The sequence below is a fragment of the Luteibacter sp. NPDC031894 genome, from assembly GCF_050273135.1.
Lineage (GTDB): Bacteria > Pseudomonadota > Gammaproteobacteria > Xanthomonadales > Rhodanobacteraceae > Luteibacter.
Window position 1 is genome coordinate 678,043 of sequence record NZ_JBNNMV010000001.1, and the last position, 54,603, is coordinate 732,645.

Sequence of the window (54,603 nt, forward strand, 5' to 3'; positions counted from 1 at the left end):
GTCCTCCGCCGAGACCTTGGGACTCCAGCCGAGCAACGCCTTCGCGCGCGAGATGTCGGGACGCCGGCGTTGCGGATCGTTTTCCGGCAAGTCGCGGAAGGCGAGGGTCGACGAGCTGCCTGTGAGCTCGATGATGAGTTCGGCGATTTCCTTCACCGAGCGCTCGACCGGGTTGCCGAGGTTCATCGGTCCGCAGTGGTCGCAGTCCATGTAGCGGACGATACCTTCGACGAGGTCGGAGACGTATTGCAAGCTCCGTGTCTGCTGACCGGTGCCGAACACCGTGAGCGGTTCACCCGCCAGCGCCTGGCAGATGAAGTTGGTGACGATGCGCCCGTCGTGCGCGTCCATTCGCGGCCCGTAGGTGTTGAAGATGCGGATGATCCGCACCGGGAGGCCGTGGTGTCGGTGGAAGGCCATGGTGGCCGCCTCGGCGTAGCGCTTGCCTTCGTCGTACATGCTGCGGGGGCCGTTCGGATTGACGTTTCCCCAGTCGTCTTCCTGTTGCGGGTGATGGATCGGATCGCCGTACACCTCACTTGTGCTCGCAAGGAGGAACTTCGCGCCGTGCGTCTGGGCGAGCCGAAGCAGGTTGTGCGTGCCGTAGCTGTTGGCCTCGAGCGTCTCGATCGGCCACTTCTGGTACTTCGGTGGCGAGGCGGGGCTGGCCAGGTGCATCACCCAGTCGACCTTGGAGGCCATCTCGAACGGCTTCGCCACGTCGTGCTCGATGAGGCGGAAGCGCGGATGTCCTTCCAGGTGGGCAAGGTTGGCGCGCCGTCCGGTGATGAGGTCGTCCACTCCCGTTACGCGATGGCCGTCCGCGAGGAAGCGATCGACCAGGTGGCTGCCGACGAAGCCCGCCGCTCCCGCGACGACGATGTGCAGCGACGGGGAGGGCGGCGAACCAGCCCCTTCCAGCGGTGTTGCCTTTGCCATGACTGTATCCTCATCTGGCGTGGAACGAGACGACGAGACCAGCGTCCTCGCGAGCGGCCTCGCAAGCGTCGGACGGCGGCAGGGAAGTCGAACGCTTTCAGAATGGAAGGCCAATCGTGCGGGAGGGGTGAATAGCCGATGGCCGTCCGAACACGTTGCTGAGCGCCTCGCGCACGTTAAGGAATGTCATCGGCGACGACAGTCGAATTCACTCCTCCTGTCCGTCTGCGCGTGGAAGCTGACTCTTCCTGCGAAGGGAGAGCATGTCGAATGAGCAAGACCATTCTCATCACCGGCGGCGCCGGTTTCATCGGCTCGTGGCTCGCGGACCAGTTGCTCGCGGAAGGGCACCGCGTTCGCGCGTTGGACCTCCTCGCGCCGCAAGTGCACGGTCCCGAAGGCGCGCGCCCGCCCTACCTCGACGACGAGGTCGAACTGCTGCAGGGCGACGTGCGCGATCCCGAAGCGGTGCGCAAGGCACTCGACGGCGTCGATGGCGTCTACCACCTCGCCGCGTCGGTCGGCGTGGGCCAGAGCATGTACGAGGTTGCCGGCTACACGTCGATCAACAACCTGGGCACGGCCGTGCTGCTCGAGGCCCTGATCGAGCGTCCCGTGGAACGCCTGGTTGTCGCATCGAGCATGAGCATCTACGGCGAGGGCATGTACGCCGACGCCACGGGTCGTCGCCTGTCCGGACGGCGCCGCGACCGCGCGCAGCTCCAGCGCGGCGATTGGGAGTTGCGTGGCGACGACGGCCAGCCGCTGGTCCCGGTGCCGACGGCGGAGGAAAAACAGCCCGACTTGTCCTCGGTTTACGCGCTCTCGAAGTACGACCAGGAACGTCTCTGCCTGATGATCGGCGAGGCGTACGGCATCCCCACCACGGCGATGCGTTTCTTCAACGTCTACGGCCCTCGCCAGGCACTCTCCAACCCCTACACCGGCGTGCTCGCCATTTTCGCCGCGCGCCTGTTGAACGGCAATCCGCCGAGCATTTTCGAAGATGGTTTGCAGCAGCGAGACTTCGTGAACGTGCGTGACGTCGCGCGTGCCTGTCGTCTTGCCTATGACACACCGGCGGCCGCGGGCGCGGTGGTCAACGTCGGCAGCGGTCATTCGTACACGATCCTGGAGATCGCGCGTCGGCTTGGCGAGGCCACGGGCCACCGCATCGCCCCGGAGGTGACCGGCAAGTACCGCGTCGGCGACATCCGTCATTGCGTCGCGGACATCGGCCTCGCCGAACGGCTCATCGGTTACCGCCCACAGGTCGGCATCGAGGACGGCCTGGCCGAGCTCGTGGAGTGGCTGGGCACCGCCACCGCCGTCGATCGCGTCGTCGAAGCGAGCGCGGAGCTGCATCGCCGGGGATTGACGCTATGAGCGCCGCCAACCAACGACACCTCGGCGCGGTGGCGCCGGGTCGCGACGAAGCGCCGGCGATGGGCGTGCTGGAATGGTTCTGGATGGGCGACCGCGCGCTGGCCGAGGCGGCCATCGAGGAATTGCGCGAGCTCGGCGTGCGCCACCTTCGCTTCGGCATCTCCTGGGCCGACTTCCTCCGCGATGGGGGCCCCGAGTGGTACGACTGGCTGGTGCCGGCGCTCGCCGAGCACTTCGAGCTGCTGCCGTGCTTCCTCTACACGCCCCCGTCCCTGGGCGAGACGCCCAGCACCGCCTCGCCACCGCGTCGCCTGAAGGATTACGCGGATTTCCTGGACGTCTGCATCACCCGTTACGGCGAGCATTTCGAGTACGTCGAGCTGTGGAACGAGGCGAACAACCTCATCGAGTGGAACTACGGTCTCGATCGCGGCTGGGGAAAATTCTGCGAGATGGTCGGCAATGCGGCGCACTGGGCGCGCCAGCGCGGAAAGAAGACCGTGCTCGGCGGCATGTCGCCGATCGATCCGAACTGGCTCGAGACGATGTTCGACAACGGACTCATGCCGTATATCGACGTCGTCGGCGTGCACGGTTTTCCCGGCAGCTACGACATGCCCGGCGAGCCGTGGGAACAACGTGTGCAGCGCGTCGCGGACGTGCTGCGCGCCCACGATCACCCCGCCGAGCTCTGGCTTACCGAAACCGGCTATTCCACCTGGCGCCACGACGAGTTCGAACAGGTGCGCGTGGTGGCGGAGGCCGGTCGGCTTCCCGTGACGAGGGCCTACCTGCTGTCGCTGCGCGACCTGGCCGCCGACCGGCCTTCGCAGGCCGGCTTCCACAATGACGAGCGCGACTACCACTTCGGCATCAAGCGCGCGGACGGCCAGCCGAAGCTGCTATACCGCCTGTGGGCCACGCATGGGCTGGATGGCGTGCGCGAAGCCGCCCGGTGGCCCACGCGCCTGCGTCGCGACGCACCGGTATCGGTCGTCACCGGCGGCGCCGGCTTCATCGGTTCCAATATCGCCGACCGCCTCGCCGGTGCGGGCAAGCGCGTGCGCATCGTGGATGGTCTTGCGCGCCCGGGGGTGGAAGACAATCTCGCCTGGTTGCGCGAGCGCCACGGCGAGCTCATCGAGTTCTCGCCCTGCGATGTGCGTGACCGGCACCACCTCGCCGAGGTACTCCAGGGTGCCAGCGAGATTTTCCACCTCGCCGGCCAGGTCGCGGTCACGTCCAGCCTCGATGACCCCGTCACCGATTTCGACATCAATCTCGGCGGTGCCGTGAACGTGCTCGAGGCCGCTCGCCGTCAGCCACGCGTGCCGCCGGTTATCTTCGCCTCGACCAACAAGGTCTACGGTGGACTGGAGGACATCGCGCTGGAGGTGGTCGATCGTCGGTACCAGCCGGTGGACCGTGAATGGCTCACGCATGGTGTCGGCGAGTCGCGCAAGCTCGACTTCCACAGCCCGTACGGGTGCTCGAAAGGCGGCGCGGACCAGTACATCGTGGATTACGCCCGCTGCATGGGTGTTCCATCGGTGGTGTTTCGCATGAGTTGCATCTATGGGCCCCGGCAATTCGGTACCGAGGACCAGGGCTGGGTGGCGCACTTCCTCATCCGTGCGATCGAAGGCAAGCCGATCACGCTGTACGGCGACGGCATGCAGGTGCGCGACATCCTCTTCGTCGACGACGTCGTAGATGCCTATCTCCTCGCCGCCCGACGCATGGGCGAGCTGAGCGGCCGCGCCTTCAACCTGGGTGGCGGCCCGTCCAACACGATCAGCCTGTTGCAGCTGCTCGACTGGATCGAGGATCTCACCGGGTGCCGTCCCGACGTGAGCTGGTCGGATTGGCGGCCCGGCGACCAACGCTACTACGTTTCCGACACCCGCCGATTCACCGAGGCCACGGGATGGCGCGCCACCGTGGATGCACGCGAAGGCGTGGAGCGCTTGTACCGGTGGCTGCGCAGCTATCGCGGCATGGACGAGGGCAACGAGCAGGCTGTCGGTGAGTGGTCATGGCTGTCCGCCGCGTCATGATGAGCGCCGACGCGGTCGGCGGCGTCTGGACTTTCGCGCTCGAACTGGCGGAGGGCCTCGTGCGTCACGGCATCGAGGTGTTGCTGGCCGTGCTGGGACCACCGCCGGACGGCGGTCGCCTGCGGGCGGCGCAGCGCGTGCCCGGCCTTCGCCTTGCCCACGCCGACTATCCGCTGGAATGGATGCGGGAGGCGAATGACGAGAACCAGGAGGCCGCCGGACGGTGGCTGCTCGACCTCGCGACGGATTTCGCACCGGATGTCGTGCACTTGAACCACTTCTGCCACGGTGCCCTGCCGTGGCCGGCGCCTTGTGTCGTCGTCGCGCACTCTTGCGTGGCGACGTGGCACGAGTATGTCCGGGGCGCCTTGCCCGGCAGTGAGTGGGACGATTACCGGCGCCGGGTGGCCGACGGCCTGGCGGGCGCGACCCTCGTCGTCGCGCCCACGCGCAGCATGCTCGACGACCTCCAACGCATCTACGGCACGCTGGACAAGGTGGCCGTCGTGCACAACGGCCGACGGCCCGACGCGTTTCCCGCCGCGCGAAAGCAGCCTTTCGTGTTGTGCGCGGCACGCGCATGGGACGAGGCCAAGAACGTCGCCGCCCTCGACGCCGCCGCCCCCATGACCCGCTGGCCCATTCGTGTCGCCGGCGACACGCGCCATCCGGAAGGAGGCAACGCCCGCTTCGACCACGTGGAACTCCTCGGTGCCCTGGGCGAAGGGAGCATGGCCAGCCAATTCGCCCACGCTGCGATCTATGTCTTGCCGGCGCGCTACGAACCCTTCGGCCTCTCCGTGCTGGAGGCGGCCTTCGCGGGCTGCGCTCTCGTCCTTGGCGACATCCCCTCGCTGCGGGAGTTGTGGGAAGACACGGCGTCCTATGTACCGCCCGACGATCCGGCGGCGATCGCCGAGGCGATCAATGCCCTTTCCAGCGATCGCCGCGCGTTGCATTCGCGCGGCGTGCGCGCACGCAGGCATGCGCGGCGGTACACGGCGGAACGGATGGTCGCGCGCTGGCGCGACACTTATAGGCAACTGGCAAAGGAGGACAAGAAGCCATGCGCGTCGTGATGTTCTACCACTCGCTGGTCTCCGACTGGAACCACGGCAATGCACACTTCCTGCGTGGCGTGGCGAGCGAACTGTTGTCGCGCGGGATCGAGGTGAGCATCTACGAACCGCGGGATGCCTGGAGCGTGCAGTCTTTGTTGGCGGAGCAGGGCAGTGGCCCGATCGAGGCGTTCCACCGCGCTTACCCGGATCTGGAGAGCCACGCCTACGACCTGGATACGCTCGACCTCGACGCGGTACTCGACGAGGCGACGCTCGTCCTCGTGCACGAGTGGAACAGTCACGAACTGGTCGCGCGCATCGGCACGCATCGGCGCGACCACCCGCGCTACCGGCTGCTGTTCCACGACACGCACCACCGCGCGGTGAGCGATCCGGGGGCGATGGCGGCTTACGACCTTCGTCACTACGACGGCGTGCTGGCCTTCGGCGAGGTGATCCGGCACATGTACCTGCGGCGTGGCTGGGCCGCGCAGGCCTGGACCTGGCACGAGGCGGCGGATGTTCGCGTGTTCCGTCCCATGGACGGGGTGGAGCGGCAGCATGCCCTTGTCTGGATCGGCAACTGGGGCGACGGAGAGCGCAGCGCGGAACTGCGCGAGTTCCTCGTCGACCCGGCGCGCGACCTCGACCTGGACGGCACGATCCACGGCGTCCGTTACCCGGAGGACGCGCTCGACGCCTTGCGTCGCACCCGCCTCGACTACCGCGGCTGGCTGCCGAATTTCGCCGCACCGGCGGTCTTCGCAGCGCATCGCTTCACGGTGCACGTGCCACGTGGGCCGTACGTGCGAGCCCTCCCGGGCATACCCACGATTCGGCCGTTCGAGGCGTTGGCCTGCGGCATTCCCCTCATCAGCGCACCGTGGGACGACGTCGAGGGATTGTTCCGTCCCGGCACGGACTTCCTCGTGGCACGTGACGGGGAGGAGATGCGCAAGCACATGCGGGCGCTATGCGAAGACGAGGACCTGGCGCGCTCGCTCGCAGCGAACGGCCTCGAACGCATCCGCGAGCGCCATACCTGCGCCCACCGCGTCGACCAACTGCTGGACATCCACGGCGTCCTGGCGCCGGTTCCCACCGCGAGGATTTACGCATGAAGTTCGCCTTCTTCGGATCGAGCCTGGTTTCGGCCTATTGGAATGGTGCCGCCACGTACTACCGTGGCCTGATCCGGCACCTGCACGAACTCGGCCACCAAGTCACCTTTTACGAACCCGATGCCTATGGCCGACAGGCGCATCGGGACATGGACGATCCGGATTGGGCAAAGGTAGTCGTCTATCCCGCGACCACCGATGCCACCCACGCCATGCTCGACGACGCCGCATCGGCCGATGTGATCGTGAAGACGAGCGGCGTCGGCGTGCTCGACCGGACGCTCGAGGAGGGCGTCCTCAGCCTCAAGCGGCCCGGCAACATCGTTATCTTCTGGGACGTGGACGCGCCTGCCACGCTCGACAGCGTGCACGCGGACCCGGCCAATCCTTTCCGCCGCCTCATCCGACGCTTCGATCTCATCTGTACCTACGGCGGTGGCAAGCCGGTCGTCGACGCCTACACGGCGTTGGGTGCGCGGCATTGCGAGCCGGTCTACAACGCGCTCGACCCCCATACGCACCATCCGGTACCGCATCGCCTGGAGTTCGCCGCCGACCTCGGCTTCCTCGGCAATCGTTTGCCTGATCGCGAGGCGCGCGTGGAGCGCTTCTTCCTCGCCGCCGCGGAGGCGAGGCCGGACAAGCGATTCCTGCTTGGCGGCAGCGGCTGGGAAGATAAGCGCATGCCAGCGAACGTGTCCTATGTCGGCCACGTCTATACGCGCGACCATAACGCCTTCAACGTCTCGCCTCGCGCGGTGCTCAACATCAGCCGCGACTCGATGGCGCGCTACGGCTTCTCGCCGGCCACGCGCGTTTTCGAAGCCGCGGGTGCCGGCGCCTGCCTCATCACCGATGCCTGGGAAGGCATCGAGCTATTCCTGGAGCCGGGGAAGGAAGTGCTGGTGGCCGAGGGTGGCGACGGCGTAGCCGCCCACCTGGACGAACTAAGTGACGAGCGGGCAAGGGCGATCGGCAGCGCGGCCTTGCGTCGCGTGCTCGCCGAGCACACGTACGCACACCGCGCGCGACAGATCGAGGCGCTGCTGACGGGACGCGCTCCGACGGCGTCCGCGCATGCGGCGGTGGCATGAGGAGCGACGGCATGGATATCGTTTTCATCGGCCTGTCGATCACGTCGTCCTGGGGCAACGGTCACGCGACCACGTATCGGGGCCTGCTGCGCGAACTGGCGAGGCAGGGCCACCGTGTCACCTTCCTCGAGCGCGACGTGCCGTGGTACGCGATGCACCGCGACCTTCCCGAACCGCCTTACGGAACTACCGAGCTGTATGCGTCCCTGGATGACTTGCGCGCCCGTTTCGCGGGTCTCGCGCGCAGGGCCGACGCGGTCATCGTCGGTTCCTATGTGCCGGACGGGCAGCAGGTGGGCGACTGGGTGCGCCAGACCGCGGGAGGCGTTACGGGGTTCTACGATATCGATACGCCCGTGACACTGGCGAAGCTCGCGGAGGGCGACCACGCCTACCTGGCCCCCCGGCAGATCCCGGCGTACGACCTGTACCTGTCATTCACGGGCGGCCCGACGCTGGCGAGGCTGCGCGACGACTATGGCGCGCGGCACGCGCACGCGTTCTATTGCGCGTTCGATCCGGAAGCGTATTTCCCGGAGCCCACCGCCACCCGCTGGGACCTCGGCTACCTCGGCACGTACAGCGACGACCGCCAGCCTCGCGTCGAGTCGCTGCTGATCGCGCCGGCGCGCCGCTGGACGGAAGGCCGGTTCGCGGTGGCCGGACCGATGTATCCGTCGACCGTCGAGTGGCCGTCCAACGTCATGCGCACCGATCACGTACCACCCGCCGAGCATCGTGCGTTCTACAACGCTCAGCGCTTCACGCTCAACGTGACGCGAGACGACATGATCCGCGCTGGATGGTCGCCCAGCGTGCGCCTGTTCGAGGCCGCCGCCTGCGGGACGGCCATCGTCTCGGACGTGTGGGACGGCATCGATTCGCTGTTCGAGCCAGGGAGCGAGATCGTGCTGGTGCGGGACACCGACGAGGTACTCGACGTGCTCATGCACATGCCGGACGCGGAACGCGAGGCGATGGGGCGGCGGGCGCGGGAACGAGTGATGGCGGAGCACACGGCGGCGCACCGCGCGCGCGAACTGCCGTCCCTCATCGCTTCCGCGGCCGCGTCGGTAACGGATCTTCCTGCCACAGCCTAGGTGTGCCCATGTCCAGCCTGAAGACCCTGCAATCGCACCCCCTGCGCCACGACGCGTCGATGGAAGACATCCACGCGCTGGGCCCGTGGTTCCACAACCTGCACCTCCCCGACGGGCGGCAGACGGCACCCGACCATCCGCTCGGTGACTATCCCGCGTACAAGTGCGCGGCGCTGGCACCGCATCTTCCATCCAACCTGGCGGACAAGCGGGTGCTCGACATCGGCTGCAACGCTGGCTACTTCGCCATCGAACTGGCGCGGCGGGGCGCGCACGTGACGGCGATCGACCACGACGCCCATTACCTGCGACAAGCCGCCTGGGCGGCGGAACAGTTCGATCTCGGCGATCGGCTGGTGCTGAAGGAAGGCGACGTGTACGGACTCGCCGGCTCGGGTGACGCGTACGACATCGTCCTGTTCCTCGGCGTTTTCTACCACCTGCGTTATCCCTTGCTGGGGCTGGACCTCGCCGCTTCGATGAGTTCGGGCCTGCTCCTGTTCCAGAGCCTCGCCACCGGTGGATCCGCCGACGACCTGGATACGTCCGATCCCGGCTACCTCGGTCGTGACCGCCTGCGCGAGGATGCGTGGCCCAAGCTGGCCTTCATCGAGCACGAACTCGCCGGCGATCCGACGAACTGGTGGCTACCAAACCCACCCGCCTTGCGCGCGATGGTCCGTTCCGCGGGTTTCGCGGTGGACACCGTGGTCGACGACATCCACATCTGCCGAAGGACGTCCGCCGCCACGTCCGCCGAACAGCGGCTTCACGCGGTGCTCGGCAGCCTTTGCGGACCCCAAGATACGTCAGAGGAGGCACGTCATGTCCGATAACGGGTACCGCTGTGGACACGCGCCGTGCGAATGCACGGTGATGGATTCGAGCGCCTACTGTTGCGAGCACTGCGAAAAGGCGGCAGGCGAGGGCATGGAAGGGCCGTGCGGCTGCGGCCACGAAGCCTGCGAGCACCGCCAGAAGCGCGAAGCCCAGGCGAGCGACCCCGGCTATGCGGGGCCAACCTGACGTGGGAAGCGTGATGTGTGGGAAGCGCGCTGGCGCGCTTCCCACGGTCCATCGTGATCGCCTACCGCGTCGCTTCCTGCTGCAGTGTCCCCAGGTCCGCGCCCGTCACCGGGTCGCGCGTGGGATCCGACTTGCCGCGCAGGATGAACGCGTCGACGGCCGTCTGTTCCTCCGCCGACAAACCGACCTCGCAGTGACCATCGCCGCCGTCGACGGGGAGGGAGTCCTCGGTCGGCGTGATGACCTTGCTGAAGCCCTTGCCCTCGCACCACGGGCCCGTGGTGTCGCCCTCGCCGCGGGACGTGTTGACGTAGACATCCGTGAAGCGCGGATCGCCCGGCAGCTTGCCCGGCGGGAAGCTCTTGTCCATCGAGTAGAGCGCCTTCTCGAATGACTTCTGGTGCGCGACCTCGCGCGTCATCAGGAAGGTCAGCGCGTCGCGGACGCCCGGATCTTCAGTGACATTGATCAGCCGCTCGTAGACGATCTTCGCGCGCGCCTCGGCTGCGATATTCGATCGCAGGTCGGCGGTGGGTTCGCCAATGGTGTCGATGTAGCCCGCGTTCCAGAGCTGGCCGGCGGAGTTGACCAGCGCGGGGCCGCCACCGTAGAGGATCTGCGTCACATGGCTGTCATTGCCGGCGCCCTGCAGCGCGCGATACATCTCGGCCTGCTGGTCGATCGTCTCCGCGAGCAGGCCCTTGGCCCCGCGGTTGAGCATGGCGATGATCGAGCCGATGACCTCGAGGTGGCTCAGCTCCTCCGTGGCGATGTCCAGGAGCATGTCCTTCCGGCCCGGATCCTCCTCGGCGAGGGCCTGCGTGAAATAACGCATGGCGGCCGCGAGTTCGCCCTGGGGACCGCCGAACTGCTCGAGCATCAGATTGGCCAATCCGGGGTTGGACTCGCTGACGCGGACGGTGTACTGGAGTCGTTTGTTGTGATTGAACATTGCTGGCTTCGCTCCTGGCTGGCTTGCGGGAGCGCTAATGCTTGCCAAAGCGAAGTGCACGCGGGGGACATCCCCAGTGAGGGGCGCCTCGACACTCGTGAATCAGCGGGCGTGCGCGTCATCCCGCCATCACGCGGCTTCGCTGCGCACTGCACGCGCGCTCGGCAAGCATGGCTGCTCCATTCCCTCCCAACCACGACAGGAGCACCACCATGGCCGACTTGCGCGAGAACCTTCTTGATTGGCTTCGCGACGCCCACGCGATGGAACAGCAGGCGGAGCAGATGCTGAGGGCGCAGGCGTCCCGCATCGAGCATTACCCGGTCGTCAAGCAACGCATCGAGCAGCACCTCGAGGAAACGCTGGGCCAGCAGGCCCTGCTGAAGGGCTGCATCGAGCGCCTCGGCGGCTCGACCTCCGCCATGAAGGACATGATGGGCAAGATGATGGCGTTCGGCCAGGCCGCCGGCGGCATGGCCAACTCCGACGAGATCGTCAAGGGCGCCATATCGAGCTACGTGTTCGAGAACCTGGAGATCGCCACCTACACCGCACTGATCGCCGCGGCCGAAACCGTCGGCGACGCCGAGACCAAGCGCGTGTGCGAACAGATCCTTCCGCAGGAACAGGCCATGGCGGCGTGGGTCCTCGAGCACCTCCCGCAGCTGACGGAAGAATTCCTCGTGCGCGACGCCACGCCGGACTTGGAGGCCAAGCGCTAACGCGCGTCGGCATCAGGGCTGCGGCGGCGACTCCTTGTCGCCCCGCGCCCGCTTCGGGGAATCGACTTCCTCGTACATCTTCTCGTTCATGCGCGACTGCATGTGTTCGGACATGAACCGCCGTGAGAACACCATCGCCTTGTTGACAGCGCCCGCCACGACCACGCGGTCGCCCGTCATGACGGCTTCGTAGCCGATCTGGGCCACTTCCTCGGGATCCATCAGGTTTCCCTTCTGGAAGGCGAAGCTGCCTTCGATGTCGCCCTTCGGGAAGAAGTCGGTATCGGTAGGGCCGGGGCACAAGGCGGTCACGGTGACGCCCGAGCCCTCCAGTTCCGTCGCAATGGCCTCGCTCCAGGAGAGCACGAAGGCCTTGCTGGCGTGATAGACCGACATGGTCGGGCCGGGTTCGAAGCCGGCGATCGACGCGGTATTCAGAACGCGGCCACGACCCTCCTGCACCATGCGCGGGAGGAAAAGGGACGTAAGCCGCAGGACCGCTTCCACATTGAGGCGAAGGATGGACAGGTGCGTGGCGAGTGGGACGTCCGCGTAGTTCCCCTTGAAGCCATGGCCGGCGTTGTTCACCAGGATGTCCACGGTCCAGCCCGCGCTTGCCAGGGCGGATTCGATGGCGGCGATGCATTCCTTTTGTTCCAGGTCGACCGCCACGGCCAGGGTTTCCACGCCGTGACGCTGCCGGATATCCGCCGCGAGGCTATCCAGTTCCGCGGCGTCCGGCGCCACGAGGCATACCGGGTGGCCGTGCGATGCGAAGCGGTGCGCGAGGTGCAGGCCGATGCCGCTGCTGGCCCCGGTGATCAGGACACGTTGGTTCGCGTGTGGGGTGGACATGCGCGGTCTCCGAGGCGATGCCGCGACAGCGCGGCGCAGCCCGACGCTATGCGGCGGCTCCTCAACCACGCGTCCGCCCCGGATGAAGGGCCGCCACACATCCATGAATGAGCCGGTCGCGACGGTGGTGCGATGTATTCCCCTGGGCACACAGCGTTGGCGCGCCGCAGACGCCACCCGGTCAACGATGCGTGTCGCCCCATCAGTGGAGAACACGATGCTCGCGACCACCTACCGGCGTCCCTACCGCGTCAGCGCACGCCACGTCCCCGATCCCGTCATCGAACACCCCCTGGACGCCGTGGTGCGCGTCCTGCGCTCGTGCATCTGCGGGTCCGACCTGCACCTCTACCACGGCCTCGTGCCGGATACGCGCGTCGGATCGATCTTCGGCCATGAATTCGTCGGCGAGGTCGTCGACGTGGGCTCCGAGGTGCGCAACCTCAAGGTGGGTGACCGGGTGCTGGTGCCCTTCAACATCTTCTGCGGCACCTGCTACTTCTGCCAGCGGGAGCTCTACAGCAACTGCCATAACGTGAACCCCGAGGCCACGGCCGTTGGCGGGATCTACGGTTACTCGCATACCACCGGTGGCTACGACGGCGGGCAAGCCGAGTACGTCCGTGTGCCGTTTGCCGATATCGGCCCGACGGTCATCCCGCCCTGGATGCATATCGAAGACGCCGTGCTTCTGACGGACGTCCTGCCGACGGGTTACCAGGCCGCCGAGATGGGAGACATCAAGGAGAACGACACGGTGGTCATTTTCGGCGCCGGACCGATCGGCATCATCGCCGCGCGGTGTGCGTGGCTGATGGGCGCGGGACGTGTCATCGTCGTCGACCAGGTGGACTATCGGCTCGACTTCGTGCGGCGCTACGCGCAGTGCGAAACGGTCGACTTCCGCTCCGTGGGCGACATGGCCATCCACATCAAGAAGATGACCGAGGGCCGGGGCGCCGACGTCTGCATCGATGCCGTGGGTTGCGAGGCCGACGGCAGCATCATGCAGCGCGTCACCGGCGTGACCATGAAGCTGCAGGCCGGCGCGGCCACGGTCCTGCACTGGGCCATCAATTCCGTGCGCAAGGGCGGCAATGTCTCCATCGTCGGCGTCTACGGGCCGACCTTCAACGCGGTGCCCATCGGCAACGCGTTGAACAAGGGCCTCACCTTGCGCATGAACCAGGCTAGCGTGAAGCGCCACCTGCCGCGGCTGATCGAGCATATCCAGGAAGGACGGCTGGACCCGCGCGCCATCATCACGCACCGGGTTCCGCTCGAGGAGGTGAGCGACGCCTACGAGATGTTCTCGGGCAAGAAGGACCAGTGCATCAAGACCGTCCTCATTCCACCGGGCGCCGCCAGCGTCGAGCCGACCACCGCCGCATCGACGGCCAACACCGAGGTTTCGCCATGAACCGACCGCAAGATCGCATCCCGGGCTGGGGCGCCGACCTCGACCGTGCCAACCGTCCCGCCGTGCCCATGGAGCGCCAGCCGCCTCGTCTCGAGGGCGTCCACTGGAGCGACCCGCCGCCGGCGCAGCAGTCCGACGTGGAGATTCTCCAATCCACCGAGCACTTCAAGCGCCCGCCGGTGTTCGGCACGAGCGTGCCGCCGCGTGGCATGAGCGGCTGGATACGCCGAAGGGCATTCCGTCACAGCGAGAACGATCTGCGCCACTGGTTGATGTTGCTCTTCGCCGATCGCGTCGATGTCGTGGAAAGCGCGTTCTCCGATGCCCGGCGCTCACCCCGGGGGCGCTCGGCCGTCGTATTGGTGGGTGCGACGTTGGCCGCGGCCTGGCTGATGCGCCGCTCAGGCTATTAGTTCGTTACGGGGCGATCGCGATCCGGATGATCGACAGCAAGGAAAGGACGGCCATCAGGAGGAGCGCCAGCCGCGTGAGGATGGCGCTCCAGAAGGCGAGGGCCCGGGTATGGATGTAATCCTCGTAGATGTTGCGCAGGCCCAGCTCGGTGTGCCAGCAGACGAGGATCACGAACGTCGCCATCAGTGTCGCGTTGACCGGATGCGCCAAGGCATGGCGCACCGTCGCGTAGTCGGACCGCATCAAGGTCAGCACCAGGACAACGAACCAGACCGACAACCCCACGAGGACGAGCGAAGTGAACTGCATGGCCATCCAGGAGCCTGCTCCGGACTTGGCGGAACCGATATTGCGGGCGCGTTTGAGTGGGTTGCGCAGGTCGCTGGTCATGGCTTCGTCCTCGTTCGATCGCGGGGAGCATGTGCAGGGGAGGGTGCAGCCAACCGTGGCGTTCCGTCAACAGGCTTTCACGAAGCTTAATTCGAAAGGCGAGGCACGATGCGGGTCCACCACCTGAACTGCATTTCCACCTGTCCCTTGGGCGGCCGATGGATGGACGGCCGTACGCGCTCCCTACTGACGCGCGGGGAGCTGGTTTGCCACTGCCTCCTCATCGAGGCGGACGATGGCCTCGTGCTGGTCGATACCGGGTTTGGTCTGAACGACGTGCACCATCCGCGCGACCGGCTCAGCGCTTTCTTCCTGGCCCTGGTGAAGCCGGCCTTCCGGGAGGAGATGACCGCCATCCGCCAGATCGAACGACTCGGCTTCCGCGGCACCGACGTGCGCCACATCGTGATGAGCCACCTGGACTTCGACCATGCCGGGGGGCTCGACGATTTCCCGCACGCGACGGTGCACCTGCTGCGACGCGAGCGCGACGACGCACTCGCCCAACGGACCTGGATGGACCGCCAGCGCTTTCGCCCGCAGCAGTGGATGCACCGGGATCTCTGGCGCACCTACGTGGCGGGACAAGGCGAGAACTGGTTCGGCTTCGAGCGCGTGCAACGGCTGGATGGCATCCGCGGGGACGTCCTTCTGGTACCGCTTCCCGGGCATACGCATGGGCACTGCGGCATCGCGGTCCGCGGGGAAGCGGGCTGGTTGTTCCTCGCCGCCGACGCGTACTTCCACGAGCGGGAGATGGATGTCGCGCGGCCGTACTGCACGCCCGGCCTGCGTTTCTACCAGTGGATGCTGGAGAAAGACCGGGACGCGCGCCTCACCAACCAGTTGCGGCTGCGTGCCCTCGCCGCCGAGCACGACGGCGAGGTGAAGGTGTTCTGCAGCCATGACGCGGCGGAGTTCGAGCGGCTGGCCGGGCGCCCGGCCGGGTTGCCGGCGGACGCACTCCGGCGCTAACCGTTCTTCACGCATTCCGCACGGCACTGCGTTCTATCTATAGGGCTTCCAATGGTCGGGGATCCTTCGATGAGACGTGGTGCGGGCCGTGTCGCGTTGCTCCTGCTCCTGCTGGCATGGACGGTACCCACGGTTGCCCTGGCGCAGGCGCAGGGCGACTGGCCGATGCCCGCGCACGACTACGCCAGTACCCGCTTCAGTCCCCTGGACGAGATCGACGCCGGCAACGTCGGACGGCTCAAGGTCGCTTTCACCTTCTCGACAGGCGTCGATCGCGGCCAGGAGGCCGCGCCCATCGTCGTCGACGGCACGATGTACGTGGTATCGCCCTATCCGAACATCGTCTACGCGCTGGACCTCACGAAGGAAGGGGCACCCGCGAAGTGGTCGTTCCGCCCGAAGCCTGATTCGGCGTCGCAAGGCGTGGCCTGTTGCGACGTCGTGAACCGTGGTGCCGTGGTGGCCGACGGCAAGGTGTTCTTCAACACCCTCGACGGGCAGACCATCGCGCTCGATGCCGCCACCGGCAAACAGCTTTGGCGTACCAAGCTAGGGGACATCAATCGCGGCGAGACGATCACCATGGCGCCGCTGGTGGTGAAGGACAAAGTCCTGGTCGGCAACTCCGGTGGCGAGTTTGGCGTGCGCGGCTGGCTCGCCGCGCTCGACACCGCCACCGGCAAGCTGGCGTGGAAAGCGTATAGCACCGGGCCCGACGCCGACGTGCTCATCGGTCCTTCCTTCAAGCCGTTCTACGCGAGCGACAAGGGCAAGGACCTGGGCGTGACCAGTTGGCCGCCGGAGGCGTGGAAGACCGGCGGCGGATCGGTCTGGGGCTGGATCTCCTACGACCCGGAGACGAACCTCATCTATTACGGCACCGCCAACCCGGGGCCGTGGAATGCGGAACAACGCCCGGGCGACAACAAGTGGACGGCCGGCATCTTCGCGCGTGACGTCGATTCCGGGCAGGCGCGCTGGTTCTATCAATTCAGCCCACATGACCTGTACGACTACGACGCGATCAACGAGAACGTGCTGGTGGACCTGCCGGTCGGCGGAACGCTGCGCAAGGTGATCGTGCGGCCCGAGCGCAACGGGTACCTGTACGTTCTCGACCGTGCGACGGGCGAGGTCCTGTCGGCCGACGCGTTCTCGCCGGTGAATTCCATCCTCGGCGTGGACCTCACGACGGGCAGGCCGCGGTTCAACCCGGAAAAGCAGCCGCAGATGGGGAAGGTGATACGGAACATCTGCCCGACAGCGCCCGGCGCCAAGGACTGGAACCCGTCTGCCTGGTCGCCGGACACGAAGCTGCTCTACATCCCGCACGCGAACCTGTGCATGGACTGGGAGTCGATGCAGGCGAACTACATTGCCGGCACGCCCTACATCGGCGCGGAAGTGCGGATGTATGCGGGGCCCGGCGGGCATCGCGGCGTTGTCACCGCATGGGACCCGGTGCGCCGCCGCGCGGCCTGGGAGGTCAAGGAGGACTTGCCGGTTTGGAGCGGCGCGCTGGTCACGCATGGCGGGGTCGTCTTCTACGGCACGATGGACGGCTGGTTCAAGGCCGTGGATGCGAAGGATGGAAAGCCGCTTTGGAAGTTCAAGACGGGCTCCGGAATCATCGGGCAACCGGTGAGCTACCGGGGACCGGACGGCCGCCAGTACGTGGCGGTCCTGTCGGGCGTTGGCGGGTGGGCGGGCGCGATCGTGTCCGGCAACCTCGATCCTCGGGACGGCACCGCCGCCAAAGGCATGGTCAACGCGACCACCGACCTGAAGGAGAAGACGCAACCGGGAGGCACGTTGTATGTGTTCTCGCTTCCTTGAAACAGCGGCCGCGGTCGCGCTGTGCGCGCTCTCGCTAGCCGGGTGCGACCGTGAGAAGCGCGACTTCACCGGCCCCGCGCAGGGCTCCGGTGGCCCGGCGCCGTCCCTCGTCAACTTGCAGCCCGGCGCGCCGAGGGAGCAGCCGGTCGATCCCCGTGGCGCGGTCTACGAAAACAACGCCTACCACGTCGGACAAGGGCAGAACCTTTTCCGCTGGATGAACTGCAACGGTTGTCACGCCAATGGCGGCGGTGACGCCGGTCCCGCGCTCATGGACGACGAATGGCGTTACGGCGGCGATATCGACCACATTTTCGCGTCCATCGACCAGGGCCGTCCCAACGGCATGCCGTCGTTCCGCGGCAAGCTTCCACCGGAACAGATCTGGGAGCTGGCGGCGTATGTGCGCTCGCTTTCGGGAAATGTACGCAAGGACGCCGTGCCGTCGCGCAGCGAAGGCATGTCCGCGATCCCGCCTCTGACGCGCAAGGAGGCCGAGGCACCGAAACCGTCCAGCCCCGCGCCCAACCAGGAGCCGCAGAAGTGAGAGCGGCAATCGCCGTCGTCGTGGTGCTGCTGGCCGGATGCTCTGGGCGCCAGAACGCGCTCGACTATGCGAGCGACCAGTCCCGGGCGATCGGCGATATCTGGCACCTCATGCTCGTCGTCTGCGGAATCATGTACCTGCTCATGATGGGATTGTTGGCCTGGGCGATCTGGCACGCGCGGCGGCGCCTGCCCGATGCACCGCCCGCCACGGAGGCCCCTGCGGCCGATGGGCTGCTGCGTAAACTGCTCGGCTCATGGACGGTGCTCATCGTCATCGGGCTGTTCGTGCTCGCCGGCGGCAGCTTTTTCGTCGATCGCAAACTGGCGCAGTCGCAGGATCCGCATGCGCTGCAAGTGCGCATCACCGGATCGGAATGGTGGTGGCAGGTCGAATACCTCGATCCGGATCCGTCGCGCACCGTCGTTACCGCCAACGAACTGCACCTGCCCGTGGGGCGCGCGACGCGGATCGAGCTGCGTTCGAACGACGTCATCCACAGTTTCTGGGTACCGAACCTCAACGGCAAGACCGACCTCATCCCCGGCCGCAGCAACTTCCAGACGATCACGCCGCGACGAACGGGACAGTGGCGCGGGCAGTGCGCGGAGTTCTGCGGACTGGAGCATGCGCGCATGGCGATGGACGTGAGCGTGGAGGACGCGGCCGCCTTCGAGCGCTGGCGCGCCGCGCAACTCGCCACCGCCCGGCCACCGCAGAGCGAGCGGCAACGCCAGGGACAGCACGTCTTCATGACCAGTACCTGTGCATCGTGCCACGCCATCATGGGAACGGACGCGGCGGGCAGGGTAGGGCCCGACCTGACCCACGTCGCCAGCCGTCGCACCCTGGCCGCCGGCGCGCTTCCGATGCAGCCGGGCGCGCTGGCGGGCTGGATCGAGGACCCCCACGCGCACAAGCCGGGCACGAACATGCCTGCCACCAAGCTCCCGCCCGACCAGCTCGCCGCGCTGGTCGACTACCTGATGTCACTGCGATGACCGATCCGTCCCGCCTCCTCGAGACATGGAAAGACCCGCCGGGCGTCATCGGCTGGTTGGCAACGGTCGACCATAAGCGCATCGGGCGGCGCTACCTCGTCACGGCCTTCGTGTTCTTCGTTATGGGCGGCATCCTCGCGCTCATCATGCGCACGCAACTGGCACATGCCGACGGGCAGGTGGTGGGGCCGGACCGCTACAACCAGCTGTTCTCGATGCACGGCTCGTCGATGATGTTCCTGTTTGCCGTGCCGATCATGGAAGCCGTGGCGGTGTACATCGTGCCGTTGATGTGCGGCACGCGGAACATCGCGTTCCCCCGCCTGAATGCCTTCAGTTACTGGATCTACCTGTTCGGCGGCATCATGATCTACGCGGCGTTCTTCCTGAATGTCGGGCCGGAAGCTGGCTGGTTTTCCTATGTGCCTTTGTCCGGCCCGCAGTACTCGCCTGGCAAGCGCACGGACTTCTGGGCGCAGATGATCACCTTCACCGAGGTGGCCGCGCTGGCGGTCGCGATCGAGCTGATCGTGACGATCCTGAAGCTGCGCGCGCCCGGCATGACCCTGGCGCGCATGCCGCTGTTCCTCTGGTCGATGCTGGTGACCAGTTTCATGATCGTCTTCGCCATGCCGGCGGTGATGCTCGCCAGCTCCTTCCTCATCATGGACCGGCTGGTCGGCACCCATTACTACAACGCGGCCGAGGGTGGCGACCCGTTGCTGTGGCAGCACCTGTTCTGGTTCTTCGGCCACCCCGAGGTCTACATCATCTTCCTGCCGGCGCTGGGCATGGTCTCCAGCATCGTGCAGGCCTTCTCGCGCCGCCCTCTGTTCGGACGCCTTGCCTTGGTCGTGTCGCTGCTGGCGACCGGCTTCCTGGCGTTCGGGCTGTGGGTCCACCACATGTTCGCGACGGGCCTGCCTCGCATGGGCAATAGTTTCTACACGGCCGCCAGCATGATGATCGCCTTGCCGAGCGGCGTGCAGATCTTCTGCTGGATGGTCACCCTCGGTACGGGGCGCCCCCGGTTCACCACGTCGCTGCTGTTCGTGATCGCCTTCTTCATCACCTTCGTCCTCGGCGGCCTTACCGGCGTGATGCAGGCCTCGGTACCGCTCGACCTGCAATTGCACGACACCTACTTCGTGGTGGCGCACTTCCACTACGTGCTGATTGGCGGCGCCGTGTTCCCCTTGTTCGGCGCCTTCTTCTACTGGTTTCCCAAGTTCACGGGGAAGGTGCTCGACGAACGGGCCGGGAAGTGGACGTTCTGGCTGTTCTTCATCGGCTTCAACGTCGCCTTTTTTCCGATGCACATCGTGGGCCTGGAAGGCATGCCGCGCCGCGTCTATACCTACTCCGGCGATATGGGCTGGGATGTCTGGAACCTTGTCTCCACCGTGGGCGCCTACCTCATCGCCACCGGGATGCTCGTCTTCGTCGCCAACGTCGTGCGGACCCTGCGATCGCCGGGTCCGTTCGACCCGAATCCGTGGGATGGGCCGGAACTCGAGTGGGCCGCCGCGTCGCCCCCGGCGCCCTACAACTTCGATGCGGTGCCGGTCGTCACCAGCGATACGCCGCTGTGGACCGATAGAGAGGCCGTGCCCGCGTTGTCGGGCCTGCGCGATGACCGGCCCGAACTGTTGGTCACGTCCGCCGTGGAAGCGGCACCGCAGATTCGCTGGGGCATGCCGTCACCGAGCCTGTGGCCGCTGTTCACGGCCCTGGGGCTCACCGTCATGTTCGTGTGGTCCATCTTCACGCCCTGGGGCATCGTCTGGGGTGCGATCCCGTTCGCCATCGGCGCGACGGTCTGGTTCTGGCCGAAGAAGTCGCAACCCGGGTTGGAGAGCGAAACATGAGGCCGCTCCGCGTCACGGGCGATGTCGGCGGCTTGCCCGACCACGCCTTCGGTCCCGCCAGCCTCGGGTGGTGGGGTACGGTCGGATTCATGCTTATCGAAGGGATGGCGTTCGTGCTCGCCGCCGGTGCCTATGTGTACCTCATGTCGAACGAGACGTCGTGGCCACCGGGCGGGCGGCCGCCGTCGCTGCTATACGGCACCTTGTTCACCGTGATCGCCGTGCTGAGTGAGATCCCCAATGTCTGGGTGTCGCGGCGCACGCATGCGGCGGACGTGCGAGGCATCCGGATCGGGCTGTGGCTGATGGTGGCCATCGGCCTTGGGCTGATGATCGTGCGCGGCTTCGAGTTCGATGCCCTGGGCGTGAAGTGGAACGACAATGCGTACGGCTCGATCATCTGGGCCCTGATGCTCATGCACTCGGTCCATATCGCCACGGACATCTACGACAGCATCGTGCTCGCGGCCATCGCCACCCTGCAGGTGCCGGACGCGAGGAAACGTTCCGACGTGGCCGACAACGTCATGTACTGGCACTTCGTCGTGATCACCTGGCTCGGGGTCTACGTGCTGGTGTACCTCGTGCCGAGGTACGTCGCATGAAGCGGATCCTCTACGCGCTCCTACCCTGGGCGGGCCTTTCCCTCGGCTTCCTTGCCTGGGGCGCGCACCAGCAGGGGCTCGCCGATGTGCTGCGCTTCGATTGCGCGGCGGTCTCGCCCACGCGGGCCATCGTGGCAGCCGCCCTCGCGCTCGCGCTTTGTGGCGTTGGCGGGGCGCTCTCATGGCGCGCCGTGCGGATGGCCGGCGACACGGGCGGTGGGCATCCGTTCGTCGGCTGGCTGTCGATCCTCGGTGCGGGTATTTTCGCGCTCGCGATCCTCATGCAGGCGATGGCATCGCTCACGGTACCGGGGTGCTTCCGGTGAGGCGCGCCGTCGCGGCATCGGTCGCGGCGTGCGCGGCGCCCGCCGCCTGCGCCCATACGGCGGGGACGTGGACCGGCTGGACCTTCGAAACCTGGGTCGTGCTTCCGCTCGCCATCGCCGCCATGCTCTACACCGTGGGCCGCTGGCGGTTGCGCGCGCGGTCGGGTGCTCGGCCCGCAACGTGGCATCGCGATGCCTACTTCGCCGCCGGCTGGACGATCACGGCGTTGGCCCTCGTGTCCCCGGTGCACGCCGCCGGGTCGCGCTCGTTCGCCATGCACATGTTCGAGCACGAACTCCTGATGCTTGGCGGCGCGCCGCTGCTCGTCCTTGGTCGGCCGCTACCCGTGATGCTCTGGGCGTTTCCCCACGGCGCACGGCGCGTGCTGGGTCGCCTCACCCTTACGTCGGGGGTGAGCGCGACCTGGTCCGGCCTGACCCATCCCGCCGTCGCGACGATGGCCCAGGCGGTCGCGCTCTGGCTGTGGCATGCGCCGGCCCTGTTCGGTCTCGCCTTGGCGGGTGAGGGATGGCATGTGCTGCAACACCTGAGCTTCATGGTGACCGCGCTGCTGTTCTGGGCGTCCATGCTCGACGAGGCGCGGATGCGCCGCCATCCGATGTCCGCCGTGGTCGGCCTGTTCTTCACCGCATTGGTGAGCGGCGCGCTCGGGGCACTGATGGCCTTCTCCGCCAGTCCCTGGTACGTGGGATACGCACGGCTGGGCATGACGCCTTTCGGTCTGACGCCGGTCGAGGACCAGCAACTGGCTGGCCTGCTGATGTGGATACCGGGCGGCGTCGTCCATGCCGCCGCCGCCCTGGCCATCGTCGGCCGTCTGTTGCGCGGCGCACCGGCGCCGGAGGTCGTTCCCGATGCGGATTGACGTTCCGTTGGCGTTATCGCTCCTTTGCATGGCCTCCGCTGCCTTGGCCGACACGGTTTTCGTCTCGGACGAACAGGCGTCGCTCGTGCACGTGCTGGACGGCGGCAACGGACAGGTCACCGGTTCGATTCCGGTCGGACGCCGGCCACGCGGCATGGCGTTCTCGCCCGACCACACGCGCCTCTACGTCGCCGCCGGCGACGACGACCGGATCGACGTCGTCGACACGAAGACCCGGCAGGTGATCGACCGGCTACCGTCGGGCCCGGACCCCGAACGCTTCGCCGTCAGCCCGGACGGAAAACGCCTCTACGTCGCGAACGAGCGCGACAGTGTCGTCTCCTTCGTCGACATTCCCGGCAAGCGCATCGTCGCGACCGTGGAGGTGGGGTCGGAACCGGAAGGCATGGCGGTCAGTCCGGACGGCAAGACGGTGATCTGTACGTCGGAGTCGACCAGCCTCGTGCACTTCATCGACGCGGAAAAGGCCGTACTGGCCGATAGCGTGCTGGTCGGCACGCGACCGCGCGATGCCGCCTTCACGCCGGATGGCCGGCAGCTCCTGGTGAGTTCCGAGGCCCGCGCGACGCTGGCAGTCTTCGACGCGCGGTCGCGGAAGGTCGTGCGGACGATCGACTTCTATCGCGCCGAGGGTGCTCCGGAGAACGTGCAGGCGGTGGGCATTGCCATGGAGCCGACGGGGAAACGTGCGTTCGTGGCCCTCGGGCGCGGCAACCACGCGGCGGAAGTCGACCTCGGCACCGGCGCGATCCTGCACTACTTCCCCGTGGGGCAGCGAAACTGGGGCATTGCGCTATCGGCGGACGGGCAGCGGGTATACGCGGCGAACGGACTGTCCGGGGACCTCACCATCATCCATCGAAAGGACGGCTCGACGCTGTCCGTCAAACTGGGAGGCAAGCCATGGGGCGTCGCCGTCTTGCCCTGAGCCTGTTGGCCGTGTTCGGCCTGTTCGCCAGTGCCTCGGCAGAGGACCTGCGCATCTGCGCCGACCCGAATAACCTGCCGTTTTCGAACGAGCGCCGGGAAGGCTTCGAGAACAAGATCGTGGAGCTGCTGGCGCGGGACATGGGCATGACCCCGCGTTATGTCTGGTGGGCGCAACGCCGCGGCAACCTCCGCAACACGCTGAATGCGAAGGTGTGCGATGTCGTGCCGGGGATCGCCAGTGGCATCGAGATGGCGGCCACCACGCGACCGTACTATCGCTCGACCTACGTCTTCGTGACACGGGCAGGGCGGGGCGCGCCGCTGGAGTCCTTCGACGATCCGCGGCTGGCGCGATGGCTGATCGGCGTGCAGATGATCGGCGACGACGGCGCCAACACGCCGCCCGCCCACGCGCTGTCCCGGCGCGGGCATACGGGCAACATCCGCGGGTACCCCGTTTACGGGAATTACGCCAATCCCAATCCGCCGGCCGCCATCGTCGACGCCGTGGCGCGGGGCGACATCGACGCGGCCGTGGCGTGGGGGCCGATGGCCGGCTACTTCGCAAAACACGAGCCGGTGCAGCTCACGGTCAGGCCGGTATCACCCTGGCTCGACGGCCCGCAGTGGCCGATGGTCTTCGATATCTCCATGGCCGTGCGCAAGGACGACCTGGCACTGCGCCGCCGTCTCGACGAGGCGCTGGAGAAGCGTCGGCCGGAGATCGATCGTCTGCTCCGCGACTACGGCGTCCCCTTGGTGGAGGATCCGACGCAGGCGTCGGTGCCGTGAGCGCGGCATGGCCGGCCCGCCGGCTGCAGGATTTGCAGGCCGCGTTGCAGCCCTTGCATCGCCATCCGCACCGTACGGCCTGAAAAGCCCGCCACGCCACGTCTTCACGCACGCCGGAGCGTTGGCACGGCGTTTGAATGATGGAGGGTATGAACGAAGCACTGCACACCCCCATCATGCTCTACCTCCCCCTCGCCCAGCGGACGAACGCATTCCCCTGGGAGGTCTTCCACGACACCCATCGCATGGGCACGTTCGCGACCCAGGACGAATGTTTTCGCCATGCGCTGCGTCTGGCCGAGAGCATCGGCCGCCGCACGGGACGACGCGTACGCCTGAAGATCGAAGGCGACGACGGTGGCTGGGAAACCGTGGATGCCTTCGTTCCCGAAGGTGTCGAGGCCTGATTCACGCGACCGAGCTGATCGCATGACAACCCGCGCCCTAGCATCGTGGCCTCACGGTTCCCCACGGAGAAGACCATGGCAGTAAAGACCATCGAAGACCTTTTCATCCACGAGCTGTCCGACATCTACAGCGCGGAAAAGCAGCTGACCAAAGCACTACCGAAGCTGGCCCGCGCGGCCCAGGCGCCGGAACTGAAGAAAGCGTTCGAGACCCATCTCGAGGAAACCCAGGGCCAGGTCGAGCGCATCGACCAGATCGTCGAAGCCCTCGGCATCCGCCTGAAGAGGATTAAATGCGCTGCCATGGAGGGCCTGGTCGAAGAGGGCAAGGAAGTGATCGAGGAAATCGAGGCCGGCCCGCTGCGCGACGCGGCGCTGATCGGCGGCGCGCAGAAGGTGGAGCATTACGAGATCGCTTCGTACGGCACGCTTTCCGCGATCGCGAAGCAGCTCGGCTACAAGGACGCGATTCCGCTCCTCCAGGCGACGCTGAAGGAAGAGAAGGCGACCGACGAGAAGCTGACCATGCTCGCCGAGCAGGCGGGCAACCAGCGGGCGGCGGAGAAGTCGGCTGCGTGACGCCATTGCGAACTCACTGGAGTGCAGCATGGATCGTCCACCGCTGGTGGTGATAGGTGCCTCGACCGGAGGTGTCGAGGCACTGTCCCGAGTGTGTGCCGGGCTACCGGCGGATTTTCCGGCGGCGGTCTTCCTGGTGCTCCACGTCGATGCCCATGAGAGCATGCTCCCCGGGATCATCGCGAGGCGGGCGTCGTTGCCGGTAAGCCACGCGCTCCACGGGGAACGCATCGCGGCGGGGCACATTTACGTCGCGCCCCCCGACCTCCACATGCACGTGCAAGGCGACAAGATCGCCCTTGAGCGCGGTCCGAAGGAACACCACACGCGGCCGGCGATCGATCCGTTGTTCCGTAGCGCGGCCGCCAGTGGCGGATCCAAGGTGGCCGCGGTGGTGCTTACGGGTGACCTCAACGATGGGACGCTGGGCCTGCGTTGCGTCAAGCAAGCCGGCGGCGTCGCCATCGTGCAAGACCCCGAAGAAGCCGTCGTTCCCACCATGCCGCTAAGCGCGATGGCCCGTACGAGCGTCGACCTGCGCGCGCCACTCGACGATATTCCGGCCTTCCTGTGCCGCTGGGTGCGAGAACTTTCCGCGCCGCCCGCCGGTCCGGAAGGAGGTCAGTCCATGATTTCCGTGTCAGCTCCTGCGCCGCGGCGTCTCGACGGTCACGAGAACGATCGCACCATTTTCGTCTGCCCTTCCTGCAAGGGCTCGTTACGGCGGGCGGGCGACGGCGACTATCGGTGCTACGTCGGCCATCGGTTCACGCTCGAGACGCTTGCCCATGCCCAGAGCAACGCCACCGACGATAGCTTGTGGTCGGCCTACAGGGCGCTTTGCGAAAAGACCGTCCTGTTGCGGCTACTCGCCGAGGACGCGAAGCGCAAGGGCGCACCCGAGCAAGCCGCGCACTACGAGGAACAGGTGGCCGACACGGAGCAATGCGCCGAAGCCGTGCGCGAGCTGACCCGCCGGGCGGCCGGTGCGCTCAGCGAGGCGGCGGTGCCGCAGTAACGACAGACGAGGTACAACGATGGGACGTATCGCACGCACGGTCTTTAGCGAACCCGCGGACATCCAGCGCATGGAGCGCTGGGTCGAGGAACTGGCGATCAACGCCCGTGTCCGGGTGCACGTGAAGGAAGGCTCGCCGGTCGAAGGGGTCGTGATGGTGACGCCGACCATCCAGGTGTTCAAGGATGCCGACGACATCGAGGGCATCAACGGTACCGTCAAGCTCGAAGATCCGCAGCAGCCGGGATGGAGCGGGCTCGTGTGGCTTGGCGATATCGTGCGCGTGGAACAGCTGGACTCGGTGACGATGGGTGCGACGAGGGCCTAGGCCTCCTGCTCGGCGGGAAGGCAGGCCGCGACCGTCTTCCGCTCCGCGCAGCGGGAGCACGCGTCCTGGTCTTCGCCATGGGGCGCTCCGCAGCGCCAGCAGACGCGGAGATCGCCACCGCGCCGCACTCGCCAACCGGGGTCGCCGTCTTCCGGGCTGATCGACAGTCCCGGCCGTGGTCGTTTGTAGAAAACGAGGGACAGGCCTCCCGCAGGCTCCACATACACCCGCCGCAGTTCGCCCAACTCCCTCACGCCTTTCGCGCGCAGCTCCGACAACAGCATCTCCCGTGAGATCTTGGTCTGGTCCAGCCGCTCGAGATCGAGCCTGCCGTCCTCGACCAGGACGACCGCGTCACCGTGCACGGTGGTCTCCACCTTGCTCGAACGATACGACCACCAGGACAAGCCGCGCTGCAGGCCAGCGACGGTGGTCAGGACGACCAGCGCCGGCAGGATGCCTTCCGTCGGCATCTGGATAGGCGCGCTGATCGCCGCGCCGAGCATCAGGATGACGGCCAGTTCCGCGATGCCTAGCTTGGCGGCCATGCGCTTGCCCATCGCCCGCATGGCGACGAGGAGGAAGAGGTAGACGATGAGCGCGCGGTAGACCACCTCGACGAGGAAAAGCCACGGCGAGTCGCCCACCAGGAGTCGCTGGAACCACTCGGCCGGGCTCATGCATCGTCCTCCGGTGCAAGCACGCCGGCGCGCGCGTCGACAGCACCGCAGTGGTCGCAGGCCTTGCGATCCTCGGCGAACGGCGCGCCACAGCGCATGCATATGTGGCCGTCTTTACGCATGAGCGCCGACATGGACCCATCGGAGGACGGAACGAGGGTCAAACCGGGCCTGGCCTCGGCCCGCGTGACGATCGTGAAGTTGCCGGACGGCTCGATGTACACCCGCGCCACTTCGCCCAGGTTGAGGTGTCCCGCCATGCGTACCTGGCTGAAGATGGTTTCCCGCGACACGGCGTTCGTCTCCATCGCGTCGAGCTCGAGCGTACCGTCTCGCACAACGACGCAGGTATCCGAGGAGACGAGGGTTTGGAAGCGGCGATTCCTGAAACCCACGTTTGCAATGAGGCGCTGCGCCGCCACAAGGGTAGCCACGAGGACGAAGGCCGGCAGCAGGCCGCGGTCGGCGCTCAGTAGCGGCACACCGATGGCCGCCGCTATGACGACGGTCACGGACATCTCGAGGAGCGTGAACTGGCCCGTGACTCGCGCGCCGAGGAGACGCATCACCCCGACCACACCGACATAGGTGAGGGTGGCGCGGAGGAAGACCTCGGCGAGATACGCAGGGGACGATTGCCCGAATAGGAGCCGATGAAGATCGGCAAGGTGGAATGTAGCGTCCATGGCCGTGTTTTCCGTCCCGCGTTGTCATTCCAGAAGACACGTTGCGTGAAGCGGGGTTGACGTATACGCGGCGAATCACCTGAAAACGTGGCTGGAAAACACCAATGTGAAGACGTTTCGCAATGTGAAAGAGGGCAGGTGTCGGCTCCATCGACGCATCACGGCGTACATCCGAAAGTCCCCACGCCAGCACGCCGCTGGCTCGAGCGAGGAGACGGGTCATGGCCAACAACAACGAAAACAAACAGAACGAGAACCAGCAGAACAAGAACCAGCAGAACAAGCAGAACGAGAACAAGCAGAACGAAAACAAGCAAAACCGCAACAACGAGAACCAGCGTCGCTGAGGCCTTCGGCGCCCGGTTCGCCGGGCGCCCTTTCTCCGGAGGACATCCATGGCGTCGTTTTCGGCTGCCGATATTTACGCGTTGCGTGATCTCCTCTCGCTCAAGGGTTCGGTCTTCCATCGGACAGCTGCCTTCGTGGTGTCGCAAGCCGACCGCGAAAGCGACAGCTACCGCTCGAGCGTATGGCTCTTGGAAGGAGACGGTCCGGCGCGGCCGGTTACTTCCCCCGAGTTCGCCGCGAGCAGTCCTTGCATCGACGGCAGCGGCTCACGACTCGCCTTTCTCTCGTCGCGCGGTGGCGAGGGGAAGCGTGTCCACCTGCTCGACCTGGACGGTGGGGAGGCGCGACCCTGCGGGCGACCGGAGCACCCTATACAAACGATCGAGGGTTGGTCTCCGGACGGCGATCGGCTCCTCCTTACCGTGAGCGCCCCTTGGTCGGAAGACGACCTCGACAATCCGGACGCGAAGCAGCGACCGGTGGTGGTGCGCTTCCTGCCTTACAAGCTCGATGGTTCAGGCCCAACGGTCGGCCATCGTACGCACCTGGTGGCACTGGACACCCGCGATGGCAGCTCGCACGTGCTGGCGGGTGGCGACGTCGAGATCGGCAGCGCCGCGTGGTCGCCCGACGGCCGCCAGGTCGCCTACATCCGCGACCGCCGTGGCCGCCAGCGCCATCGCAAGGATCTCTACGTCGTCGACGCCGATGGCGGCGGTGAGCGACAGCTGACCCACGATCTTACGTCGGTGCTCGGATTGCGCTGGTCACCCGACGGCAAGACGATCGCGGTGGCTGGCAGCGAAATCGAAGGCGAGGCGGTGAGTTTCCTTTGGTTGGTGGACGTCGCCAGCGGCGAGGTCCGCAAGGCGGTCGACGACGAACTGGAGATCCTCGGCTCGAGCATCACCTGGTCCGCCGATGGGAGCCGCATGGCCGTCATCGCGGAACGGCACGGAAGGGCGACGCCCGCGGTGGTCGATGTCGCGTCGCGTACGTGCACGGTGCACCGCGGTAACCTTCGCCAGGCGTCCGCGCTGGCGGCATGGGGTGACCGGCTGCTGTTCATCGCGGCGACCATGCGCCGCCCCCCCGAACTGTTTTCCTGCACGTGGGACGGAAGCGACGAGCGTCGCCACACACGGTTGAACGCCTGGTTCCGCGAACGGCCACGCCCGCGGGTGAGCCTGCGGCGCATGCGCGTTCCCGATGGTGAAGGCGGCCAGGAGAGCATCGACGTGTGGCTGCTGAAACCGCCGCGCGGCGACGGCCCTTGGCCCACGTTGCTGTACATGCACGGCGGGCCGGAAAGTTTCGTGCTGGTCGACCAGGGCCGGCAGATGTACTGGTACGAACTGTGCGAAAAGGGTTGGTTGATCGTGGCACCGAACGCGGTGGGCTCGAGCAGCTACGGCGCGGCTTTCGCGCGCCGACTACGTGGTCACTGGGGTGAGCGCGACCTCCCGCAGTTCCTGGCGGTGCTCGACACCCTTCGCGAGGAAGGCCTCGTCGGCGACCGTATCGGCTGCGGCGGCAAGTCGTACGGTGGCTTCCTTTCCGCCTGGGCCCTCGGACATACCGATCGCTTTACGGCGGGCCTTATCAGCGCCCCGGTCGCGAACGTGCTTTCGCACCTGGGCACGTCGGACACAGGCTTCTACGTGACGCCATACGCCATGGACGCGGAGCCGACGGAAGACGCGAAAGCGTACAAGCAGCTTTCCCCACTGGTGGCGTTCGACAAACTCAACGCGCCGACGTTGTTCCTGCATGGGCAGGAGGACGCGCGCTGTCCGTTGGGGCAGACCGAAGAACTGTTCACCCGTGCGGTGCGACGGTCCGAGGCGGAGGTGACGATGGTGGTTTATCCCGGCGGGTCGCACACGATGTCGTCGAGCGGCCAACCGAGCCACCGTGAAGATTACAACCGCCGCTGTGCACGGTGGCTCCTGGAAAAGGCATGAACGGGTATCGGACTAGTGAAGAGCCGCCGGCCTCTCCGCCGACGCTTCGGTCACGCCACGCGCGGCACGCTGCCCTGGAGGTGACCGCCATGATTCCCATGATGCTTTTCCTGCTTGGAGCAAGCGGATCGCTGCCTCCCCAAGAGGCGGCACATCCTGCCCAAGCCACGACCACGGCAGCCAGCGATCAGTCGGTGAATGGCGGCGCGAAACAGCGCGTCGACACGTCGGCACCACGGACGACGGAAAAAAGGGAGCACTGGTCGGATGGCATGAACACGAAACGCTCGCCCGATCCGCGCAAGCGCGACGAGTACGGTGCGCCCAAGGTGACACCCCCCCAAGGTCAGGGCACCGACAATCCGGGTGGGATACCCGAACCACGCAAACATCCACCGCGGCCGAAGACCGGCGGTGGGCAGGACGGATGACCCTTCCGTCACAAGGCCGCTTTCCGTTTCTCCACCCACGCAAGGGAATACCGATGAAGAAGAATCTGTCGTCCTGCCTTCTCTCCGCCGTGATCGTGGCGGCCTCCTTCGGGGGCATCGCCTCGGCGCAGACCAACCCGTCCGCGCAATCCGATCGTGCCGCGTCGCCCACGGCATCCGCAAGATCGGATGCGCCCGATGCGAAGTTCGTCGTGACGGCGAGCGCAGCAGGCATGGCCGAGGTGGCACTGGGCAAGCTCGGCGCGGCTCAGGGTGGCTCGTCCGAGGTCAAGGCATTCGGCCAGCAGATGGTGACCGACCACACGAAGGCGAACGATGAGCTGAAGTCGATCGCTTCCGCGAAGGGCCTTCCCCTTGCGCCCACTCCTCCGCCGAGCGATACCAAGGCTGCCGCGATCATGAGCAAGAAGTCGGGCGCGGAATTCGATGCCGACTTCAAGACGCGCATGGTCGCCGATCACAAGAAGGTCGTGACCCTCTTCGAGAAAGAGGCAAAGAGTGGGGACGATCCGGAGCTGAAGGCATTTGCCTCCAAGACCCTGCCGATCCTGCAGCACCATCTGGAGATGGCGCAGCAGCTGCCGGCAGGAAAGTAAGGTCCGGCGGTGCGTAGGCTGACGGGTGCCGTCATGGGAGCCGCCGGCCCATGAGCCTGCCGGTCTACCGGTTTTTTCGCAGCGCGGACCATGCAGACGCATTCGCACGTGGCGAGGTGCTGCTCAGCACGCTCGCCACGTGCCGCGACTACACCGACCCCGAGCGGGGCGATCCTGGCGAGGCTTTCCATGGTTTCGACGTGGACTGTCCCTATCCGCCGTCCGAAACGGAGCTGGTGGCGATGGCGCGGGCGCTGGCTCCGGATATCGCGGGCGCCCACGTGGCGAACGGGGAGGGCATGGCGATCGCGCAGATACGCGATGCATACCTGGTGTCGACATCGGCGGAGTGCGACCCCGATACCATGCGTGTCCCATTCGGCGCCTACTGTGTCGAAGTCCGCGATGCCAAGGCGTTCTTCGAGGGCGTGACGGAGGCGCTGGCTGCCCGGCTGCCGCTCCTGGACGCGCGCTGGGGCCCCGTGCACTATCGCGAGCGCATCGATCTCCACGCGGCGACGCCGCCCGAGGAAATCGGTTTCATCAAGCCACGCCGTTACGAGCGACAGCAGGAGGTGCGCTTCCTTTGGACCGTGGACCGGGACGGCCTTCTGCTGCCCCTGACCCTGGATATCCCGCTGGTGTCGCGGTTGTCCAGGCGTTTGCTTTAGAAGCTCGGCCTAATCCTGTAGCCGCTCCCGCCACGAGTGTGGCGTCCGCCCACCGAAGCGCTTGAAGACCGTCGTGAAGTGCGCCTGCGTGCGGAACCCGACATCGAGCGCAATGTCGACGAGTGTTCGGTCCCTGTCGTCGATCAGTTGTTTCGCGCGCTCGACGCGGCACAGTTGCAGGTATTCGTGTGGCTTATGGCCGGTCGCGGCACGAAACTGGGCGGCAAAGTGCATGGGCGACAAGCCGGCGGCGCGAGCGATATCGGCGAGGGTGATCGGCTTGCCGAGATTGGTCTCCACGAACGTCGTGACGCGTTGCAGGCGCCATCCTTGGATCGTGATCTTCCGCCTCCTGTTTTGCATCGGCTCGGCCGAGGTGCGCAGGTGGAGCAAGCGGGCGAGGATCGCCTTGCCAAGCGCCTCGGTACACCCCGCCATGCGACCGGCGGCATGTGCGGCGATGATGGCTCGCCCCATCATCACGATGGCTTCGTCGCGATACAAGCCGGCAATGGACATGCCTTCGGCGAGCGCAAGGCCGCCATGCTCGGCGAGGAATGCATTGCGCATGTTCAGGTGCAGGACGTCCGCCGGTTCGAAAAAGTCGGCTGAAACCTTTTGCCGGGGCGATGTAACGAGGATGCAACAGGTGGGCAGGCGACCGGAATGGACCACCACATCGTCGACGTGGAGGATGGCGCGCGTGGCGCGCAGGTAGACGGCGAGGATGTGCGTGTCCGTGGGGGTGACCGCGTGAAGGCCGCCGACGGGAAGCGAGGTCCAGCGCGAGGCGATGACCCGATCGGGACAGCCTTCCGCCACCGCAGGTATGCGCCATGCCGATTCACGGTGAATGACGGGCGGCGTCACGGATCGTTGTTCCCTGGCCTGACGGGCCGATCCTAGGCGCCTTCCGCCCGCCCCCGCAAGTAGTTGCGAACCCGCTTGCCGATTAGGCGCATGGGCGCGACCACGCCGGCGGCAGTGCCGGCGTGGTCGCGCGTTTCGTTCTCAGTCCTTCGGAAGGGTCATGAACGCCTCGTACTCGTGCTGGTTGATATTGCCGTCGTGGTCCATGTCCGCGTCCTCCCAGTGTTCCTTCAGGTCGGTCAGCGCGGGATACTTTTTCTCGAGCTTCGGCGTGACCTCGTCGCGCGCGAGCATCTTGTCCCCGCCGGATATCGAGTCGAACGATGGGAACTTCTTGTTTCCATCGGCAGAGGCGACCTGGGCAAACAGCGCGGTGCCGGCGACGGCGACGGCCAGGAGGAGGTAACGGGGTGAGGTAAACATGGACTTCTCCTTTGACGATGAAGCAGGGGGAACCGGCGTTGCCGGCGGTGACGTGGCGCTAGCGACGCGCCTGGAGCGTTTGCGCGATCCGGCTGACTACCTCTTGCTCGGGCAGCTTCCTGCCGTAGTGGGCGAGGAAGCTGCCGTCCGGCCCAATGAGGTAGAGCACAGTGGAATGGTCCAGGAGGTAGCCCGCTTCCGTGGGTACCTTGCGGAAGTAAACGTGGTACGCCTCGGTGACGGTCGCTATCTGCGCCGGTGACCCCGTTAGGCCGACCGCGCTCGGACTGAAGGCGCGTACATAGGCTTTCATCCGTTCCGGCGTATCGCGTTCGGGGTCCACCGTGACGAACACGGGCGTCACCTCGATGCCGGTTTGCGCACGCACGCTTTTCGTCACCGAGGCGATTTTCGCCAGATCCACTGGGCAGATGTCCGGACAGGAGGTGAAACCGAAATACATGAGCAAGGGCCTGCCGCGATACGTACGCTCGGTGACGGCACGTCCGTCCTGGTCCACGAGTTGGAAAGGGCCCCCAACGGACGCGGTCGCGGCATGGGCGGCGATCGTCAGGCTCGCCAGCAGACCGATGTGAATGATCCAGCGCATCATCAGAAGGCTCCGTTGAGCACGATCTGCAGGCCGAACAGGCCCGACGTCTGCCCGCCTTGTCGCGCGCGACCTCCGGACAGGCCGAGGTCGATCAGGCCGGTCAGGTGGTAGACCACGCTGGCTTCGCTCAGGTACTCGTTGCTGAGTGGCTGGCCGGCCGGTGAGATACGCCGGTTGGTATGCGTCAAGCCCCAGGCAAAACGTCCAGTGTCCAGTGTCAGCGACGTGGTGAGGTATGCCGTGTCGTAGCCCGGCACGCCGTTCTCGTTCTGCACCCGTGCATACTCGACGAACGGCACGAGGTCCACGTAGCGACCCGACAAGGTCGGCGCCAGCAGCGTCGTCGGTTCGAAAGGAATGAGATACCGTACCGACGTGACCCAGGCGCGCTCGTCCGCCGCCGTCGGGAAGGCCGCATTGGTCTCGCCCTTGTGGTTCGACATGTAACCGAGCTGCATCTCCAGGTACGGCAGTGCCGCGGGTGCGCGCCAGTCCAGCACGGCCGTCACGTTGTTAGGCTTACCGGTGTTCGTGGCGCCCCCGTCCGAGCGCCGCGCCTGCGTGGAGGGTCGGAAGAAGGCACGGCTCAGCACCGAGGTATCGGCCGCGTATACGGCCACGCTTGGCGCGAAGGTGCCCATGGCATCCGTATAAAAGCGCCGCTGGTACGTCGCGCCAATCAGTCCACCCAACGCATAAGGCGATACGAAATCGGATGTATACAAGCCGGGTGCGCTGCCCTGTGCACGCCCGAACGGGAGATCGATCTTGCCGATGCGCCAGGTGTCCACCTCGCCCTGGTGGTACCAGTTGAGGTCGGTTACGTTGAGGCCGGTACCACCGAGCCAACGGCGCTGGCCGGGCCGCGCCGTGGTTACCGGGCTGATCTCCGTGCCGAGGAAGATCTCGTTGTCCGGGTCGAAGCGGAAATGCAGCGTGTTGGTGATGTCGAAGTACCCGTTGGTCGTGACGGTGTGCGGTTGCCCGCGCACGTCGAGGCCGCTGAAGTCGTACTGGATGGCGGTGCCGTAATCGATGCCGAAGCCCGGATAACGACCGGTGTCGGCGCTAGCGACGCCTGCGAGGGCCAACGCGCAGACGGCGGGGAGGACGGCGTGGCGCCGCGTCACGGGGCACCGCCCAGGGGCCGGGGCGACGGTGCGCTCTCGTCGAGTGCCGTGCGTCCCGTGTTGCGCAGGTAAACGCAGGATTGGTTGTCGCCATAGATGCCGCCCAGCGGTTCCAGCGTCACGGCCTGGTCGTAGTCCCCAGGGCGGACGACCTGGATCACCTGCATCATGCCGCCGTCTTCATGTTCCATGATGTGGCAGTGGTAGACGAACTTGCCGAGGATCACGGGATCGGTAAACGGGATGCGCAAGGTGATCGAACCGAGGGCGGGAATGAACACGTTGTCGCGATACCCCACGAAGTCGACCGCCTTGCCGTTGATCTTCGTCACCTGGAAATCGAGCTGGTGGATGTGGAACTGGTGCAGCTCCTGGCTGGGATTGAAGAGCGTCCACTCTTCGACGTCGCCTAGCTTGACGGTGGTGTCCACGCGCTCCGGGTCGAAGCGGCGGCCGTTGATGAAGAAGGCGTTCGGATCGTCCTCGGAATCCTGGAAGACGAAGCGGCGGCGCACGGCGACGGGTTCGCGTGTCAGGTCGCGTGCCTGCGGATAAGCGCTCGTGATCTTCACGGTCGGCATCGCCGCGCCCTCGGAAACGAGCGTGCCGAGGACGACGCCGGCGTAGCTGTCGCCGGCCGGACCCGTGTTGGCCCGGCCCAGGGCCAACGGATAACGCCCGGCGACCGGTCCGACGACGAGCGCGCTGACGCGCGCGGAGGGACCGATCAGCAACTCGTCGGCGACGACATCCTTGACCACGGTATCGGCATCCTGGGAAATAACCTGCACGCGCAGGCCGTCGAGCCGTATGCGGAAGTACTGGTTGGCATCGACGTTGAGCAGGTGCCACAGCTGCGTCTCGCCGGGGCGGATGTGGATGTCGGGCTGGTATTGGCCGTTGATGGTGCGGATGGAGGGCGCGCCGGTGACGATCTCGCTGGCGAGCCGTCCGGTGAACGTCTTCTGGAAGTTGCGCAGCACGAGCACGCGCTCTCGCACGTCGCGCAACTCCGGGAACTGGTCCTTCAGACCGTCCACGAGGATGGGTCCGGAGATGCCGCCGGAGACCTGACGCTCGGCGCCCTTGTTGAAATGGCTGTGATACCAGTAGGGGCCGGGCGAATGTTCGGTGGGCAGGCGCAGTACGTACTGGCCTTTCGTATGCGGATCGGTGAGGCGGAAGATGCTGTCGCCCTCGTCCAGCGGCGACACCTGCATGCCGTGGAAGTGGAGGTTGGTCAGCTCGTCCATCCGGTTGTCCAGGGTGAGCCGGATCGTCCCGCCGGGCCGGGTGCGAATGACGGGCGCGTCGTAGTCGCCGTTGAAGACCAGCGATTCGTAAGGCGTGTTTCCGACCATCACCTTCGACAGGGCGGCCGTGAGGGTGACCGTCGTGATGCCGTCGGCGCCATAGGTGAATTCCTTCGGCTCGCGCAGGTCGTCCGTGGTCGTTTCAGCGTAGGCCGCATCGGCGGCGAGGAACGCCAGCGCGACACCGAGGCACCAGCGCGAAGCCCTCGGCGTGTGCGATGTCATGCTCGCTCCTGGGAAAGGGGCCGGCCCGATCTGGCGGCGAAAGCCATCGTCTGCCTTGGGCGGCGTCCGGTCTTTCCGTTAAGCAGGGTCCCTTTCCAATTCGAACGCCGGCGCGGCGGCGTTCGATTCGACAATCGGCTACGAGTCCATGGCCGCGCGTGGGGCCGGCTGCCTGGCGACGAGATAACCGAGCAGGTCGGCGAGCGGCATCGGCGCGACCACGTGGTAACCCTGGATCTGGTCACAGCCGTTCTCGCGCAGCCAGGCGTACTGACCATCGCGCTCGACGCCCTCGGCGACCACGGCCATGTCCAGCGTATGGGCGAGGGCGATGATGGAGCGGCATATCGAGGCCGCCCGCTCGTCCGTATCGACGTCGACCACGAAGGACCGGTCGATCTTCAGCGAGTCGATGGGCAGGTCGCGGAGGTAGGCCATGCTCGAGAAGCCGGTGCCGAAATCGTCCAGCGACACGTGCGTTCCCTGCACCCGCAGGGCTTGCAGGGCCGGCACGGCACGCTGCTGCTCCATCAGGCTGCTTTCCGTCAGTTCGACCTGAAGGGAGTCGGTCGGCAATCCGTGGGCGACCGTGGCGTCACGCACCTGGGCGGCCACATCGCCGCGTTGGAACTGTACGGCGGACACATTGACGGCGACTGGCAATGCTTTGTATCCCGCCGCGGCGAGCGCCAGGCAGGCGCGTGCCGCGGCGTCGAGGGTCCATTGGCCCAGGGGCAGGATGAGCCCCGTCTCTTCACACAGGGGGATGAAGACGCCGGGAGGGATGAACGTGCCATCGGGCTGGGGCCAGCGGACCAGGGCTTCCAGCTTGCATACCGCGCCGCTGGCAGCCTGCACGATGGGCTGGAAATACATCACCAGCTCGCCCGATTCGATCGCCTGCCTCATGCGCGACGCCATCGTCAGGCGCTCGACGGAGCGCCTCGCCATCGCCGGTTCGAAGACCTGGAGCGGATTGGCGTCGCTGCTGCGGGCATGCGCGGCCAGGGCCGCGCCGGCGATGACCTGGCCGGCACGCCGGCCGTCGACAGGATGCGAGGCGGTACCGAGTTGTGGGTCCAACGTATGGAAGGTGTCGTTCACGGCGACCGGCTCGCTCACCGCCGCCAACAGCTTGGCGACGATATCGTCGCGGTGCGCCGGGTCGCTGATGGCCACCATGAAGCGTTCGCCAGGGCGGTGCGCGACCATGCCGTACGAACTGCCGATGGCGCTGAAGCGCGCGGCGACCTGGCGCAGGACCTTGCGCCCCACCTCGAGGCCGAAGGTGTCGCTCACGCGGTCCATGCCCCTGAGGTGGATATAGATGACTTCGTACCACGCGTCCTCGCCGAGACCGTGGTCGAGGTACTCCACCAGGGACTCGGTATTCGGCAGGCCCGTGGCGACGTCGTGGGTGGCGCGATAGGTGAGGGCGCGCTCGGAACGCAGTCGCTCGGTCACGTCTTCGGCAAGCACGAGCCGGCCTTCGTGCCCCGCGAAGTCGATGGTCGCGGCGTGGACCTTCACGTCCAGCGTGCTGCCGTCCTTGCGGCGATGCACCCACACCTTGTGGGGATCGATATCGTCGGGCGGAAAAGGCGACGCCAGGAGTCGTTCCACCGTGGCGGCGTCCTGGGTCGACCGGATGTCCGTGATCCGCATCGACAGGAATTCCTCGCGCGAATACCCGTAGTTGCGGACGGCGGCTTCGTTTACTTCGAGGAAGGCGAGGGTCTTGGTGTCGAACACCCAGAACGGCACAGGGTTCTTGTCGAAGGTCATGCGAAATCGCTGCTCGGCTTGCGCGAGTTGCGCCTGGATGCGCAGGCGTTCCGACATCACCTGGAGCTGTGTCCGCTCGCCGGCCACCAAGCGCCGGTACAGGTAAAGGAAGCCGACGCAGTACACCAGGTAAAGCAGCGAACTGGCGAATGCGAAGCGATACCATGGCCCGAGAATGCTTCCGGCCGCGACCCCCACGCCTACCCAGAACGGGTAGTCTCCGGGGCCGTTCACCGCGACCATGCGATCGATGCCGTCGATTCGGCTAACGCGACGGTCGGTGCCGGGATCGAAGGGTTCGAAGAGGTTGTCGACCGAATCGCCGACGACACCGGGCGCGTTGCCGGAACGCGCGATGATCTTCCCGTAGCGGTCGGTGATCGCGGCGGCGCCGCGGTGGCCCGAGCGGAGGTGTTCGGCGATGTCCTGCAGCTGGGCCTGCTTCAACCGTGCGAGCACCCAGCGATCGGCGCCGGCCGGCACGGCCATCGGGAGGACCCACTCTCCCTGCCTGGACTCCAGGGGACCCAGGCGAAGCGTGGCCTTGTTCCGGAGATCGCTCACCCAGGTCGGAAGCGTCGGATCGCCATCGCCCTTGGTGATCGGGTCGCCCTTTGCATCCACCAGCAAGAGATCCGCGATCTCGCCCTTCCGCCGACTGGCGACACCGGCCATGTTTTCGGAAATGAGCTCCGGTGCCCGGACAGGCACGGAGGCGAGCAGCTGGCTGCTGTCGCTCGCGACCCCTTCCATCGCCCTCTGCAGGTTGCGTAGCTGCAGGTTCAGCAGGCGCTGGCCGCTCTCGGCGAAGGCTTGGTTCTGCAACCGTGCCGATTCGACGCGACGGTCGTAGTCGGTCCTGAGCACGAAGGCGAGCCCGACGCCGAGGATCAACGCCAGCACACCACCGACCATGCGGACCAGCCGCGCGGAACGATACTGTGCTGCTTCAGGCATGGATGCTCGCTGGCGACGGTGACCGGCTCACCTCGGTCGAACCTAGCAACCTCGTTCGTCCCCGGCAAGCCGCCGTTCGTCACGTTATCGTGAAGCCGCTACAGGTCGAGCGACACCGGCCCGCGAGGCACCGAGCAGCAAATGAGCACATCGCCGGCCGCCGGTGGCGTGAGCGGATCCGGCGCATAGGCGACCGAGCCGTCCACCAGGCCGCATTGGCACGTGTGGCACACGCCCGTGCGGCACGACCAGCGCACCGATACGTCGCATGCCTCCGCAAGTTCCAGCAGCGAGGCGTAACGACGATCCCATGGCACGCTCAAGCCACTGCGCCCGAAGGTCACGATGGGGCCGGACCCCGGCGTCGCTGGCAGATGCGGCGCCCGCGTGCCGGCACCGGTGATGCCGGGCGTGATGGATGACTCCGGCCCGAAGGCCTCGCTGTGCACGTGGTCGTCGGCGACACCGATGTCCTTGAGGTCGGTGAGCACCTGGCGCATGAAGGCATCGGGCCCGCAGAGGTAGTAGTGCGCACCGGGCGGCAGGCCCAGGCCTTCCAGCCGCTCCCGGTCGATCCTCCCCGCGACGTCGTAGTCGCGACCGGCCACGTCGCTCTCGGCGGGACGACTGTAAAAGACGATGGCGCGCGAACCGGGCAGCTTCGCGAGCGCCGCGCGTACCTCGCCGGTGAACACGTCCTCGCTTCCCCGGCGTGCGCAATGGATCCACCACACCGTGCGCGGGGACGGTTCCCCCGAAAGCGCTCCCAGCATCGCCAGGAGCGGCGTGATACCGATGCCCGCGCTTACGAGGATCACGGGCGAGCTATTCGTCGACACCGTGAAGTCGCCGCGCGGCGCACCCGCCTCCATGCGCTGGCCCGCGGCGACATGGTCGTGGAGGAAGCGGCTTCCTTCGCCTTCCGCGCGTTTGACACTGATGCGATAGCTTCGCCCTGGAACGTAACCCGAGATCGAGTAGCTGCGCAGTAGCGGTGGGGCATCGGTCCCCCGGTCGATCCTGAGCGGGAGGTACTGCCCGGGGAGGGGTGGTGGCAGCGGCGAGCTGTCGGCAGGGGTGAGTACGAACGATCGCACCGTGTCGCTTTCCTTGTGGATGCTCTCCACGACCAGGTCGCGATAACCGGTCCAGGCGAGCGCAGGACGCGCGGCGGCCGCTGGACGTCCTTCCTCGTCGAGCATCTGCGCGAACGACTGTCTCCAGCCAGGGCTCAGCGCGGGAATCCGCAGCGCGCGCTCGAGCGTGTCGCGCGCATGGCCGGGTAGGTAGAGCAGGGCGTCCACGTCGGCGACTGTGAGATCTTCGGGTCCCTGCGCGATGCGCTCGATCATGTCGCCCGCGCCGATCTCTCCTTCCTCGATGACACGAAAGTAAAATCCCGGGCGGTGGTGCGCGACGAGCAGCGAGGCCATCTGTGGCTGGCGCATGCGAATGCCGACGCGATAGCACGTGACGCGAGGCTGGGTGACTTCGAAGACGGCGCCGCCGATCCGATAGCGGTCACCGATACGGACTTCGGCATCCGGCAGGCCGTCGATGGTCAGGTTTTCACCGAAGCTGCCGTATTCCAGCGTCGGCCGGCCGAGGAAGGCCTCCCAGTATCGATAGGAGTCGGCCTGGTAGACCATCACGGCGCGATTGGGGCCGCCGTGGCCGGCGGTGTCGGCCTGGCCGTCGCCGTCGATGTTGAGCGTGCGGGCCATGACGCGGCCTGGCACGGGCGACTTGAAAATACCCGTGCGCACGACGCGGCCTTCCCAGTCCACCTCCCGCGGCAGGCCCACATTGACCGAGAGCACGGTTGCCATGTCAGTCCTCCACTGCCGGGGCAGTATACGACCGGGTCGTCCGGTCAGCGATGTGAAGCGGTGGCTTTCGCCCGCCCGCATGTCCTGCACGGGTCAGGGGCGAAGGTCTGACCGTCCCCTCATCACGGATTGGCCATGACCGGACTACCGCACACGCGTTCCTTCGACAGTAGCTCCGACCTTCTGCCGCTGCCGCGAACTCGGAAGCGATGCCTTCCGTACGCGACTGATGATGAAGAAGGTCACTTGCCTCACCGGGGTGGATGCCGCGCGCATGTTCTATACGCCAGGGCGCTTCCATCGGCGCAAGGCGATGCCGCCCACAGCGCTGCGACTGCTCACCGACAAGGGAAGCGTGCAGCAGCTGGAGGGAACGGCGCATCGCGCGCGAAAGCAGATGTTCATGGGCCTCCTTCTCGCGCCCTCGCTCGAGGCGCTGTTGGCAACGGTCACGCAAGTCCTGGGGCAACGCATGCACGCGTGGGTACCTGGCGAGGCTGTCGTCGTGCAGGCCGAGATGGAACAGGTGCTCGGTCGTGCCGCGATGGCATGGCTCGGACTCGATGTGCCGGATCATGACAAGGATCGCCGGGTGGATGAATTTCGCGCGATGGTCGAGGGCGCGGGAACCCGCCCGTCCTGGGCGCTACGCGGGCTGGCACGGCGATGGCGGACCGAACGGTGGTTGCGCCGGGAAGTCAGGCGCACGCGCGAGCAGCCTCGCCCGGCACGTCCGAAGTCTCCATTGGATACCGTTGCCTGGCACGTCGACGGCGACGGGCGCCTGATCGACGCACGCAGCGCGGCCGTGGAACTCGTGAACCTCGTCCGGCCCATTCTCGCGATCGCCCGGTTCGCGACATTCTCGCTCCTCGCGTTGCACGACCATCCTCGCTGGCGGGAGCGTCTGCGTTTCGCGGACCAGGGCGAAATGCAAGCGTTCGTCCAGGAGGTCCGACGCTTCTATCCCTTCTTTCCCGCCGTCGGTGGGAGGGCCATGGAGGCCTTCCGCTGGCGCGATATCGTCTTCGACCGGGACGACTGGGTGATCCTCGATCTCTACGGTACGAACCACGATCCCCGCGCATGGCCGAAGCCCGATCATTTCGATCCGCTTCGGTTCCTCGTCCGGCCGGACGCGCACGAGAACATCGTCGCGCAGGGCAGTGGGGAGTATCTGGATAGTCATCGCTGCGCAGGCGAGCCGGCGACCATCGCCATCCTCGTGTCGCTGCTCGGCGTGCTCCTGCAAGATGCGACCTGGACGGTCCGCCCCCAGGCGGTGCACGTGCCACTCGATCGCATACCGACCTTGCCCGTGCCGAACCTTGTCCTGACGTCTTTGCGCAACACGCGATAAACGGCGGAGGCCGCCCGTCGCTAGTCCGTCCTGTCCGACCGGGCGTATGCGCCGTCGTGGCCGCTCAACCAGACCGCGATGTCCTGGAGCAGGTGCTGCGAAGGAAAGACACGGCCATAGCAGGCCACGAGGATCATCAGCGCACCGAGGCCAAGCATGACGCTGCGCCGGGTTCGTGGATCGTCCTGTGACGTTTCGGGCGACGTCGGCTCGCGTACGAACCACACGACGATAGCTGTACCCAGGGCGGCGCCTAGCAGTACTTCGGACGGGGTGTGAAAACGCAGGGCGAGCCGGGAGATGGCGACGGCCAGGCCAAGGGCCGCCCCGAGGCCGATCGCCAGCACACGCAGCCATCGGCTACGGCCGTCTGTCAGAAGCGCCCCCAGCGCCGGCCATACGAGGATGGCGAGCGCCGTGTGACCGCTGAACCCGGTGTAGTCGAGGCCGGGCGGCCGCACGCCCCACGCCATGAACAGCAGCTTGGAGAGCATCACCGTTCCGCCACACGCGATGGCGGCGATCAGCCACCGCCACGCGCCGCGTCGACGGGCCGGAGGCAGCAGGAGGCAGATCGCCATCCACGCGATCATCGGCAACAGCAGCGCGCTGTCGCCCAGGGCGGTGATCGCCATCCATGTCGTCACGGGGTTCATTCCTCTATTATCGCCATACCATGTTCCAACGAATCCTGATCGCCTGCGTGGGCAACATCTGTCGAAGCCCCACGGCCGAATACCTGCTTCGCGACCGCCTTGGGCCGGGCCATGCCGCCACGGTGTCGAGTGCCGGCATCGCCGCCGTGGCCGGACATCCCATGGACGAGACGGCCCTGGCGTTGTTGCTCGAGAACGGCGTCGACGGTGGCGCCCACATCGCCCGGCAGCTGGATGCGACGCTGCTGCGCGAGTCCGACCTCGTCCTTGCCATGGAAAAAAGCCACGTCGACGCGATTCGCCGCATGGCGCCGGAAGCCAGTGGCAAGGTGTTCCTCCTGGACAAGTGGGTGGGCGGTCGCGATATCCCGGACCCTTTCCGCCAGCGGCGACCAGCGTACGAACAGGCCTATTCGCTCATCGAGCAGGGCGTGGGCAGCTGGTTGCGCTATCTGTAAAACGGGTTAGTCGCGGATCTTCTCCAGGTTCTTGTCGAACAGGTCGCCGTCGAGGTCGTTGGTCAGCGTGTACAGCGTGTAGCGCTTGTTGAGCCGCGCACCACCGTCGCGGATCAGCGGCTGCCAGAGCAGGGTGGCACGGCTCCGCGAGGAATGCGGCAGCAGCATGTCGAAGGGAATGGAGACGTAGATGCCCTTGTCGAAACTGCCTTCGCCGTAGCCGGCGCTGCCTGACTTGTTGGTGATCGTGGCATACGCGCCCATGCGCGCGCCGTTGGCGAATTCGCGGGAAACGTCCACCGTGCTGCCCCAGTCGCCGGCCAGGTAACGGCCCACGCTCACGGCGATCGTCACGTCGTGGAAACCTGTTTCGAAATACCCGGTGGCCTGGCCGGTGATCACATGGTAGCGGCGCAGGGAAAAATCCTGGTCGAAGCCGCGCTGTTTCACCCAGTTGATGTCCGCGCCCACGGCCCAGCGCTCTCCGAACGGTCGATAGAGAATTTCGCCGCCGGCGCCGCCGTACATGCTTTCCAACATGCCCGCATAGGCGAGGCCGTAGAGGTCCTGGCCGAGACGGCGCGTACCCGTGAGCTGGACGTTCGGCAAGGTCACGTCCGAACCGGTGAGGTACTGGCGCAGATTGGTGCGAACCCGGGGCAGGTTGCTCGGCGCGTCGTACTTGAACTTGTCGTAGTTGTTCGCGACGTTTACCGCCAGCACGCCATCGAGCCAGAGGTTGCGACTGAAATTGAACGTGCCCGACGCCGCGCCATACACCTGGTACAGCACGAAGGCATCCGGCCCTCCGAGGTTTTGCTGATAACCGAGGGATACACCGCCCGTGAAGCGCTTGAGCGGCGCGCGATACAGCACCTCCTCGTCGCGCGCGGTGACGGGGTCCTGCTCCACGCTACGACGAAAATCCGCGAGGTCGAGCCGATGGTCGAGCAGTTCGATGAAGCGGGGCCGGTGCACGCTGGTCTCCACGGTGGGCAGGCCACTGCGTTCGCTCGCCACGGTCAACCAGCCGATGCTGTCGTCCACGCGGTTGTCCACGATGCGCGTCGCGCGGCCGACCCCCTCGGCGGGATAAAAAAACCGCTGCTGCTCGCCGTGCACGACCAGTTCCTGGCCGCGCCTGCCGATGCGCGTGACGTCGATGCCGGCGTTGTCGTGCAGGTTCCTGGCGACCGCCGGCCAGTCGACCTGTTCCGGTGGGCGTCGGTCCGCCGGCTTCACGGTCGCGTCCACCTGCTCGACGGCGACCGGTTCCGGTTTCGGGTCGAAGTTCTTGGGCGGGTCGACATGCGTCGCGAGGTTGCTGTGCAGGTTCAGGGCCGCGGTGACGATCTCGCCACGTTCGTAACCCACCGTGAGGTCGACGTTACGGTTGAGACGGAAAACCGCCCCCAGGTTGACGGGCCAGCGCTGCGGCTGGTTGTTGTTTTGCGGCTGGTGCTTGTAGTCGTTGCCATCCAACTCGGCTTTCAACAATAGCCACTCCCAGAGGGAGCGATACTCCACGCCGCCGAAGAAGCCGGGACGCCCGCGCAGGAACTTGTTGGTGCTGAACTTACCGGTGCCGGTGCCACCCGTGGGCCGCGTCCGGAAGCGGTCGTCGAGGACGTCGAGCGGGTTCGCGATATCGCCGCGCGCACCCATATAGCCCCAGGCGAGGCCGAGGCTGAAGTCGAACCGGCCTGCGCGCTTGCTGGTGACGACGTATTCGCTGGAGAACAGGCCGGTGCCGCCGATGTCGCGCGCGCCGATCGCCACCGCGGGAAGCCAACGGCTTTCCTCCCAGAGGCGCACCTTGGCGTCGATGGACTTGTCCTTGTACGTCTGGCTACCGCTGAGGGAACGGGGGCCGTAAAGCCGGTTGCTGACGTTGGTGTAGCGGAACGAACCTTCCAGCCACGGCAAGGGCTGCATGGACACGTTGTAGTTCGTATACGGCGTGGTGCGGCTGAGTACGAAGCTGAATTCGCCCTCGCGTGCCATCCGTGCGGTCGGTGTCTGCAACAGGCCCACGCCGCCGAAGTCGCTCTGCGTGAAAGCCTCCTGCGCGTGCGCGACAGCACTGCCTCCAGCGAACAGCGCGAACGCGGTGCGGCAGCAGCCGCGCATGACGGGCCGGCGCATCAGCGCCACCCCGATTCGCTCAGCACCTGCGTGGCGAGGAAATCCGCGACGTCGCGGTTGAAGGCGTCGTCGGCGGCGTCGGCGATGGCATGCCGGGCAAAGGGGACGTAGATCCACGCGCCCGGCGCCAGCGGGCGAGGCGCGTCGCGGTTCCATGCGGCGATGCGCTGCTCGAACACCGCTCCGTCGGGCTGGACGACGTAGATGGCATCCGCGTCCGCCTCGGCGGACGCGGGGCAGGCCGCGAGGTAACGCCGTGCGTCCTGCATGGGCACCTGCGGCAGACGGCATGCCTTTTCGACGGCTCCCACGACCCGGATCCCTGCCGGGCGCGACGGGAAGAACAGAGTGTCGCCGTCGTGCACGGGCCGATCGTCGGCCGGGGTGACCTCGAGCCGCGCGGGGTCCAGCGACACGCCAACGCGCCGACCCGTGACGGGAAGGTTCGAAAGCCACGCCTGGAAGTCCGCCGCCGTGCTGGCGAGATTCATGTCGCCGGCACCGAGCGCCTTGAGGCGGATGGCGCCGAGCTCGTACACGATGCCCGCGCGCAAGCGCAGCTGTTCCCGTTGCAACGCTGGCTGTAGCCATGCGGCAGCAAGGAGGTAGGCGTCCGGGTCCACCTGGCTAGCGAGACCGACGGTCGACAGCCGCGCATCGGCCGGGTAGGTCGCGGCGCCGGGTTTGCCGACGGCACCTTCGGTCGTGACGGTCAGCGTGTCTGGCGCCTGCGCGACGGCCGTCACGGCCGGCAAGGCGAGGAGCCATGCACACGCTCCTACCCACAGCCTCACGAAGACGCCTCGCGGTAGGGCTGCAACTGGATGAGTTCGAGCGGCAGTCCCGGGGCGACGTACTGCCGGCTCTTCCAGATGAACCCATCGGAGGGATCGATCCAGTAGCGGTTGGTCAGGCTCAACCCGAGCGCGGGCGCGGACACGTGTTCGTCGATGCGCCGCAGGTGGTGCACGGTGCCCAATATCTCGACGTCTTCCAGCGCCTTCGGTTCGAGACGTGCCTTCAGGACCACACCGTAGCGATAGCCGGGGGACCAGTCCACGCGCCGCGCGTACTCGAGCGGCCCCGTGAGGTGCTGCAGTCCATCGCGGAACGGATCGGTGCCCTGGATCGCCGACCCGTCGAGGTTCTGCGGAAGGCCGACCGTCTTCACTACCACACCGTCCCGCGTGAAGACGATATCGTGCCCCGTTCCATACCACCCGAGCACGCCGTTCTCCACACGGGCGAGCACGAGGATTGCCTCGCCATCCGGACCGTTGGCCTGCAACTGGAAGTAGGGGGTCTCGGCCACCGATGCCGCGGTTGGATGAACGCTTTCCCTCCGCATCGCCAGGCGCACTGCCTCGAGGCTGCCGCGCGATACCGACGAGCATGCGGCGAGCGAGGCGAACACCAGGCCAAGGCTGCCGGCGAGGATGGACCGCGGGACCAGGCGCATGGACATGGTCGTCAGCGTTGCAGGGATCGGCCGCGTCCAATGCCGTAATAAGCGATGCCTGCATCCTCGACGGCAACGGGATCGTAAAGATTGCGACCGTCGAAGAGGGCCGGGCTGCCGAGCGTGGCCCTGATGCGGGCGAAGTCCGGGCTGCGGAAGGCCTTCCATTCCGTCACGAGGGCGAGCACGTCGGCCCCTTCCAGCGCGGCGTACGGGCTGTCACAGAGTTGCAGGTCGTCGCGCTCGCCATAAATGCGCGAGGTTTCCGCCCGGGCCTCGGGATCGTACGCGCGTACCCGCGCGCCGGCGTCCCACAGTGCTTCCATGAGGCGTCGGCTCGGGGCCTCGCGCATGTCGTCGGTGTTCGGCTTGAACGCCAGGCCCCATAGCGCCACGGTCTTGCCGGCGAGATCGCCCTCGAAGTAGCGCTGGATCTGGGTAAACAGGCGGGTCTTCTGATCGGCGTTGACGGCTTCGACCATCGCGAGCAATCGCGCGTCGTAGTCGTGGCCACGGGCAATCCGCTCCAGGGCCTGGACGTCCTTCGGGAAGCACGAGCCGCCGTAGCCGACGCCGGGATAGATGAAGTGGTAGCCGATGCGCGGATCCGCGCCGATGCCCTGGCGCACGAGTTCCACGTCGGCACCGACGCGCTCGGCGATGTTCGCGATCTCGTTCATGAAACTGATCTTCGTCGCCAACATCGCGTTGGCGGCGTATTTGGTCAGTTCGGCTGAACGCTCGTCCATCACCACCATGCGATCGTGGTTGCGGTTGAAGGGCGCATAGAGCTTGCGTAGCACGCCGATCGCCCTCGGACTGGACGCACCGACAACGATGCGGTCCGGTCGCAGGCAGTCCTCGACCGCGTCGCCTTCCTTCAGGAACTCCGGATTGGAGACGACGTCGAAATCGGCAGCCGCACCGCGCTGTACCAGCACCTCGTTCACCGCCCCGCGCACGCGATCGGCGGTACCTACCGGGACGGTGGACTTGTTCACGATCACCGCATAGCCATCGAGGTGCTCGCCAATGGTGCGCGCCACGCTCAGCACGTACTTCATGTCGGCGCTGCCATCCTCGTCGGGCGGCGTACCCACGGCGATGAAGATCAGTTCGCCGTGCGCGATCGCCGGCGCCGGATCCGTGGTGAAGTCGAGGCGGCCCGAAGCGTGGTTGCGCTTCACGATGGGTTCGAGCCCCGGTTCGAAGATGGGCACGACACCCCGCCGGAGGCCGTCGACCTTCGCCTCGTCGACATCCACGCAAACGACGTGGTTGCCCATTTCCGCAAGGCATGCACCGGTGACCAGACCCACATAGCCGGTGCCGAATATCGTGACCTTCATCTCTGTCGCCCGTAGTGATTGCTTGGAAGGTGGAGCACCGCGGTCAGAGCTGGCGGTCGCGATCCAGGTTGTATTGCGCGTTGGCCGCGTTGCTGATCAGCCCTGAAAGCGGCAGCAGCTGGCTGATGAAGCGGTTCCAGCGAGTGATGCCGGCGGGCCCGACGAAGACGACGTCGCCGGGCTTGACCGAGAACTGCGCGGCCACGGCGAAGGCTGATGGCGACGTGCCGTCGAGCTGGTAGATCGTTGCCGGTGCCTTCTCAAGGTCTTCGACGCCGCGGATGACATAGACCGACTTGCCGCGCGCGCTGGTCTGGTTGAGCCCGCCCGCACGCCCGAGCGCCTGCGTGAGGCTGAGGTCGCTGGTCTTGAAGGTGATCGCCTGGGGACGCAGCACCTCGCCGATCACGTACGCTTCGTGGCGGTCGTTATAGGGCAGGTAGATGCTGTCGCCACCCTTCAGGTAGATGTCCTGACCCGACTGCTGCGAGCGCGACAGCGCGTCGAGATCAAGGTGGTACTCGCGGTTGTCGCGACGCAGGACGACGTTCGAGAGATCGGCCAGTTGCGCGTTGACACCCGCCGACCCGATGGCCTGCCCGAGCGTCAGTGGCGTGAGGGTGATGTCCTGCGGGTCCGTCTTCACGAAGGCGCCGCTGAGGGTGACCTTCTGGCTGCCATAGCTGACGATGCTGATGTCGACCTGGGGCTTCTCGACATACTTCGTCAGCCGATCGGTGATCGCCATGCGCAGCTCTTCGACCGTGAGGCCGGACGCGTGCAAGAGACCGACATAGGGATAGAACAAGGTGCCGTCCGGACGCACGAGGCGGCCGTTCGCGGCGGTCTGTTGTTGCGAGCCCGCGGGAGACGTGAGCTCCGGATGCTCCCACACCGTGATGTAAAGCGAATCGCCGGACCCGACGCGATAGGAGTCGGGTTTATAGGCGGTCAGCGCGGGATCCACGCCGGGTACCGAGGCACTGGCGCGGTCCATGGCGATCAGCTTGGGAGTGATGGGGACCAGTTGGTAGCGGCTGCCAGTCGCGCTTTCCTTGTCGTTCAACTCGCCGGTTTTCATGTGCTGGCCGGGTGCCAGGATGCATGCTTGCAGTAACAGACAGCACCCGGCCAGCCCGAGAGTCGGCAGGAACTTCATGGGTGTACCGAATCCTTTGCGATGCGCCTGGAATGCAGGCCATCCACGTACTTAAACCGATCCAACATTAACAGCGCGGGAATATGAACGGACATCTAGACGGCCAGACGCCCGTTTCGTCGTTCAGTGCGTCCCGCCGGTACCGCCGGTTCCACCCGTACCGCCAGTGCCGCCCGTGCCACCCGTACCGCCGGTGCCGTCGTTACCCGTGCCGTTGGCATCGTTCGCGGTGGCGCCGGAAGCCGCCGCCATGGCAGCCGTGCCTGGGCCCACACGGGCGGGCGCGATCGCCCCCTGTGCGGCCTGCCGAGCCTGTTTCGGCGTCGCGAGCTGTGGCTTGCGCGGTGAGTCGGGCGTATTGCCCGGCGCATTCGCGGCGCGCTGGGCTTGTGCCCATAGTGGAGCGGCCACGGCCAGAAGAACGCACGCAACAAATAGACGTCTCACTGTGATTCTCCAAACGGGGAAGGGGAAGGATGGGCACTGCATGAACGGGCACATGGATGTGCGCGCAGTGCGATTGCATTCACTGCCAACTATGTTCCACCGTCAAGGCAATCAGCTGAACGCCCGCTGCCGAGAGCTGTTTTTGTGACACCACTCCCAGATTTTCGGTCGGCGGATTGCGCGATGTTTTCCCTGCGGTGCAGCATGAGCCGTCGTACTGGATAAGTACGACATTTCTCAGGTCGCTTCCCTTGTGCTGGGGAGGCGGGCTGAAACGTGTCGGGCCGCTTGCTGTCTCGCGACAGCCGATCGCGGCCCTACAGTGGGGACACGTACCTGGGTAGCCCGGCCATACCGGCTCCTCTCGCTCCGGCAGAAGGTACTTGTCATGCAGTTGTCGAAATTCAATGCGTTACTCGACCTGGAGATCCGTGCCAGCGATCCCATCTGCGCGGTCGTTGCCGGCTACCTGGCATATTTCATCCGCTTCGACACGCTCAGGATGAGCAGCCTGTACGCGGTCGCGCTGGTCATCCTCATGCTCGCGACCCTGGCTGCCTCCATGTTTTTCCGGGTCTATGAGCAGCCGCTCGCGGAGCGCCCGTTCGAGCAATATTGCTGCATCGCCGCATCGTGGACCGTGGGCTTCGCCGCGCTGCTCGCGCTCGGGTACCTGTTGAAGGTAAGCGAGCTGTACTCGCGTGGATGGGTGACGTTGACGTACTGCCTCGGCCTTGCGCTGATGGCGTCGGTCCGCCAAGTGGCCGTGGTCACGCTGTGGTACCTGCGTCGCCGTGGCATAGGCATGCGCCGTTGCCTGCTCATCGGTGCGACCGAGTCGGGGCTCCACATGGTGCAGCAGGCGAGGGCGAAGCCCAGCCTGGGCATGAAGATCACCGGTTATGTCTCTACGAGCTATGACCAGGGTGTTCCAGGCGGCGTTCCTTCCGTGGGATCCCTGCTGCACATCGACACAATCCTCGATGAGGGCGAATGGGACGAAGTGCTCGTCGCGTTGCCCGTAAGCGCGCATCGCGCGATCGGCTATGCGCTCGATCGCATGGAAGAGCGGGTGATGACCGTGAAGTTCGTCCCTGACTTGCTCGGACGGCAACTCATCAACCAGCGCATGGAAGACTGCGGCGGCATTCCCATGGTGACGCTGCGCGAAAGCCCCCTGATGGGTCACGCGTGGATCCTCAAGGCCGTCGAGGATCGCCTGATCGCCGCCGCCATCCTGGTCATGATCAGTCCGCTCATGCTCGCCCTGGCGATCGGCGTCAAGCTCTCGAGTCCTGGCCCGGTGCTCTATCGGCAGCGCCGCGTGGGCCTCGACGGCAAGGAATTCGAGATGCTGAAGTTCCGCTCCATGCCGGTGGACATGGAGAAGAACAAGGCCGTGCAATGGGGCAACGCACAGGCGAAGACCACGACGCGCTTCGGCCGCTTCATCCGCCAGACGAGCCTCGACGAACTGCCCCAGTTCATCAACGTGGTGCGCGGCGACATGTCCATCGTCGGTCCGCGTCCGGAGCGGCCCATGTTCGTTGAGAAGTTCAAGGGCGAGATCGCCGGTTACATGCACAAGCACCTGGTCAAGGCCGGTATCACCGGCTGGGCCCAGATCAACGGCTGGCGCGGCGATACCGACCTCGTGAAGCGCATCGAGTGCGATCTGTATTACATCAACCACTGGTCGCTGGCATTCGACCTGCGCATCATTTTCCTCACGATCTTCAAGGGATTCGTGCACAGCGAGACGCCGACCGCGGTCGCGCCCGCGGGGGAGGTGCCGGTCGAGGAAGCGGGTTAGGCACGTCCATTCACTCTCCTGGCGGGGTATCGATTGAAGTTTCTCATCTGTGGCGGTGCGGGCTATGTGGGCTCGCACATGGTGCGGTACCTGGTGGAGAACCAGCATGACGTGGTTGTCTACGACGACCTGTCGACGGGGCACCGCGAGGCGGTGCCCGACGATGTCCCCTTCGTTCACGGCGACATCGGCGACGCGGTGACGCTCTGGCGGCTGTTCGCCACGCACCAGTTCGACGCCGTGATGCACTTCTGTGCACGCTCCCTGGTGGGAGAGTCCGTCGTGGATCCCTACCAGTACTACCGGAACAACGTGGCGAATACGCTGGTCCTCCTGGCGGCGATGCGCGAAGCCGGCATCCAGCGACTCGTCTTCTCGTCCACCGCGGCGGTGTTCGGCAATCCGCAAAGCGACACGATCGACGAGACGCATCCCACCGACCCGATCAACCCTTACGGGCAGAGCAAGCTGATGATCGAGCGGGTGCTCGTCGATGCCTATCGTGCCTATGGCCTCCGCTCGGTGGCGCTGCGCTATTTCAACGCCGCCGGGGCGGATCTCACCGGTACCATCGGGGAGTCGCACCACCCGGAGACCCATCTCATTCCGAACCTGCTACGCGCGGTGCTCGGGGAGGGCCCCGGTCTCAAGGTATTCGGTGACGATTACAGTACGCGCGATGGCACCTGCGTGCGCGACTACGTGCATGTGAGCGATCTCGCTTCGGCGCATCTGCTGGCGGTTGAATTCCTGGAAGAGAACGAGGGCGCCTTCACATTCAACCTCGGCAACGGTGAGGGCTTCAGTGTCCGCGAGGTCATCGCGGCGGCCCAGCGCGTGACCGGTCGGCCGGTCCCGCATGCGATGGCGCCGCGTCGCCCAGGTGACCCGCCGACCCTTGTTGCATCGAGCATGCAGGCGCGACAGCGACTGGGCTGGCAGCCGCGTATCGGCGTGCTGGACGATATCCTCGCCAGCGCCTGGCGCTGGCATCTGCAACCGCGCTACTGATCCGGTAGTTCAGGTCAGTCGCGCGATGCGCTGCATGGCATCCGCGACAGGCTTGCCGTTCGCGAAGCACGCCTTGACCAGCGCATTGACCGCCGCCAGGGAAGGGCGGTGGGTGCGAAAGCGATCGAGTGTCTGCGCATCCGCGGCTTGCATGCTTCCATCGTCGTGGCGGCCGCCACCCGCATAGAAGCGGTTCTCGCCGAGCCGCGTGCGCGTTGCCAGTGCCATCTCGATACCGGGCGAGCGAGGCGCCACGACGATGTTGTCGTGTATGGCGATGCCGTTCGGTACTCCTGTCCAGCTGGTCGCCTTGAAGACAGGCGCCTGGGCTCCGGCACCGGGCTGGGTGGGGATGATGATGATGTTGTTATAGATCTGGCCACCGTCCACCGGCCCGGAGATCCGCAGCGTGGCGCCGCCGCTCTTGCGCAGGGCGTCGTTGATGCTGACGTTGTAGCGCACGATGGTGCCGCTGTTGCCAATGCCCTGGGGATCCCGGCCGTCGTTGCACACCAAGGCCATGCCACCCATGTTGTCATGGCTGTAGTTGTACTGGATGACGGTGCCGCGGCAATGGAAGTCGGCGTCGAACGCCTGGCCGTCGGCCGGGGCCCGATGGCCGCTCACCTCGTTGTACTGGATCGTGGTGTTGTCACAGTCGAACGGCCATATGCCGGCGGCGGCTTCGCCGCGAGGCAGGTCGCCGCAGTCACTCACCGTGTTGCGCTCGACGAGCGCCCCGTCGCACCCCTTGACCAGGATGCCGTCGCCCGGCACGCCACGCAGGTGGTTGCCGCGGACGACCACGCCAGTCGCCAGTCCGCCGGCGCGGGTTCCGGCGCGGAGAAAAAGGATGCCATCGCGCTGACAGCGCTCGATCGTATTGTCGGCGATGGTGAGGCCCTGGTGACGGGTAGGCCGGGCCTTGCCCGTTGTTTCGACCCGGATCGCGCTTCCGCCGCCTTCCTTCTTGACGGCCGAGCCGTTCACGTCGTGGATGTGCAAACCCTGCAGCACCATGCCATGGACCACGCCCGCGTCCTCGTGCATCAGGTGGATACCCGTCCGGCGCGGTGCGGGTTGCGCGCCGTGGTTCGAGATGGCGAGGTTGCGCAGCGTCCAATACTCGACATTGCGCAGCAGCACCGTCGAAGCGGCACGGCCGTCGCCGTGCAGGTGGGGAGGGGCGCCGTCGCCGTACGCGTCGACGACGATCCCGGCGTCCGCGCGTCCGGAGCCTCGCGGCTGGAACACACCGGCATAGTCGCCGCCACGCCTGAAGAAAATGCTGTCACCGGGGCCGAAACGCGCCTGGTTGAGCTTGTCGAGACTGCGCCAGGCCCGCGCGGCGGTGCTTCCGTCGTGTCCATCGTCGCCCGTCACGCTGTCGACGTAGTAGCGCCTTCCGCCACCGCCGGTCGCCGCGAAAGCCCGCAAGGGTCCCGCGCTCGCCACGGCCATGGCGAGCGCGGCCTGCTGGAGGAAGACGCGTCGGTTCACCATCGTGGACTCCTCGCCTCAGCGCCGCTCGCTCAACGAGTAACGAT

The 54,603-nt window shown here is 66.3% G+C and carries 56 protein-coding genes (2 of these 56 cut by a window edge); 34 read left to right on the top strand and 22 right to left on the bottom strand.

The annotated features are described in order from the left end of the window. Window positions 1–939, bottom strand: partial view of a UDP-glucuronic acid decarboxylase family protein gene (locus ACQKIE_RS03245; protein WP_427455715.1) — the 5' portion only. The gene continues 102 nt to the left of window position 1, outside the view; 939 of the gene's 1,041 nt are visible here — the first part of the coding sequence; the start codon lies at window positions 937–939; its stop codon lies off the left edge, out of view. A 270-nt stretch (window positions 940–1,209) separates the two neighbouring features. Here ACQKIE_RS03245 and ACQKIE_RS03250 point away from each other — a divergent pair, with 270 nt between their 5' ends. The 8 genes from ACQKIE_RS03250 to ACQKIE_RS03285 are packed head-to-tail and all read left to right on the top strand — an operon-like array spanning window position 1,210 to window position 9,784. Further along, entirely contained in the window at window positions 1,210–2,325 is a 1,116-nt protein-coding gene (locus ACQKIE_RS03250; protein ID WP_427455717.1) for an NAD-dependent epimerase/dehydratase family protein, read from the top strand. After that, window positions 2,322–4,382, top strand: coding sequence for an NAD-dependent epimerase/dehydratase family protein (locus ACQKIE_RS03255; RefSeq protein ID WP_427455719.1), 2,061 nt, complete (start codon window positions 2,322–2,324; stop codon window positions 4,380–4,382). The genes ACQKIE_RS03250 and ACQKIE_RS03255 overlap by 4 nt, the downstream gene beginning before the upstream one ends. After that, on the top strand, window positions 4,361–5,461 hold the full coding sequence (locus ACQKIE_RS03260; RefSeq protein WP_427455721.1) for a glycosyltransferase family 4 protein: 1,101 nt from the start codon (window positions 4,361–4,363) through the stop codon (window positions 5,459–5,461). Before ACQKIE_RS03255 ends, ACQKIE_RS03260 begins: the two co-directional genes overlap by 22 nt. After that, a complete protein-coding gene (locus ACQKIE_RS03265) occupies window positions 5,449–6,564 on the top strand; it encodes a CgeB family protein (protein WP_427455723.1) in 1,116 nt (371 codons plus the stop codon). The genes ACQKIE_RS03260 and ACQKIE_RS03265 overlap by 13 nt, the downstream gene beginning before the upstream one ends. Continuing rightward, window positions 6,561–7,658: a CgeB family protein gene (locus ACQKIE_RS03270; RefSeq protein WP_427455725.1), complete on the top strand. Its 1,098-nt coding sequence runs from the start codon at window positions 6,561–6,563 to the stop codon at window positions 7,656–7,658. The genes ACQKIE_RS03265 and ACQKIE_RS03270 overlap by 4 nt, the downstream gene beginning before the upstream one ends. An 11-nt stretch (window positions 7,659–7,669) precedes the next feature. After that, on the top strand, window positions 7,670–8,758 hold the full coding sequence (locus tag ACQKIE_RS03275) for a CgeB family protein (RefSeq protein ID WP_427455727.1): 1,089 nt from the start codon (window positions 7,670–7,672) through the stop codon (window positions 8,756–8,758). A gap of 8 nt (window positions 8,759–8,766) precedes the next feature. Beyond that, window positions 8,767–9,594: a methyltransferase domain-containing protein gene (locus ACQKIE_RS03280; RefSeq protein ID WP_427455729.1), complete on the top strand. Its 828-nt coding sequence runs from the start codon at window positions 8,767–8,769 to the stop codon at window positions 9,592–9,594. Then, on the top strand, window positions 9,584–9,784 hold the full coding sequence (locus tag ACQKIE_RS03285) for a hypothetical protein (protein ID WP_427455731.1): 201 nt from the start codon (window positions 9,584–9,586) through the stop codon (window positions 9,782–9,784). The genes ACQKIE_RS03280 and ACQKIE_RS03285 overlap by 11 nt, the downstream gene beginning before the upstream one ends. Window positions 9,785–9,845: 61 nt before the next feature. Here ACQKIE_RS03285 and ACQKIE_RS03290 read toward each other — a convergent pair whose 3' ends face one another. Next, entirely contained in the window at window positions 9,846–10,736 is an 891-nt protein-coding gene (locus ACQKIE_RS03290) for a manganese catalase family protein (RefSeq protein ID WP_427455733.1), read from the bottom strand. Window positions 10,737–10,948: 212 nt separating this feature from the next. Between ACQKIE_RS03290 and ACQKIE_RS03295 the strand changes: the two genes are divergently transcribed. After that, window positions 10,949–11,458: a ferritin-like domain-containing protein gene (locus ACQKIE_RS03295; protein WP_427455735.1), complete on the top strand. Its 510-nt coding sequence runs from the start codon at window positions 10,949–10,951 to the stop codon at window positions 11,456–11,458. Window positions 11,459–11,470: 12 nt separating this feature from the next. Here ACQKIE_RS03295 and ACQKIE_RS03300 read toward each other — a convergent pair whose 3' ends face one another. Next, window positions 11,471–12,313 carry an SDR family NAD(P)-dependent oxidoreductase gene (locus tag ACQKIE_RS03300; RefSeq protein ID WP_427455737.1) on the bottom strand — a complete coding sequence of 281 codons (843 nt, stop codon included), beginning with the start codon at window positions 12,311–12,313 and terminating at the stop codon, window positions 11,471–11,473. A gap of 217 nt (window positions 12,314–12,530) precedes the next feature. On the opposite strand from ACQKIE_RS03300, the gene ACQKIE_RS03305 reads away from it, so the two are divergent. Together ACQKIE_RS03305 and ACQKIE_RS03310 are read left to right on the top strand one after the other, a co-directional pair. Then, window positions 12,531–13,733, top strand: a complete 1,203-nt coding sequence (locus ACQKIE_RS03305; protein ID WP_427455739.1) for a zinc-dependent alcohol dehydrogenase — start codon at window positions 12,531–12,533, stop codon at window positions 13,731–13,733. Then, entirely contained in the window at window positions 13,730–14,146 is a 417-nt protein-coding gene (locus ACQKIE_RS03310) for a hypothetical protein (protein WP_427455741.1), read from the top strand. Before ACQKIE_RS03305 ends, ACQKIE_RS03310 begins: the two co-directional genes overlap by 4 nt. Window positions 14,147–14,150: 4 nt before the next feature. Here ACQKIE_RS03310 and sdhD read toward each other — a convergent pair whose 3' ends face one another. After that, a complete protein-coding gene (sdhD, locus tag ACQKIE_RS03315; RefSeq protein WP_427455743.1) occupies window positions 14,151–14,537 on the bottom strand; it encodes a succinate dehydrogenase, hydrophobic membrane anchor protein in 387 nt (128 codons plus the stop codon). Window positions 14,538–14,645: 108 nt separating this feature from the next. On the opposite strand from sdhD, the gene ACQKIE_RS03320 reads away from it, so the two are divergent. From ACQKIE_RS03320 to ACQKIE_RS03385, 14 genes are all read left to right on the top strand, one after another. Further along, the gene (locus tag ACQKIE_RS03320; protein WP_427455745.1) at window positions 14,646–15,512 is read left to right on the top strand and encodes an MBL fold metallo-hydrolase; all 867 of its coding nucleotides are present in this window, start codon (window positions 14,646–14,648) and stop codon (window positions 15,510–15,512) included. Window positions 15,513–15,581: 69 nt separating this feature from the next. Next, window positions 15,582–17,348: a methanol/ethanol family PQQ-dependent dehydrogenase gene (locus tag ACQKIE_RS03325; RefSeq protein ID WP_427455747.1), complete on the top strand. Its 1,767-nt coding sequence runs from the start codon at window positions 15,582–15,584 to the stop codon at window positions 17,346–17,348. Next, window positions 17,329–17,895, top strand: coding sequence for a c-type cytochrome (locus tag ACQKIE_RS03330; protein WP_427455749.1), 567 nt, complete (start codon window positions 17,329–17,331; stop codon window positions 17,893–17,895). The genes ACQKIE_RS03325 and ACQKIE_RS03330 overlap by 20 nt, the downstream gene beginning before the upstream one ends. Continuing rightward, window positions 17,892–18,896 carry a cytochrome c oxidase subunit II gene (gene coxB / locus ACQKIE_RS03335; protein WP_427455751.1) on the top strand — a complete coding sequence of 335 codons (1,005 nt, stop codon included), beginning with the start codon at window positions 17,892–17,894 and terminating at the stop codon, window positions 18,894–18,896. Before ACQKIE_RS03330 ends, coxB begins: the two co-directional genes overlap by 4 nt. Continuing rightward, window positions 18,893–20,764 (top strand): cytochrome c oxidase subunit I, encoded by a 1,872-nt coding sequence (gene ctaD, locus ACQKIE_RS03340; RefSeq protein WP_427455753.1) that lies wholly within the window; start codon window positions 18,893–18,895, stop codon window positions 20,762–20,764. The genes coxB and ctaD overlap by 4 nt, the downstream gene beginning before the upstream one ends. Beyond that, the gene (locus ACQKIE_RS03345) at window positions 20,761–21,369 is read left to right on the top strand and encodes a cytochrome c oxidase subunit 3 (protein WP_427455755.1); all 609 of its coding nucleotides are present in this window, start codon (window positions 20,761–20,763) and stop codon (window positions 21,367–21,369) included. Before ctaD ends, ACQKIE_RS03345 begins: the two co-directional genes overlap by 4 nt. Continuing rightward, entirely contained in the window at window positions 21,366–21,695 is a 330-nt protein-coding gene (locus ACQKIE_RS03350; protein ID WP_427455757.1) for a hypothetical protein, read from the top strand. The genes ACQKIE_RS03345 and ACQKIE_RS03350 overlap by 4 nt, the downstream gene beginning before the upstream one ends. Next, window positions 21,692–22,582, top strand: coding sequence for a cytochrome c oxidase assembly protein (locus ACQKIE_RS03355; protein WP_427455759.1), 891 nt, complete (start codon window positions 21,692–21,694; stop codon window positions 22,580–22,582). The genes ACQKIE_RS03350 and ACQKIE_RS03355 overlap by 4 nt, the downstream gene beginning before the upstream one ends. Before the next feature lie 28 nt (window positions 22,583–22,610). Then, window positions 22,611–23,531, top strand: a complete 921-nt coding sequence (locus ACQKIE_RS03360; protein ID WP_427455761.1) for a PQQ-dependent catabolism-associated beta-propeller protein — start codon at window positions 22,611–22,613, stop codon at window positions 23,529–23,531. Next, a complete protein-coding gene (locus tag ACQKIE_RS03365) occupies window positions 23,507–24,325 on the top strand; it encodes a substrate-binding domain-containing protein (RefSeq protein WP_427455762.1) in 819 nt (272 codons plus the stop codon). The genes ACQKIE_RS03360 and ACQKIE_RS03365 overlap by 25 nt, the downstream gene beginning before the upstream one ends. Before the next feature lie 149 nt (window positions 24,326–24,474). Next, window positions 24,475–24,732, top strand: coding sequence for a hypothetical protein (locus ACQKIE_RS03370; protein WP_427455764.1), 258 nt, complete (start codon window positions 24,475–24,477; stop codon window positions 24,730–24,732). A 75-nt stretch (window positions 24,733–24,807) separates the two neighbouring features. Then, entirely contained in the window at window positions 24,808–25,311 is a 504-nt protein-coding gene (locus ACQKIE_RS03375; protein WP_427455766.1) for a ferritin-like domain-containing protein, read from the top strand. A gap of 28 nt (window positions 25,312–25,339) precedes the next feature. Next, on the top strand, window positions 25,340–26,329 hold the full coding sequence (locus ACQKIE_RS03380) for a chemotaxis protein CheB (RefSeq protein WP_427455768.1): 990 nt from the start codon (window positions 25,340–25,342) through the stop codon (window positions 26,327–26,329). 19 nt (window positions 26,330–26,348) lie between these two features. After that, window positions 26,349–26,657, top strand: a complete 309-nt coding sequence (locus ACQKIE_RS03385) for a DUF3247 family protein (RefSeq protein WP_427455770.1) — start codon at window positions 26,349–26,351, stop codon at window positions 26,655–26,657. Here ACQKIE_RS03385 and ACQKIE_RS03390 read toward each other — a convergent pair. Both ACQKIE_RS03390 and ACQKIE_RS03395 read right to left on the bottom strand, forming a co-directional pair. Then, window positions 26,654–27,337, bottom strand: coding sequence for a DUF421 domain-containing protein (locus tag ACQKIE_RS03390; RefSeq protein WP_427455772.1), 684 nt, complete (start codon window positions 27,335–27,337; stop codon window positions 26,654–26,656). The genes ACQKIE_RS03385 and ACQKIE_RS03390 overlap by 4 nt on opposite strands. Next, entirely contained in the window at window positions 27,334–28,023 is a 690-nt protein-coding gene (locus ACQKIE_RS03395; RefSeq protein ID WP_427455774.1) for a YetF domain-containing protein, read from the bottom strand. The genes ACQKIE_RS03390 and ACQKIE_RS03395 overlap by 4 nt, the downstream gene beginning before the upstream one ends. Window positions 28,024–28,244: 221 nt before the next feature. Between ACQKIE_RS03395 and ACQKIE_RS03400 the strand changes: the two genes are divergently transcribed. The 5 genes from ACQKIE_RS03400 (at window position 28,245) to ACQKIE_RS03420 (ending at window position 32,054) form a co-directional block, all read left to right on the top strand. Beyond that, on the top strand, window positions 28,245–28,370 hold the full coding sequence (locus tag ACQKIE_RS03400) for a hypothetical protein (RefSeq protein ID WP_427455776.1): 126 nt from the start codon (window positions 28,245–28,247) through the stop codon (window positions 28,368–28,370). 48 nt (window positions 28,371–28,418) lie between these two features. Continuing rightward, window positions 28,419–30,335, top strand: a complete 1,917-nt coding sequence (locus ACQKIE_RS03405) for a S9 family peptidase (RefSeq protein ID WP_427455778.1) — start codon at window positions 28,419–28,421, stop codon at window positions 30,333–30,335. A gap of 89 nt (window positions 30,336–30,424) precedes the next feature. Further along, a complete protein-coding gene (locus tag ACQKIE_RS03410; protein ID WP_427455780.1) occupies window positions 30,425–30,766 on the top strand; it encodes a hypothetical protein in 342 nt (113 codons plus the stop codon). 53 nt (window positions 30,767–30,819) lie between these two features. Next, on the top strand, window positions 30,820–31,383 hold the full coding sequence (locus tag ACQKIE_RS03415; RefSeq protein WP_427455782.1) for a DUF4142 domain-containing protein: 564 nt from the start codon (window positions 30,820–30,822) through the stop codon (window positions 31,381–31,383). Window positions 31,384–31,433: 50 nt separating this feature from the next. Next, window positions 31,434–32,054: a hypothetical protein gene (locus ACQKIE_RS03420; RefSeq protein ID WP_427455784.1), complete on the top strand. Its 621-nt coding sequence runs from the start codon at window positions 31,434–31,436 to the stop codon at window positions 32,052–32,054. Between the two features lie 9 nt (window positions 32,055–32,063). On the opposite strand, the gene ACQKIE_RS03425 is transcribed toward ACQKIE_RS03420, so the two are convergent. The 7 genes from ACQKIE_RS03425 to ACQKIE_RS03455 all read right to left on the bottom strand — a co-directional run bounded on the left by ACQKIE_RS03425 (window position 32,064) and on the right by ACQKIE_RS03455 (window position 41,199). Then, on the bottom strand, window positions 32,064–32,924 hold the full coding sequence (locus ACQKIE_RS03425) for a helix-turn-helix transcriptional regulator (RefSeq protein WP_427455786.1): 861 nt from the start codon (window positions 32,922–32,924) through the stop codon (window positions 32,064–32,066). Between the two features lie 141 nt (window positions 32,925–33,065). Then, entirely contained in the window at window positions 33,066–33,347 is a 282-nt protein-coding gene (locus ACQKIE_RS03430; RefSeq protein WP_427455788.1) for an EF-hand domain-containing protein, read from the bottom strand. A 58-nt stretch (window positions 33,348–33,405) separates the two neighbouring features. After that, window positions 33,406–33,960: an SCO family protein gene (locus tag ACQKIE_RS03435; RefSeq protein ID WP_427455790.1), complete on the bottom strand. Its 555-nt coding sequence runs from the start codon at window positions 33,958–33,960 to the stop codon at window positions 33,406–33,408. Beyond that, entirely contained in the window at window positions 33,960–35,090 is a 1,131-nt protein-coding gene (locus ACQKIE_RS03440) for a hypothetical protein (RefSeq protein WP_427455792.1), read from the bottom strand. Before ACQKIE_RS03440 ends, ACQKIE_RS03435 begins: the two co-directional genes overlap by 1 nt. Further along, on the bottom strand, window positions 35,087–36,628 hold the full coding sequence (locus ACQKIE_RS03445) for a multicopper oxidase family protein (RefSeq protein WP_427455794.1): 1,542 nt from the start codon (window positions 36,626–36,628) through the stop codon (window positions 35,087–35,089). The genes ACQKIE_RS03440 and ACQKIE_RS03445 overlap by 4 nt, the downstream gene beginning before the upstream one ends. Window positions 36,629–36,766: 138 nt before the next feature. Continuing rightward, on the bottom strand, window positions 36,767–39,370 hold the full coding sequence (locus tag ACQKIE_RS03450; protein WP_427455796.1) for a putative bifunctional diguanylate cyclase/phosphodiesterase: 2,604 nt from the start codon (window positions 39,368–39,370) through the stop codon (window positions 36,767–36,769). Between the two features lie 98 nt (window positions 39,371–39,468). After that, window positions 39,469–41,199, bottom strand: coding sequence for an MOSC domain-containing protein (locus ACQKIE_RS03455; protein WP_427455798.1), 1,731 nt, complete (start codon window positions 41,197–41,199; stop codon window positions 39,469–39,471). 232 nt (window positions 41,200–41,431) lie between these two features. Here ACQKIE_RS03455 and ACQKIE_RS03460 point away from each other — a divergent pair, with 232 nt between their 5' ends. Then, complete coding sequence (locus tag ACQKIE_RS03460; RefSeq protein ID WP_427455800.1) at window positions 41,432–42,559, top strand: cytochrome P450; 1,128 nt, start codon at window positions 41,432–41,434, stop codon at window positions 42,557–42,559. Between the two features lie 20 nt (window positions 42,560–42,579). Here the strand turns inward: ACQKIE_RS03460 and ACQKIE_RS03465 are convergent, their stop codons facing one another. Next, a complete protein-coding gene (locus ACQKIE_RS03465) occupies window positions 42,580–43,206 on the bottom strand; it encodes a phosphatase PAP2 family protein (RefSeq protein WP_427455802.1) in 627 nt (208 codons plus the stop codon). Between the two features lie 29 nt (window positions 43,207–43,235). Here ACQKIE_RS03465 and ACQKIE_RS03470 point away from each other — a divergent pair, with 29 nt between their 5' ends. Further along, the gene (locus tag ACQKIE_RS03470) at window positions 43,236–43,673 is read left to right on the top strand and encodes a low molecular weight protein-tyrosine-phosphatase (protein ID WP_427455804.1); all 438 of its coding nucleotides are present in this window, start codon (window positions 43,236–43,238) and stop codon (window positions 43,671–43,673) included. Window positions 43,674–43,679: 6 nt separating this feature from the next. On the opposite strand, the gene ACQKIE_RS03475 is transcribed toward ACQKIE_RS03470, so the two are convergent. The 6 genes from ACQKIE_RS03475 to ACQKIE_RS03500 all read right to left on the bottom strand — a co-directional run bounded on the left by ACQKIE_RS03475 (window position 43,680) and on the right by ACQKIE_RS03500 (window position 50,196). Continuing rightward, window positions 43,680–45,818, bottom strand: coding sequence for a YjbH domain-containing protein (locus tag ACQKIE_RS03475; protein WP_427455806.1), 2,139 nt, complete (start codon window positions 45,816–45,818; stop codon window positions 43,680–43,682). Then, the gene (locus tag ACQKIE_RS03480) at window positions 45,818–46,612 is read right to left on the bottom strand and encodes a capsule biosynthesis GfcC family protein (protein ID WP_427455808.1); all 795 of its coding nucleotides are present in this window, start codon (window positions 46,610–46,612) and stop codon (window positions 45,818–45,820) included. The genes ACQKIE_RS03475 and ACQKIE_RS03480 overlap by 1 nt, the downstream gene beginning before the upstream one ends. Continuing rightward, window positions 46,609–47,283 (bottom strand): YjbF family lipoprotein, encoded by a 675-nt coding sequence (locus tag ACQKIE_RS03485; protein WP_427455811.1) that lies wholly within the window; start codon window positions 47,281–47,283, stop codon window positions 46,609–46,611. The genes ACQKIE_RS03480 and ACQKIE_RS03485 overlap by 4 nt, the downstream gene beginning before the upstream one ends. Window positions 47,284–47,288: 5 nt before the next feature. Continuing rightward, entirely contained in the window at window positions 47,289–48,626 is a 1,338-nt protein-coding gene (locus ACQKIE_RS03490; protein WP_427455813.1) for a UDP-glucose dehydrogenase family protein, read from the bottom strand. Between the two features lie 43 nt (window positions 48,627–48,669). After that, a complete protein-coding gene (locus tag ACQKIE_RS03495; RefSeq protein ID WP_427455815.1) occupies window positions 48,670–49,785 on the bottom strand; it encodes a polysaccharide biosynthesis/export family protein in 1,116 nt (371 codons plus the stop codon). Window positions 49,786–49,908: 123 nt separating this feature from the next. Further along, complete coding sequence (locus ACQKIE_RS03500; protein ID WP_427455817.1) at window positions 49,909–50,196, bottom strand: hypothetical protein; 288 nt, start codon at window positions 50,194–50,196, stop codon at window positions 49,909–49,911. A 424-nt stretch (window positions 50,197–50,620) separates the two neighbouring features. On the opposite strand from ACQKIE_RS03500, the gene ACQKIE_RS03505 reads away from it, so the two are divergent. Beyond that, complete coding sequence (locus ACQKIE_RS03505; RefSeq protein ID WP_427455819.1) at window positions 50,621–52,045, top strand: undecaprenyl-phosphate glucose phosphotransferase; 1,425 nt, start codon at window positions 50,621–50,623, stop codon at window positions 52,043–52,045. A 33-nt stretch (window positions 52,046–52,078) separates the two neighbouring features. Next, on the top strand, window positions 52,079–53,056 hold the full coding sequence (galE, locus tag ACQKIE_RS03510; RefSeq protein ID WP_427455821.1) for a UDP-glucose 4-epimerase GalE: 978 nt from the start codon (window positions 52,079–52,081) through the stop codon (window positions 53,054–53,056). 9 nt (window positions 53,057–53,065) lie between these two features. Here the strand turns inward: galE and ACQKIE_RS03515 are convergent, their stop codons facing one another. Together ACQKIE_RS03515 and ACQKIE_RS03520 are read right to left on the bottom strand one after the other, a co-directional pair. Beyond that, window positions 53,066–54,559 carry a right-handed parallel beta-helix repeat-containing protein gene (locus ACQKIE_RS03515; protein ID WP_427455823.1) on the bottom strand — a complete coding sequence of 498 codons (1,494 nt, stop codon included), beginning with the start codon at window positions 54,557–54,559 and terminating at the stop codon, window positions 53,066–53,068. Window positions 54,560–54,574: 15 nt separating this feature from the next. Then, window positions 54,575–54,603 carry the end of a glycosyltransferase family 2 protein gene (locus ACQKIE_RS03520; RefSeq protein WP_427455825.1) on the bottom strand. The gene runs 793 nt beyond the window's last position, so the window shows 29 of its 822 coding nt (coding positions 794–822); the start codon falls outside the window, past its right edge; the stop codon is at window positions 54,575–54,577.

What these genes read in the sequence shown, in the direction of transcription:
- ACQKIE_RS03250 (WP_427455717.1), top strand. Translation starts at nt 1,210, where the DNA reads ATGAGCAAGACCATTCTCATCACCGGCGGCGCCGGTTTCATCGGCTCG.
- ACQKIE_RS03255 (WP_427455719.1), top strand. Translation starts at nt 2,322, where the DNA reads ATGAGCGCCGCCAACCAACGACACCTCGGCGCGGTGGCGCCGGGTCGC.
- ACQKIE_RS03260 (WP_427455721.1), top strand. Translation starts at nt 4,361, where the DNA reads ATGGCTGTCCGCCGCGTCATGATGAGCGCCGACGCGGTCGGCGGCGTC.
- ACQKIE_RS03265 (WP_427455723.1), top strand. Translation starts at nt 5,449, where the DNA reads ATGCGCGTCGTGATGTTCTACCACTCGCTGGTCTCCGACTGGAACCAC.
- ACQKIE_RS03270 (WP_427455725.1), top strand. Translation starts at nt 6,561, where the DNA reads ATGAAGTTCGCCTTCTTCGGATCGAGCCTGGTTTCGGCCTATTGGAAT.
- ACQKIE_RS03275 (WP_427455727.1), top strand. Translation starts at nt 7,670, where the DNA reads ATGGATATCGTTTTCATCGGCCTGTCGATCACGTCGTCCTGGGGCAAC.
- ACQKIE_RS03280 (WP_427455729.1), top strand. Translation starts at nt 8,767, where the DNA reads ATGTCCAGCCTGAAGACCCTGCAATCGCACCCCCTGCGCCACGACGCG.
- ACQKIE_RS03285 (WP_427455731.1), top strand. Translation starts at nt 9,584, where the DNA reads ATGTCCGATAACGGGTACCGCTGTGGACACGCGCCGTGCGAATGCACG.
- ACQKIE_RS03290 (WP_427455733.1), bottom strand. Translation starts at nt 10,736, where the DNA reads ATGTTCAATCACAACAAACGACTCCAGTACACCGTCCGCGTCAGCGAG.
- ACQKIE_RS03295 (WP_427455735.1), top strand. Translation starts at nt 10,949, where the DNA reads ATGGCCGACTTGCGCGAGAACCTTCTTGATTGGCTTCGCGACGCCCAC.
- ACQKIE_RS03300 (WP_427455737.1), bottom strand. Translation starts at nt 12,313, where the DNA reads ATGTCCACCCCACACGCGAACCAACGTGTCCTGATCACCGGGGCCAGC.
- ACQKIE_RS03305 (WP_427455739.1), top strand. Translation starts at nt 12,531, where the DNA reads ATGCTCGCGACCACCTACCGGCGTCCCTACCGCGTCAGCGCACGCCAC.
- ACQKIE_RS03310 (WP_427455741.1), top strand. Translation starts at nt 13,730, where the DNA reads ATGAACCGACCGCAAGATCGCATCCCGGGCTGGGGCGCCGACCTCGAC.
- sdhD (WP_427455743.1), bottom strand. Translation starts at nt 14,537, where the DNA reads ATGACCAGCGACCTGCGCAACCCACTCAAACGCGCCCGCAATATCGGT.
- ACQKIE_RS03320 (WP_427455745.1), top strand. Translation starts at nt 14,646, where the DNA reads ATGCGGGTCCACCACCTGAACTGCATTTCCACCTGTCCCTTGGGCGGC.
- ACQKIE_RS03325 (WP_427455747.1), top strand. Translation starts at nt 15,582, where the DNA reads ATGAGACGTGGTGCGGGCCGTGTCGCGTTGCTCCTGCTCCTGCTGGCA.
- ACQKIE_RS03330 (WP_427455749.1), top strand. Translation starts at nt 17,329, where the DNA reads ATGTGTTCTCGCTTCCTTGAAACAGCGGCCGCGGTCGCGCTGTGCGCG.
- ctaD (WP_427455753.1), top strand. Translation starts at nt 18,893, where the DNA reads ATGACCGATCCGTCCCGCCTCCTCGAGACATGGAAAGACCCGCCGGGC.
- ACQKIE_RS03345 (WP_427455755.1), top strand. Translation starts at nt 20,761, where the DNA reads ATGAGGCCGCTCCGCGTCACGGGCGATGTCGGCGGCTTGCCCGACCAC.
- ACQKIE_RS03350 (WP_427455757.1), top strand. Translation starts at nt 21,366, where the DNA reads ATGAAGCGGATCCTCTACGCGCTCCTACCCTGGGCGGGCCTTTCCCTC.
- ACQKIE_RS03360 (WP_427455761.1), top strand. Translation starts at nt 22,611, where the DNA reads ATGGCCTCCGCTGCCTTGGCCGACACGGTTTTCGTCTCGGACGAACAG.
- ACQKIE_RS03365 (WP_427455762.1), top strand. Translation starts at nt 23,507, where the DNA reads ATGGGGCGTCGCCGTCTTGCCCTGAGCCTGTTGGCCGTGTTCGGCCTG.
- ACQKIE_RS03370 (WP_427455764.1), top strand. Translation starts at nt 24,475, where the DNA reads ATGAACGAAGCACTGCACACCCCCATCATGCTCTACCTCCCCCTCGCC.
- ACQKIE_RS03375 (WP_427455766.1), top strand. Translation starts at nt 24,808, where the DNA reads ATGGCAGTAAAGACCATCGAAGACCTTTTCATCCACGAGCTGTCCGAC.
- ACQKIE_RS03380 (WP_427455768.1), top strand. Translation starts at nt 25,340, where the DNA reads ATGGATCGTCCACCGCTGGTGGTGATAGGTGCCTCGACCGGAGGTGTC.
- ACQKIE_RS03385 (WP_427455770.1), top strand. Translation starts at nt 26,349, where the DNA reads ATGGGACGTATCGCACGCACGGTCTTTAGCGAACCCGCGGACATCCAG.
- ACQKIE_RS03390 (WP_427455772.1), bottom strand. Translation starts at nt 27,337, where the DNA reads ATGAGCCCGGCCGAGTGGTTCCAGCGACTCCTGGTGGGCGACTCGCCG.
- ACQKIE_RS03395 (WP_427455774.1), bottom strand. Translation starts at nt 28,023, where the DNA reads ATGGACGCTACATTCCACCTTGCCGATCTTCATCGGCTCCTATTCGGG.
- ACQKIE_RS03400 (WP_427455776.1), top strand. Translation starts at nt 28,245, where the DNA reads ATGGCCAACAACAACGAAAACAAACAGAACGAGAACCAGCAGAACAAG.
- ACQKIE_RS03405 (WP_427455778.1), top strand. Translation starts at nt 28,419, where the DNA reads ATGGCGTCGTTTTCGGCTGCCGATATTTACGCGTTGCGTGATCTCCTC.
- ACQKIE_RS03410 (WP_427455780.1), top strand. Translation starts at nt 30,425, where the DNA reads ATGATTCCCATGATGCTTTTCCTGCTTGGAGCAAGCGGATCGCTGCCT.
- ACQKIE_RS03415 (WP_427455782.1), top strand. Translation starts at nt 30,820, where the DNA reads ATGAAGAAGAATCTGTCGTCCTGCCTTCTCTCCGCCGTGATCGTGGCG.
- ACQKIE_RS03420 (WP_427455784.1), top strand. Translation starts at nt 31,434, where the DNA reads ATGAGCCTGCCGGTCTACCGGTTTTTTCGCAGCGCGGACCATGCAGAC.
- ACQKIE_RS03430 (WP_427455788.1), bottom strand. Translation starts at nt 33,347, where the DNA reads ATGTTTACCTCACCCCGTTACCTCCTCCTGGCCGTCGCCGTCGCCGGC.
- ACQKIE_RS03435 (WP_427455790.1), bottom strand. Translation starts at nt 33,960, where the DNA reads ATGATGCGCTGGATCATTCACATCGGTCTGCTGGCGAGCCTGACGATC.
- ACQKIE_RS03445 (WP_427455794.1), bottom strand. Translation starts at nt 36,628, where the DNA reads ATGACATCGCACACGCCGAGGGCTTCGCGCTGGTGCCTCGGTGTCGCG.
- ACQKIE_RS03450 (WP_427455796.1), bottom strand. Translation starts at nt 39,370, where the DNA reads ATGCCTGAAGCAGCACAGTATCGTTCCGCGCGGCTGGTCCGCATGGTC.
- ACQKIE_RS03455 (WP_427455798.1), bottom strand. Translation starts at nt 41,199, where the DNA reads ATGGCAACCGTGCTCTCGGTCAATGTGGGCCTGCCGCGGGAGGTGGAC.
- ACQKIE_RS03460 (WP_427455800.1), top strand. Translation starts at nt 41,432, where the DNA reads ATGAAGAAGGTCACTTGCCTCACCGGGGTGGATGCCGCGCGCATGTTC.
- ACQKIE_RS03470 (WP_427455804.1), top strand. Translation starts at nt 43,236, where the DNA reads ATGTTCCAACGAATCCTGATCGCCTGCGTGGGCAACATCTGTCGAAGC.
- ACQKIE_RS03475 (WP_427455806.1), bottom strand. Translation starts at nt 45,818, where the DNA reads ATGCGCCGGCCCGTCATGCGCGGCTGCTGCCGCACCGCGTTCGCGCTG.
- ACQKIE_RS03485 (WP_427455811.1), bottom strand. Translation starts at nt 47,283, where the DNA reads ATGTCCATGCGCCTGGTCCCGCGGTCCATCCTCGCCGGCAGCCTTGGC.
- ACQKIE_RS03490 (WP_427455813.1), bottom strand. Translation starts at nt 48,626, where the DNA reads ATGAAGGTCACGATATTCGGCACCGGCTATGTGGGTCTGGTCACCGGT.
- ACQKIE_RS03495 (WP_427455815.1), bottom strand. Translation starts at nt 49,785, where the DNA reads ATGAAGTTCCTGCCGACTCTCGGGCTGGCCGGGTGCTGTCTGTTACTG.
- ACQKIE_RS03505 (WP_427455819.1), top strand. Translation starts at nt 50,621, where the DNA reads ATGCAGTTGTCGAAATTCAATGCGTTACTCGACCTGGAGATCCGTGCC.
- ACQKIE_RS03515 (WP_427455823.1), bottom strand. Translation starts at nt 54,559, where the DNA reads ATGGTGAACCGACGCGTCTTCCTCCAGCAGGCCGCGCTCGCCATGGCC.